The organism is Limosilactobacillus agrestis, from assembly GCF_014145585.1.
In the GTDB taxonomy this organism is placed as follows: domain Bacteria; phylum Bacillota; class Bacilli; order Lactobacillales; family Lactobacillaceae; genus Limosilactobacillus; species Limosilactobacillus agrestis.
Genome location: NZ_JACIVF010000072.1, coordinates 1 through 43,803, shown reverse-complemented (window position 1 = coordinate 43,803; position 43,803 = coordinate 1). Strand labels below are relative to the sequence as shown.

Sequence of the window (43,803 nt, the reverse complement as noted above, 5' to 3'; positions counted from 1 at the left end):
TTACCCAGATGGCTCAACAGATGTTGTAACAACTACTATTACAGTTGTTGATGATAAGACCACTACTCCAGAAAATGGTAACAACAATAACGGTAAAGGTAACGCTATTAACAATGACAACCAGGGTAATAACAACCAAGGTAATGTCGAAAACACTGGTTCCACAGTTCAACCTAGTGCTAATAAGACAACTCCTACTAATAACACTGAAAATACTAAGACCTTACCACAAACTGGTAATGATACTAATAAGACCGCTTCATTAGTTGGTTTAGGATTAGCTTCATTTGCCGCAATGTTTGGCCTTGGTAAGAAGAAGCGTCAGGACTAATTGTTAATATTAATCCCCCTCAATTAGAAATGACCTTTAAAGGACATTAACAGTGTGACGAGGAGATCCATTCGGAAAAAACTACTCTAAAATTGTTAGATAAATCTAACAGTTTTAGGGTGGTTTTTTTATATGTATTGAAATAAAAAGATAGACGTAAATCACTGATTCTGGATTCACGCCCGTCTTCTTATTTATGACATGCTTATTACCCTTCTTTTGAATATATTTATATTTAAAGAAAAACGGAGCTGAATGAAACGTTCGAATTTCATTCAGCTCCGTTTATTGTTAAGGACTTATGCGCCAGCCCTCTCTTATAATTCTATTCTAACTCAACACTCTTAATATTCTCTAATGTTGTAAGGTCAGTAAAGATATTTTCCGGTTTAATCCCTGGTTTTAATTCGCCATAAAGTTGACAGGTAATTTTACCATTTTCATAATCATAGAGCGTATACTTAAGGGGAACCTTAAAATATTTTTGATTTAATTGATCAATAATCGCACGAAGGACCTTGGTATCTCCTACTAATTGAATGAAACAAGAAAAACCATTTCCTTGTCTTAATGCAAATTGATCCAGATATTTTCCGGTAACTTCTGCAATGAGAACACAGCTCGTACCAATCACACCAATACTATATAGGCCACTACCATAAGCAAGGCCAATTGCCCCCGTCACCCAAATTCCAGCGGCAGTTGTTAAACCATCAATTATTTGATCGTGGCGATTAATAATTGTTCCGGCACCTAGGAAGCCAATTCCACTAACAACTTGGGCAGCAATTCGTGATGGATCAACATTCCAATTACTATGGGTGATTTTTATTAAATCAAAAAAACCATATTTTGAAATAATCATGACCATTGCAGCCCCAACGGCAATTAGGGCATGGGTACGAATCCCAGCATTTTTAGCCTTACTTTTTCGCTCAAAACCAATGATACCACCACAAAGGGCGGCTAAAATCATCCGTAAAAACCAGTCCAGTCTGAGCATTAGCAACGGTACTCTCCTCCTTTTAGCAAAATAAAATATCATTCGATTGATAACCCCAATTACACTATATCGCGTTTACAGGTTTAAAGCCAAAAAAGCGAGCTAAACAATGTAATTTAGTTCACAATTTATTAATAATATGTTACTTTTCATAAACAGAACGCTTTAGTACACCTACAAACGGAAGGTTCCGGTAAAGGCCATTAAAGTCTAGGCCGTAACCAACAATAAATTCATTGGGTACTTTAAATCCAACATAATCGGCCTCGACATCAACTTCACGTCGGGCAGGTTTATCGAGTAGCGAGCAAATCTCAATACTTTTAGCACCTCGATCGGCAAAAAGTTGGGCAAGATATTTTAATGTATGACCAGTATCGATAATGTCCTCCATAATAATAACGGGGCGATCTTTAATATTATGGGAAAGATCTTGAATCAGTTTAACTTTTCCAGTGGACTCTGAGTTTTCTGCATAGCTAGCGACATCGATATAATCAACATTTAATTTAAAGTTTAACCGTTTCATCATCTCGCTAGTAAACATCATCGCACCTGTCATGACTGGAACTATGAGTGGAAATTGATCTTGGTATTTTTCAGTGAGTGTATTGGCAAGTTCATCTAAGCGTTGATTGACCTGATCTTGAGCATATAAAACTTTTTCGATGTCGTTATGCATTCTAGTTCTCCTTTAATAATGTTCGTTATTTACGAATGTTTTTACGAATTTTTATTTATTAACGTTAAAATTTTAACATAAATCGAATGAAATTAAAGCTTTTTAGTGATAAAAGTCATCTTTTTGCTCTGCTTTGTAATATAAGACATAAAATTTGTATAATACAAGTAGATATTATTTAAAAAAGAACGCCCGAAAGGAATACTTATAATTATGAAAAAAGTTAACTTGTATATTTTTTTGACGCTCTGTTCTTTTGCCATCTTTTTATTAACTGCACCGTTAAAGGTTAAGGCAGAAGTAGTTGATGAACAAACTCAACATCAACTTCAAGAGTATATGAAAGACCATCATATTAATGGGGTGATGTTAGTTAGTAGCAAAGATGGGAAACCAGTTGCTATTGAGAATGATGAAACCACGAATAAAGATCAAATAGTAAAGGCAGATCGACTATTTCCTACGGCATCACTTCAAAAGATTATAACGGGAACCGCTATTTACCAATTAAGGCAAAAAAAGCAATTAAATTGGGATACTTCATTAAATAAGTATTATCCGCAGATTGATGGTAGTAAAGATATTACTATTCGTGAATTGATGAACCATACCAGCGGATTGATTAATAATGATCGACCCTTCCAACCACTCAAAGATCAAAAAGCACAGATCGCTTATATGCTAAAACATCTTAAATATGACCATACCCATACGTGGGATTATCAAGATGTTGATTATGAAATATTAGCTGCCATTGTTAGTAAGCAAACGCATCTAAGCTATAATACCTACATTCAAAAAAACTTTGCTAAACCACTTCATCTTCACCAAATTAAAGATTTTTCTGAGGTTTCAAAAAAAGAAGTCCCGCAACCAATGGATCCAACAGTTGATTGGCACCGGGTAACGGTAACAACCTCCTCTGACTTTGGTGCGGGAAACCTATTTATATCGCCAAACAATTACTGGAAATTTGTATACAATGAAGTTTTGCAAAATCCCAAAATGATCAATGAATATTATCATCAAGCTCAGCATCAAGAAGTAGCCTATTTTGGTGGGGTTTACTTTGATGGGGATGTTATTCGGGCTAACGGAAGTATTCCAGGGTACAACAGTTGCTTTGTCGCCGATTACAAGACGAAACGAATGATTATGCTATTCTCCAATAATATTGATTATTTAAAATTAAAGGCAACGTCAGATGATATTCTCCATAATTATATGGAACGATAAATCGCTAAATAAAAATTCTCTAAGTCTTCATAAGCTAAAGGACTTAGGGAATTTTTTTAATATTATAATAGCTTATTTTCGCAAAAATTTATTATCTTTATCCGGTAATTCTTCTGGGACAAAGCGTTCTGCACGCATATGGAGGTTATACTTTTCACGCAATTTAGTTAGTTCCGCCATCATTGGTGAATCATGATCAGCATCTAATGCTTCTTGACTTTCCCAAGTATCAATCAAAAGGATCGTATGCGGATCGTCAAGTGGTTGAAAATATTCGTATTTTAGATTACCTGGTTACTGGCGGATTTGATCCGCAATTCCCCGTTCTTCCATTTCCTGGGCAAACTTTTGGGCATTATCACCTTCACCAGTGTAGTAAAGATTCATTGTAAAGCTCATGGTTATTCCTCCTATTTTTATTATTTGAATTCTAACATAAATCAAATGAATTTAAGCAGTACTAGACTTTTTCTATTAGTATCGCCTCGGTGAGTCATTAGAAGGTTCTGTCCTCTTAACTCATCAAGAGATAATTACTTCTTATAATAACAGTGGAGCGTATTTGAAGTCATTTGCGACTTCTATCGCTTCCCTCATTTATTAAGATTTAACTGTTACAAATGCTGTATTGCTCCAAAAGGGCCCTAAATGTTCCTATGGGACAATAAAGTACCTACTTCATAAAAATTACTTACGATTGTATAGTGAAAGCATCAATAAAAAAGGATGGATGAATAATGACTAAACAATATCAATTTATGAAACCATATCAATTTGCTAATGGAGCAAAGTTACAAAACCATGTTGTAATGGCTCCAGTAACAACTCAGTCTAGTTTTTTTGATGGAACTGTTTCAGACGATGAAGTTAATTTTTATCGAATGAGGTCAGGAGTAGGAATGATTATTGTTGAAGTGGCGAATATTAATGCAACCGGAAAAGGATTTGAAGGCGAGCTTTCGGTTGCAGAAGATAGATTTATCCCTGGACTAGCAAAAATTGCTAATGCTATCCATTCTAAAGGATCTAAGGCAGTTTTACAGATTTTTGATGCTGGACGAAAAACGACAAAAGAGATCTTACGGGGGAAACAACCGCATAGTGCTAGTGCTGTTGCACCGCATCGTGATCCAGAAAACATTCCAGTTGCGTTAACTGAACAAGAGATTGAGAAGATTATTAAGGACTTTGGCGAGGCTACTCGACGTGCAATTGCGGCTGGATATGATGGGGTTGAAATTCACGGAGCAAATACCTACTTACTCCAGCAATTTTTCTCTCCTCATAGTAATCAACGAACTGATAAATGGGGTGGAGATGTTTATCAACGAATGACTTTTGCCAAAGCGGTAATTGCTGAAGTAAGAAAAGTAGCTGAGCTTTATGCACAGGATGATTTTATTATTGGTTATCGTTTTTCACCTGAAGAATTATCTAAACCAGGAATTACTATTGAGGATACATTAAAGTTAGTTGATGTTTTAAGTGAAGAACCAATCGATTATCTTCATAGCTCAATGGGGAATCGAAAGCGGACATCGTTAATAAATAAGGAGGATAATGAGACACTAAATCATAAAATTTTGCATGTAATTGCTGGACGGAAACCACTCATTGAAGTTGGTAATGTACAGACACCCGAAGATGTTGAAGAAGCGCTTCGTGATGGTGCGAGCTTAGTAGCGATGGGTCGTGAACTATTACGTGAACCAAATTGGATTGAAAAAGTGAAAGCTGGGGATGAAAAAAGTATTCGTTATCAACTATCTCCAGTTGATATGGATCTAGTAGGATTGCCAGGTGGTCTACAACGTGAGCTACGGACGGGCTTTCTGAATGCAATGAATTTTACTGACCAAAAGACTACTAGTTTTCTAAATAAATTTGGCCAAGTAGAAGGATTTGGCGGTTAAAAGTACAATGGCTTTAGCTTTATAATAGTAACTCAATATTGAAAAGAAAATGGGATTTATCGAAAAAGTTTACCATGTTGCAGCAGAAGCAACATTAGATGTAATTGGTGGGAAATGGAAACCGATTATTTTGTGTCACTTAGGAGAAGGCGCAATGCGGACAAGTGAACTTTCTCGTGCTATTCCTAATGTTTTGCAACGAGTGTTAACTAAACAGTTACGAGAGTTGGAAAAGGATTGTATTATTAAGCGTAAAGTCTATAATCAAGTTCCTCCTAAAGTAGAATATTCTTTAACGGATGAAGGTAGACCATTACGAAAGATTTTGGTGGCAATGTCTAATTGGGGAAATGCACGGGTAGCAAAAGCGCAAAAAGAAGGAAAAGAAGTTAAAATTCTTAATCCGAGTTCGCGTGGCTTTTTAAAAATGTGACTATAAAAAATGGCCGGAGAAATTTTTTCACCGACCTTTTTTATTTTTATAAGTCAATAATTTCTGGTTCAAAATCAATCTGCTTAAAAAATTTGAATAAGTCATCTGTCTTAATAAAAATTGTATGAGTATTTTCATTGGGATGGAAAGTCTGAATTGGTTCGTCGACAATGTCCTTGTCAAAATACACCTTTACATTATGAGCTTCATTATTTAGGAGGCCAAATGGTGAAACAATTCCTGGTGCTAAGCCAAGCTGTTCTTGCAGATATTCCGGTCGAGCCATTGAAACCCTTTTAGCTCCAGTTAGGGCCATAAATTCATGAAAGTCCATTGGTTTTTTATCATCCATAATAACCATGGAGAAACTTCCTTTTCGGCTACGAGGTAAACCAAGGCTGGAGCATTAAATAATTCAATTTGAGATTTGCCCATTTTTCCATATAGTATTGAGTTGCTCATTTATTGCTTGTCCTGCAGGTAATTTTGCTTGATTGACTGGATATTGAAAGCTTAAATTTCGTAATTGACTAATCCTATTCCGATTAACAGTGTTCCACCCTGTATCAATTAGAATTAGCCCGTTTGGGTGTTCAATAAGGTAGCTAGAAACAGGAAGTTCCAACTTGTCTTTTTTACTAAAGTGATTGAGACCAAGAAATGCGAGCGGACCTTGTCCAGAATGGTGAAATGGCAAATTTTTATCGACAATTACTGTTCCCGTGTGAAATATATGAATTTTAATTTGAAATGACATTTGATTAGTCTCCTTATTTTGATATTTTCATTTTATAAATGTTGAATTAGGTATTCAATTCATAATTTTCTATATTATGTGCATTAAAATTATCTTAGAACTATCAAGTTAGTAGTTGAATAAACATCTTTTTTTGTTGACAAGCAACATTAATTAAGTATAATGAAATAAAAATGTTGATAAGCAACAAATTGTGAAAGGGAATGACTTTATGAGTACATTATTAGTAATTCAAGCACATCCACATACTGAAAATAGCCTTTCTTTAACAGTTGGTAAGCAATTCATTGACACGTATAAGGCGACCCATCCTAATGATAAGGTTATTATTCGTGATCTTTATGCTGAGGAAGGTGTACCACCGTTAAATGATGTGACAATGGAAGCATGGCGAAAACAAAAATTTGAAGAACCAATGACTAAAGAAGAGAAGGATCTCTTGAAACATCATGAAGAATGGCTGAATGAATTTATTAATGCCGATAAGTATGTATTTATTAATCCAATGTATAATCATTTTTTACCAGCTGAAATGAAACAATACTTAGACCTTACTGCTGTGGCACATAAAACGTTTAAATACACTTCAAATGGACCCGTTGGTTTATTAACCGGCAAAAAGGCTATTCATATTCAGGCAGCAGGTAGCGAATATCATAAAGATGGAAAATGGGGAATTATTAAATTTATAATCAAAAAGGCCCTTGGGATTAAGAGCAAGGAAAGTTCAGCATTAATGGATGTTGGTGATATGTATTTGACAAACATGTTAAAGTTCTATGGCGTAACGGATGTTGAAAAGCTATTTATTGAAGGTGCCGATGCACACCGGAATCAGCGTCAAAGGATTCTTAATAATGCATTAGTAGAAGCAAAATCAATGGCAAAAGTATTCTGATATAATGGCCTTAGAATATAAGTAGCGAGGCCTAAAAATGAAAGAAGTAAATAAAGAGACGTTGAATAATATTCATCAAACAATTGAATTATTACGAGTGCAGCATGATAACATTCATGGCTCACAAGAACAGCAGTGGATTCAGGAACACTTAACCGATGAAAAATTAAAGCAAGAGGTACTTAATTTGTCGATTGTAGCATTTCATATCCTATCTGCACTTGAATTAGGAGAGCAGACAGGAATTGAGATTGCTGAAAAGATAAATGTTACACGCGGTGGGGTTACGCGAGCCGCAAAAAAACTTCTTCAATATGGCTTGATTATTGCAGTAAAACATCCTGATGATAAAAAGAAATTATATTATTCATTAACGAGTAATGGGAAAAAAGTAGCAAAAGTTCATGATCAAATGCATGAAACAATAAAGACTAAGTTGGTTGATAAACTAACCGCAAAATATTCAATGGATGAATTAAATATAGTTGCTAATTTTCTTAATGATTTATATCAACTTGAACAAAAATTCTCAGTATAAATAAAAAAGTTTCATATGAAACTTTTTTATTTACTTCAATTACTATTTATCTATAAAATAGCTAAAAATAGCTGAAAATCGAAAAAAGGTAAAGTAATCAACTAAATTCCAAAAATTCCTACAACGGCTAAAAAGATGCTTATTCTGGTATGGATTTGTGGAGGAACAATGGGGTATGACAACCACTGAATATTATGATTAAATCAAAGTAGCTGTTAAACATGAAAAGTTAGCTAAAAAAGGGAAATCAAGTTGTTTGGAAAGGTAAAGAAGTTAATATTGGTGTCGGATCAAAAAAGTCTTAAATATTGAAAATGATCATTAATAAAATCTCCCGCATATGTTCAAAGTTACATGCGGGAGATTTTAATACATTTATATTTAATGATGACTTTTACAATATTGTTGTGCACTTCTAATAATGTTAATGGTTAGTTTTTGATAGCAGTAGCTAATCGTTTTAAGCCATCTTTGACTTGTGCACGGGGATAGGCAATGTTAATGCGAATAAAGTGGCTACCATTGCCATGATAATAGGTTCCTGGATTAATAATTAACCCAGTTTTTTCACGAATTTTTTGCGCTAAAGTGGTACTATCATCGGTTACTTCACTAACATCGATCCACACAAGATAAGTTGCTGTTCCAGGAACAACGTGGAGTTTAGGAAGGTTCTTATTAATAAATTCAACAAGATATTCGCGATTCCCTAATAAATATTTTTTAAGCTGATGAAGCCAATCTGCGCCTTGTGTATAAGCAGCGATTGTCCCAGGAATTGCTAAGAGGTTTGGTTCTGCTACTTCATACTTATTAATTGCGCGCGTAAAGTGTTCTCGCAAAAGAGGATTAGGAACGATTCCCGTAGCAGCATGAAGGGCCGCCACATTAAATGTCTTACTAGTTGACACTAATGTAACTACATTCTGGCGACAATCTTCTGGCAAGGAGAAAGTAGGGGTATAGTCTGGACCCGTTAATACTAAATCACCATGAATTTCATCACTAATAACAATGATACCGTGCTTTTGGGCTAGCTTAATAATTCGGATTAACTCATCGCGTGACCAAACGTAGCCAGTAGGATTGTGAGGATTACATAAAATCATCAGAGTAGTAAGTGGATTATGCATTTTTTCTTCAAGGTCATCCCAATCGACAGAATAAGTATACGTAGATTGATCGTATTTTAATTGGGTGGGGAAAGCATGACGACCACTGTTAAGAATAGAATTGTAAAAGGTGTTGTAAACCGGCTCCATTAACAAAACATTATCCCCTTCATGGCTTAAGTAATTAACACAGGCAGTAATAGAAGGGATAACACCAGTCGCAAACCGCATCCAAGAAGGGTCGGCCTTAGCGTTATGCTCGGTTTTATACCAGGTAGCAACCGCATTAAAATATTCTTCACTAGGATACTCATAACCAAAAGCACCCGAATCAATTTTCTTTTTCATTGCGGCCATAATTTCGGGAGCAGTTTTAAAGTCCATATCGGCAGTTGTCATCGGTAACTCATTTGGCTTAACATTCCATTTTTCAGAATTGGTGTGACGCCGATCCAGAATTGTATCAAAATCATATTTCATAATTTTTTCACCCTCTACTTTTTTTGAATTATTTGAACCTTGCTTGGATCAATTTTAGGATTATCCATAATAATTTCATCAGCGTGATCAACAGTGATTTTACCACTAATGGGGTTCTTAATACTCATAATAGTGCCTTTAAGTTCTACATCAATATTAGTACATAATTCAAAGGCAAGGTCAGTCCGTAATGCCCGGCAATTCTTCATCGTTAAGTGGTCAACATAGCATAATCCCTGATCGCTTTCGATTGTGCAGTTAATGAAAGTAATATTTTTGGTATTCCAGGCAAGATATTCTCCACTGATCTTAGAATCGTAAATCGTAACGTTTTCGCAGTTCCAAAAGGCATCTTTTGAAACTAAACGAGAATTATGAACTTCCACATTTTTAGCCCCATCGAAGACATAATTACCGACAAGGTCAAGATGATCAACATAAATATTTTCACTATTCATTCCTAAATAATCACCAGTAGCATAGATATTTTTCATTTTAATGTTTTTGCAATTCCACATTGTTTCGGCAGCATTAGTGAAATGAACATTGTTGAGGTTAATTCCATCACATCGCCGAAATTCTTTAGGAGCTTGAATTGTGCTATCGGTAATTTCAATATCATTGGTATACCAGATTCCAGAGCGGGACATTTCTTCAAAAATTGTATTTGCTACTTTGATATGATCGGAATACCAAAGCGGATATTTCCATGTAAAGAGTACTCCATCGAGAGTTAAGTTAGCAGTTTCTTTTAATGGTGATTCACCTTTACCGAAAGTAGTATTTACTAAATGAGCATCGTGAAGACCATAAAGTGGACGTTCACCATCATAATAAGCTTCTTTAATTTCTTCCATCCTAATTACCTCACAATTCCTAATTAATTTTATAATAGGCCGAAAATAAAAAACGCGCCATTAAAGACACGTTTTAAATTGATTTTTTAATCATCCCATACTTTTTTCGCAACGTTGAATGCGGACCAAGCATTTGGCCAGCCAACGTAGAATGCTAATTGAGTAATAATTTCCGCAATTTCATCTTTTGTAATGCCGTTGTTCTTAGCAGTTTGCATGTGGTAAGGGAGTTGTTCAAAGGCACCCTTTGTAATTAAAGCGGTAACGGTGAGAAGACTCCGGTCACGAAGGCTTAATTCGTTTTCCCGTGACCAAACCTGTCCGAATAATACATCATCATTTAATTCTGCAAATTTAGGGGCGAAATCACCAAGTTGATCGCGACCAGCTGTTTGTTTCTTTGCCATGAAAATCTTCCTTTCTCAATCGTAATGTTGATTACTTTTACTATAAGCCTAGAAAGTTGAAATTTAAAATACCAATATTAAGTAGGTAATAATGCAAAAAATGAATAGTTAGCAGTTTTTTATTAGAGCTACTTTATTGACGCTATTTTCTTAATTCGCTATGGTTGATAAAGATAAGAAAAAAGTGAGGATTATTATGAAAGTAGCTCAACTTACTAAATACAATAAAAAGAATCCACAAATACTAATTAGTGATGCTTCTCTACCACCGCTCGGACCTTACGACCTACTAATTCAAGTTAAAGCGGCAGGTGTCAATCCATTAGATAATTTAATAGCACGGGGCGATTTGAAATTAGTTGTCCCATATAAATTACCGCAAACACTGGGAAATGAATTTGTAGGACTTATTCAACAAACTGGTAAAAATGTTACTAATTTTAAGGTAGGCGACCGTGTATATGGACGCAATCCCTTAAATAATATTGGTGCATTTGCTGAAGAATTAGTAGTTAATCAATCCGCAGTTGCGCATGTACCGGAATATCTTACCAATCAAGAAGCAGCTAGCATTCCTTTAACTGCTTTAACAGCAATCCAGGCTCTTGAATTGTTACAAGCTAAGCCAGGTCAGACATTATTTATTTCTGGTGGGACAGGAAGTTTCGGTGCAATGGCTATTCCAATTGCAGTTGCAAAAGGACTCAAAGTAATTACTAGTGGTAGTCCACAAAATCAGCAACGTGTTGAACAACTCGGAGTTAATAAATTTATTGACTATACAAAAGAAGATTACACAAAGGTTCTTTCAGGGATTGATTTAGTAATAGATACGTTAGGTGGAAAAGAAACAATTAAGCAGATGGCAATTTTACGCCCTTATGGGAAGCTCGTATCTTTACGTGGAATGCCTAATAAGGAATTTGCTAAACGAATGAAAATGAGCAAGTTCAAACAAGGACTTTTTAGTCTTGCATCCCGTAGTATTGAAAAAGAAGCAGCTAAAAAGAAAATAGACTATCAATTTTTATTCGTAACAGCCAATGGCCAACAATTAGCAGCTGCAAACAAGATCTTGGTTGAAAATCAAATTCATCCCACGGTTGGCAAAATCTTTTCATTGAATAAAGTTTCCCAAGCGATGGAAAAGGTTCAGCAAGGACATAATAAAGGTAAAGTAATTATTGATATGAGCAAGAATTAAATTTGAAAAGTAGGACTAGGATTTCGAATCTTAGTCTTATTTTTTTACCATTCAGAATCAAATTTTCACCACTAATGCACTAATGACGGATAAAATTCATAGCTTGCTGTTAAATAGCTTCAAGAGGTGAAAGAAATGCTGATAACAACACATAACTTAACCAAAAAATATGGAAATAAACTTGCAGTTGATGATTTGAATTTAAAAATTCCGCAAGGTGCACTAGTAGCCTACCTAGGAACAAATGGGGCAGGGAAATCAACCACAATTAAGATGCTAACAGGCTTAATTGAACCAACTTCGGGAGTAATTAAAACTCAAGCAGGCTTAAAAATTGGAATTGTATTTCAACAAAGTGTATTAGACAAAGACTTAACAGTTAGGGAAAATCTTATTGGTCGGGCAAAAATGTATAAACAAGTTGATGAGGAATGGGTTGATCAATTGATAGTGATGATTGGCCTTAGCAATTTTGTTAACCAACGCTATGGTACTTTATCAGGTGGTCAAAAACGACGAGTTGATATTGCAAGAGCCCTTTTAAATCATCCTACGTTATTATTCTTGGATGAACCGACAACAGGCTTAGATATCCAAACGCGAAATGTAATATGGAAACTTTTGAAAAAGCTACAAAACGAACAAGGACTAACAATCTTTTTAACGACTCACTACTTAGAAGAAGCTGATGGAGCTGATTTAATTTATGTGCTTGAAAATGGCCACGTTTTAGCAGAAGGCTCTGCAGAAGAACTTCGCCAGAAATATGCAGCAAATCAGTTACGGTTAGTATTTGAACGCAAAGTTGAGTTTACTGAAGGAATAAAAATTAATAACAAAGAATATGTACTGAAAAATGTTCCATTAGCAGAAACAATCAAGTTGGTAAATAAGTATGCAGATAATCTATCAACGTTTGAGTATCGTGAAGGTAATTTAGATGATGTCTTTATTGCGATTACTGGAAAGGAGCTTCAATAATGTTAGCTTTGATGAAAAGAAATATTACCTTATATTTTCGCAACCGAGTAGGGATGTTAATGTCGCTGTTAGGGGCTTTAATCTCATTTTTTGTTTATATTTTCTTTTTACAAAATAATTTAGTTTCTTCATGGGGACATATTAACAATATCAAGCCATTGTTGGATGCATGGATGATTGGTGGGATTTTAGCAATTACTGGAATTACAACTGCCTTTGCGGTAATGGGACAATTAGTTACTGATCGGACTGAAGATGTTTACTGGGATTTTGAGATGACATCTCTTACACCGCTTAAAATTTCCTTATCATATTTTGGTAGTACAGCTTTTGTTAGTTTTATTATGCAATTAGTTGTATTTGGAATTATGGTAGGCTACTTCAGATGGCAAGATAACCTTGTAATCACTGCCAACAAGTTATTACCACTTTTACTTGTAACAATTATCAATACAATCTTTTCAACAATTTTTAGCCTTATTATTGTCGAATTTATTAATACTCATACGATTTATAGCAGAGTAGCGACAATTATTGGAACTTTAGTTGGATTTGTAGTTGCAACTTACATGCCGCTGGGTGTTCTTTCAAGTGGTGCTCAACGATTTATTAAACTATTCCCAGGATCTTACATTGCTGCTTCATATCGTGATCTATTAACTAAACATTATATTGCTAGTGATTTTCCACAAGGGATGCATACTGAATTTATTAAATTCTTAGGGATCAAGATAAGTATTGGAAAACACCTTTTAACTTTTAGTGAAGATTTATATTTAGTTTTAGGGGCTTCTTTATTAGGCTTAATTTTATTTATTGTTATAAATCATCTAAAATATAAAAGAAATTAATACAAAGGGGCTGGAACAGTGAAAATTACTTACCAGCAAAATGATGAACTGCCTGAAGATGATATTAGGGTCAATATTGTTAGTAAGAGCCGAACCATCCAAGTTGAGCGACTATTAAATTATCTGACTAAGTTTACAAAGTCCACGGAAACAAATATTCCCGTTAAAACAGATGACCAGTTTTTGATTATTAAGCCTGCTGATCTACTAATGGTAGAGGTTAACCAGCGGGAGTTGACTTTCTATACCGTTAACCGTGTTATTACAACAACGGGTAAATTAAAAGATATTCAAGATCGACTAAATGACCCTAAATTTATTCAGGTTTCACGTCACGCCATTATTAATATTGATTATTTGCAGTCGGTAGAAAATGGCTTTTCGGGAACAATGGTTGCTAAACTATCTCATCATGTAAAAACTTCTATAAGTCGAAAATATGTTCCTGTAATTAAAGAGTACTTAGGATTGTAGGTGAAAAAATGCAAAGAATAATTAGAAGATTTTGTATGGGAGTTGGCTTTGCGGCAACAACGTATTTAATTGTACTAACGATTCAATTTCAAAAAACAATGCCAACGAGTTGTAATACGGTTAGTGTATTAATTATTGGCGGGATTATTGGCTTATTAAGTTTCATCTTTAAGACTGACTTAAGCTATCTTGTGGCGCTAATAATCCACTTTATTCTTACCTTTATTCTTGTTTTGGTAATGATTTGGATTAATCATTGGAGCTTAAATCTTACTAGTATTTTAATGATTGTTTCGATTTACGTAATCATTTGGGCTGTTATCCGCATAAATCAAGTTAACGACGTGAATAAGATAAATAAGAAATTAAGAGACCGCAAAAAACAAGGCTAGGATTTCGAATCTTAGCCTTATTTTCTGCTTATGGAAAGGAAAAACTAGTTTTCTTCTAACAAATTCAATGGTGCAATTAATTGACTAGCTGTTAAAATTTGTGAAAAATGCTCCACACTTTCTGGGTGGGGATTATTTAACTATGCTTCAATGAGACCAATTAACCCATCAACATTCATTACTAAGGCATAATGACGAGGAAGTTTATCAGTAAAGGGAGCATTATAGAGGTCAACACGTGTGTCGATTTCATCCGCAACCAGTTTCCATAATTATTGTTTAAAGTGGGCATCACCATTGGCTGAAAGTAGTACACGAAAAAGTTGACGCTCACGATTGATAGGGGTCAGGACAGTTGTGAGTAAGATGGTGTATTGTTGCCAAAGTGCTTGTTTATTTTTAAGATCTTGAAGAAAGTGCTGGTGATCTTCACTAAAGGCAGCTTTCAATTGTTGAACTAGCTCCTCTTCTAATTGAGCACGTAAGTCATATTTATCTGCTAGAATTGACTATATTATTGATTTTGTTGGTGCGCTAAGTAACGACCCTCAAGAATTTGAAAACTTAAACCAAAAGCCTACGCACGTAATGCGGGCAGTTGCTGAAAAGAAGAATGCAAAGGCGATGGGCTTCATTGGCAGTATTTTGGGACCTAAGAAATTTACGACAGTGAAAAAGAAATAGATTAAATATCTTCAGTCAAGCTCTGTCCCATTAGCCTATGTAGAACCAACTTTAGTATATGGAGCAGGACGGAAAGATAAAATGACACGGAATGTTCCTTTACTTAAGCTCTTAGGAATCTTTTCAGCTAAATTTAAACCCGTATTGGTGGGGGATGTTATTGAAAAATTACGGCAAAAACTAATTAAATTCGGTTAGTATACACTTAGAGCATACTGATATGACAATCAAGTAATGTTAGTTTAGAAAATTTGGTGCTAATATTTAGACAATGATTAACGTAAAGGAGACGAAAATAATGTCTAAATACAATGTACCTACTTTCAAATTGAACGATGGCAATGAAATTCCAGTAATCGGTTTTGGAACTTTCCAAATCCCTGCTGATGGTACAACATATAATGCAGTTAAGGATGCCCTAGCTGCTGGTTACCGTCATATTGATACCGCGGCTGCCTACATGAATGAACAAGAAGTTGGGAAAGCAATCAAAGATAGCGGGATTCCTCGTGACCAAATCTGGGTAACAAGTAAGATGTGGCTTCAAGACTACAAGTATGAAGACGCTAAAAAGGCTATTGAAACTTCCCTTAACAAATTAGGGCTTGATTATATTGACCTTTACCTCCTTCACCAACCATATGGGGCGGTTGACGAAGCATGGAAGGCAGTCGAAGAAGCACAAAAGGCTGGTAAGCTTCGTTCAATCGGTGTTTCCAACATGACACCAAAACTCTGGAACAAGTTTGTCCCTAACTTTGATGTAACTCCTGCGGTAAACCAAGTTGAATTTAACCCTTACTTCCAACAAAGGGAATTACGGGAAATTCTTGCGAAGGATGATGTTCGTCTTGAAGCCTGGGCACCCCTGGGACAAGGTAATGCCGACTTGCTTCATGAACCAGTAATTACAGCAATTGCTGAAAAATACAGTAAGAATGCTGGCCAAGTAATTCTCCGCTTTGAAAATCAAGAAGGAATTGTTGTCTTTCCTAAGTCGGTTCATGAAGCACGAATTAAGAGCAACCTCGATATCTTTGACTTCGAATTAACGGATGAAGAAATGGACAAAATTCAGGCCCTCGATAAAGGAAAGGGGATGCATGATCCTGATGCGCCCGGTGTTGGTGAGATGTTATTAAATGCATATGATATTCATGCTAACGATTAATACTTTTAAAGCATAGATAAGGATTAATTATAAGCATTTTTCATCATTGCTTTTTTACGTTAAAATTTATACAGCATTTTAAGATAAAGGAGGCCCTCAAGAATGGCAAAGACCCTTGTTTTATACTATTCTGCAACCAATACTACTAAGAATATTGCAGAACAGATTGCTCAACAATTAAATGCAGATATTGCTGAGATTCATCCGGCACAACCATATACGGATGCAGATTTAAACTGGCATGATGATCAAAGCCGGACATCAATTGAACAGCACGAGCATAATAGCCGGGTTGATATTAAGGATGATTTACCAGATATTAGTGGCTATGACAATATTGTCATTGGGCACCCGATTTGGTGGGCAATTCCGCCACGAATGATTAGTACGGTGATTGATCGTCTTGATTTAAACGGGAAGAATTTAGCACTATTTGCTACTTCTGGTGGAACAAGCTATGATCGCTCACAAAACTATGTTGAACGAACGGTTAATGAAAATGATTATGATACCAAAGTCAACCAAGGGGCAATTTTAAATGACCCACGCCAAATTGACGGCTGGATTGACTCACTTAATTTTAAATAAAGAGAAGCGCTGAAGCTGGGAAATCCAGTTATTCAGCGCTTTTTGCAATAGTAAAACTCATTGCACTTCCTTTAAGTGGTTCAAGAAAACCTGCGCAACGTTAGATAATTGACGGTTTTTATTCCAAATGAGATTGTTTTGATCTGTAATAGTAGGTGTTAAAGGACGGAAGATAAGATTAGTTCCAGTGATATTGATCAGATTTTCATAGGTTAATGCAAGGCACGCTCCTGTCTCAACTAATAAACGAGCATTAAAAATTAAATTGTACTGGCCAATAAAGTTGTACTGGTCAATTAATGAACCAGCCCACACCCGAAACACATCCTGCTCTTTAGATTGAGCTGACGTAATAATAGGGACACCCTTTAGATCTTCCGGAGTAATCTTTTCCTTTTCTGCAATCGGCTGATCTTTTCGGACTAAGATTCCCCAGATATTCTTTTGCGGCAACCTAATTGAATGATAATCTAGGAGCTTTTCTGGCCCCATAACGATTCCAAAATCCAAGGTACCGTTATTTAAGCGCTGATAGATTTGATCGCTATCACCACTTACTAAGTTAGTCTTAATATCTGGATACTTTTTGATAATATCACCAATTACTGTCATTACTGGCTGAATAGCTGCACTTTCTCCTGCACCAATATCTAATGTTCCGCTAATGACATTTTGTGATTGCAGGTCGGTTTCAGTTTTGTCAACGAGGCCAGTAATCTCTTGCGCCCGTTCATATAAATAATAGCCTTCTTGGGTAAGTTTGATTTGTCGGTGTCCTCGTTCAAATAAAGTAATCCCAAGTTCCTTTTCAAGATCCATTAATTGTCGTGATAGTGTCGGTTGAGAAATATGTAATCTTTTAGCGGCATTTGAAATGTTCTTTTCTTGGACTACTTCAATAAAATACCTTAGTACACGGACTTCCATTTTAATCACTCCAATATGCTTTTTAACTATAGTATGCCATTAAATATAAGTATTTAACATTATTATAAAAACTCGATAAGATATAAACAATAATTTCAAGCAAAAGAGGGATGAAAATGAAGGAGATTCAGAAAGAAGAACTTGCGACAATCACGGCAACGGCTTTAAAAAATCAAGACTTACTTCAACAATTGAATAGTCGGTCAGCATCGCAAAGAGAAATTCGCCATGTCCTTAATGATGTAACTGGTCAAAAAATAGATGCCTCGGTTGAAATTCGTTTGCCGATCCGTAGTGATTACGGAGCTAACCTGAAAATTGGGAAACAAGTATTTATTAACAGTGGTGCGATGTTTACTGATCTCGGCGGAATTGAATTAGAAGATAAGGTTTTAGTCGGACCCAATGTAACAATTATTTCGGTAAATCATCCCCTTGATCCAGAAAAGCGACGCGGCGTTGAATTGAAATCAGTCCTCATTAAGGAAAAGGCCTGGCTTGGTGCAAATGCTACAATCTTACCAGGCGTTACAGTTGGTAAAAATGCTGTTGTTGCAGCGGGAGCAGTTGTTAGTAAAGATGTTCCTGCCAATACTGTTGTTGCGGGCGTTCCTGCTAAAGTGATTAAGAAAATCGGAGGCGAATAATATGTCATTTGGATACATTACACCATTATCAGCAAACGTAGAACGGCAAAGTATTAATTTTAAAAATCGTTATGGCTTAAAATTAGCTGGTGACCTTTATTATGCTAAGAATTTAGATATTAAAGAAAAGCACCCGGCTTTAATTATTGGTGCGCCCTATGGTGGGGTGAAAGAACAAGGACCAGCCGTGTATGGTAATGAACTTGCTCAGCGTGGCTTTGTTGTTTTAACTTTTGATCAAGCTAATATGGGAGATTCTGCTGGTGAGCCACGACGCGTTTCTTCACCAGGATTATTTGCGGAATCGTTTAGTGCAGCGGTTGATTTTCTTGGCGTTGACGTTCCGTTTGTTGATTGTTACAAGATTGGGGTTGTTGGAATTTGTGGTTCTGGTGGTTTTGCACTAGCGGCAGCTGCGGTGGATCCACGAATTAAAGCCGTTGCTACTGCATCAATGTATGATATTACTGATGTTCGTGGGATGATGAACCTAAGCGATGAAGAGTTACATAAAATGAAAGAAGAGTTAGCTAACCAGCGCTGGGAAGATTATGCAAACGGGATTCCTGAATATAAACCAAGTTTCCCAACTAAACCTTACCCGGATATTGATGCATTGCCAGAAAGCGATCCGATTACTAATGAATGGAATCGATTCTACGCTGTTCCTCGTGGTTTTCATGCTCATGCTCGTGGAAATTTCACTACTACTTCTAACCTTGCCATGATGCAATTTCCGGCGTTAGCTTATATTGACGAGATTTCCCCACGGCCAATTCTTTTTATTTTTGGTGACCATGCTCATTCACGTGCTTTCTCTGAGCGAGCTTATAAGCTAGCAAAAGAACCTAAAGAGATGTATGTTGTAGATGATTGTGAACATATTGACCTTTATGATCGGGTTGATAAAATACCATTTAATAAGATCAAACAATTCTTTGATGAAGCTTTTGTAAAGGAAGATTAGATGAAAAAGTATTCTCAATTATTATTAGGATTTGCTGTTATTTTAATTGGCTTATTAGGAATAAATTTGCGAGCGCATGCCGTAACCCATTACGTTCAGTCATCAACACCGACAATTTTTGTTCACGGTTGGGGTAGCAGTTCCCATGCTGAAGAAAAGATGGCCAATGCTGCCCGTGATGCCGGTGTTACGAAGACAATTGTGCGGGCAAACGTTGACAGAAAAGGGAAAGTAACATTTAACCATCAAATTCCAGCCAATGCCGTTAATCCGATTGTTGAAGTTAACCTTGAAGATAATAAATTAAGTGCATATCAAGATGATTACACGCAGGGTTATCATCATGGCGGTGAATATGTAAAAAATGTGGTATTAGTTTTAGAAAAACAACACCATTATAAGCAAATTAACCTTGTGGGCCATTCAATGGGAAATCTTGAAATTATCAATTATATTAATGACAATGTAAATGATAAAAGCCTTCCGCAAGTAGCCCACTTAGTAGCAATTGCAGGCCATTATAATGGATTGGTGGGCCAAAGCAATGTTCAAAATGCGAAGGTAAATTCCAAGACAGGCGAACCAGATAAAATGGATTCTTCTTATCGCGAATTACTTGGCTTACGACAAAGCTTTCCGAGAAATACAGCCGTGTTAAATATTTACGGGAATGTTGGGGACGGCAGCCACTCGGATGAGGATGTCCCAGTAAATTCTGCTAAATCATTAAAGTATTTAGTCAGTGATCGTGCCAAGTCATATCAAGAGGTTGAAATTCATGGAAAGAATGCCCAGCATAGTAAGCTCCACAATAACAGTCAAGTAAACCGTGAATTGATTAAATTCTTATGGGAAAAATAGTGTAAAAAGGAATGGAAAAGATGTTCATTCCTTTTTTATTTGACAATATGTCGATAACGACATAAAATAAAAGTGCATAGAGAAGAGAATTGAAAGGATGATCAAAATGACCGCAAAAATGTTTAAGACCCTTGATGATTTTCTGGGAACCCATTTTATTTATACTTACGATAATGGTTGGGAGTATGAATGGTATGCTAAGAATGATCATACTGTTGATTACCGTATTCATGGTGGGATGGTAGCAGGCCGTTGGGTAAAAGACCAAGAAGCAAATATTGTAATGTTAACAGAAGGTATTTATAAAGTTGCTTGGACTGAACCAACGGGGACAGATGTAGCACTTGACTTTGTTCCAAATGAAAAGAAACTTAATGGAACAATCTTTTTCCCAGCATGGGTAAAGCAACATCCTGAAATTACGGTAACTTTCCAAAATGAACATATTGATCGGATGCATGAAGCACGCGAAAAATATGATACATACCCTAAGCTAGTCGTTCCTGAATTCGCCCATATCACTTATATAGGAGACGCTGGTCAAAACAATGAAGATGTAATTTCTGAAGCACCATATGATGGAATTACTGATGATATCCGCGAAGGACGTTACTTTGATGAAAATTACCGCCGAATCAATAAATAATTAGTATAATAAAGGAAGAATTAACAGTTGGAGGGCTTCACAATGCCAAAAAAACGGATTCTTCCTTTTATTATTTTAGGGATTATTAATAACCGTCCGCACATTACCGGGCGCGAGATTACTGCTGAATTTGAAACTGAAATTGGCGATTTTTGGCGCGCATCGCATAGTCAAATTTATCCAGAATTAAAAAGAATGGTGAATGATGGTTGGATCGCTGCTTCAACTAGTCAAGAAAATGCAAAGGAACGGTATTATCAAATAACGTTAGAAGGGCAAGAAGTCCTAAATCATTGGCTTGATCAATTAGTAACAGACCTTCCGATTCACGAAGATTTATTTTCGTTAAAACTATTTTTTATTAAGGATAAAAAAGATAAACGAATTCCTCAACTGATTAATCGGCAACTTTTGTTATTGGAAAAAGAATTAAAATATCTTCAACGACGATTAAAGCAAGTTTTTCCTAATAAGACTGCTATTAAAAGTAATTATGGACACTATTTAATTCTGACACGAGCTATTTCACGAACAAAAGGACAAATAGCGTGGTTGAAAGAGATAGGAGAGTAAGGATGAAAAATGTAATAAACGTTTTCTTTTCAAGATTAACCCATCAGCTCAATCATTAAACTGTGGTAAAGAAAATAAAATCTGCTAGTATTTGCGCGAGTTTTTCTTTATTATTAACGTAAATTAAATTCGTTTTAAAAGGAGTATATAAAGTGCGCTCAAATAAGTTAACCAAGATTCTAATTACTTCTACTTTGACATTGTCTTTATTGGCAGTGCCGATTAGTCAATCAACTGTTTTCGCAGCTGAAACAACTAGTGAAAATACAAGTAGCAGTTCAACTACCCAGACTCATACGTTAAATAAATCATATGTTGTATACGGAGCAGGGGCAGCAGATAGAAGTGAATTAAATAATGTATTAGCAGTTGATGATAATTTTACAACGTTAACTGCTACTGCCAGTGATTATCAAAAGTATATCAATCCGAATGGTTCCACCACTAATGCTGCCATGGTTAGTTCAGTATCAATTGTTCCCACCGATCCAGGCTCTGGGATTAAAGTTAACGTGAAGAAATTTAATGGTGAGGATAATATTACAAAAGTAACCGCTCAGCAATACGCAATGGTCGCTCAAATGGCTGGTGTTACAGATGTTACTATCACTGTTAGTGCTAACCGGGCTGTTTCTGGTGAGTCAGCTTTAACAGGTGTATATAAAGCAATTGCCGCAGATGGTGTTAGTTTAAATGCGCAAAACACTCAATCGGCCAACCAAATGTTAACCGCCACAAATGGGGCAATTGAAGCTAATAAGGATGATAGTAAATATCCTGGTAAATTGATGGCGGCAGTTGGTGATACCACTAAGGAAATTAACCAACAAAAGAAACAAGGAACTACTCCAACGCAAAATCAAATTCAAGTAATCTTTAATCAAAAACTTGAAGAGCGAAATATTTACAATGAAACGAAAAATCATGAACAACCGATTATCAACGCGCTTGTTCAGTTTAATAATGCTCCAATTAGTTCAAGCAAAGATTATAGCTCACACGTAACCGATACGATTAATAATGTAAAGAATTCATCAGGGGATATGATGAATAAAGCTAAAAAATTCTTGAATTCTCAAGATGGGCAGGCAGTTAAACAACAAGCCCAGTCTTGGTGGACACGATTTGTTAACTGGATCCGTAGTTGGTTTTAAGTAAAATAAGAGGCAGGTGAAAACTAAATTTTCATCCTGTCTCTTATTCGTTTAATCTAAAGTTACTTCACCAGCAACATCAGTATTGAAGAAGTCTGTAATTTCTTTAACATCCATTCCTTGACCAAGACCCCACATCAATTTAGTGATGGCACTTTCAGAAGTCATATCTCGGGCGCTAATGGCTCCTTCCAATAGTGCGAGGCGACCAACCTCGTATTTTGTTAAATCGCTTCGTTCATAAAGACACTGACTTGAAGTAATAATTGGGATACCATTCCTAATTAATTCACCAACTGCAGCAACCATATTTCGGCGAATAGAGGTCATTCCGCCAAGGCCATACGCTTCAATCACAATCCCATGACAACCATTTTTAGCCATCGCATGAAGTAACGCTGGATCAAATCCAGGGAAAAGCTTTACCAGTGAGACATGGGTATCGATCTTAGTATTTAATTGACTTTTACCAGGTTGGGGATGTCGGTGATCTCTAATGGAAAAGCCATCGGAAGTAACTTCTCCTACTGGTGGAACATTTACGCTTTCGAAGGCATCAAAGGCGGTTGTCCGCACTTTAACACTTCGACAGCCACGCATTACTTTACGATTAAAAGCAATATAGACTCCTGGTTCGCAGTTAGCAGCGGCCGCAAAGGCAAGGCGTAAGTTATCAGGAGCATCACTAAGGATCACATTCATTGGCACTTGACTACCAGTTAATACTATGGGGATGTCGATATGTTGAAGCATGAAAGTTAGCATTGAGGCGGTATAAGCCATCGTGTCTGTACCATGTGAAACGACTATCCCGTCATAGTCATTACGATGATCATAGATAGCCTCGGCAATAATTTTCCATTCTTCTGGCTGGATGTTAGATGAATCTAATTCGAGAATGTCACGAACAGTAATGTTGTATTCCAGTCGACCAAGCATTTTAATTAATTCTTCACCAGACTCGCCTGGAGCTAGTCCTTCATCAGAGACAACCGATGCAATAGTTCCACCGGTTGAAAGAAGTAATAATTTTTTCGTCATTTTTAGTCACCATGATTCATTTTTATTAATATTTTAAATAGGGATTTTCATTGAAACAAGTTAAACGCCTATAATTTAACTTAAATTGGGCCAACTTTGGCTAAGTTCATTAAGTAGGGGCGTTAAGGAACTTTTTTGTTTCTTAAGATAGTTAGCATAAAACGTCATTGTTGCAGCTTCGTCAGTAATGGGAAGTCTGACACGATTGTCGTCTGAAGTACGTTGTCGTGGATTAATTGTTGTTATATTAGTGCTAAAGTATGGGAAACTGGAATATTTTGTGATTTCAGTAAGTGCGGCCCATTCTTCTTGATATAAAAATTTAGCATTTGGAATATGTTTTTGGATAATTTCTTTCCACGGTCCAATATCATTCAAAACAACAAAACTTAATCCGGCTAGATCCTTAAATGAAACCTGTTGCGAATTAGCAAGATACATAAATTTATCAAGATTAACATAGAGATTTTCAGTACCTAAATAACGAGATTCAATTTGATCAGTTTGAATCTCTTGGTCGCTGATAATTAGTGAATTTTCACTATTTAAAAGTGAAGTGGTGATTTGTTCAGGAGTAATAAACTGCTCATCAATCGAAATTTGTGTAGAGAAAGATGCATTTTTTGTGTGAAGAAGAATTAACGGTCCAGGAGCAATTGATGCAATTTTAATTAGTGTTTGTCGTACAGCATAATTTTGAAGCTGCTGCACAAAATTGCGGTTGACGGCGAGAACCTCAGTAGCTTTTTCAGCAGCTAGTTTTCCGGTATCAGTGAGGACAATTCGATTTGGGTGGCGGTCAAATAATTGAATCCCAAGATTATCTTCTAATTTTTGCATTCCGCGTGTAACGGTTGGCTGGGTAACGTTAAGTTTTTCAGCAGTTTTAGCAAGTGTTTTTTCATTGGCGAAGGTTACTAATTCTTCAAGCAAGTAATTGTCGATCATTAGACCACTCCTTAACAGTATACATTAATTGTATACTACCATGTAAAGGTAGTAATTTTCAATTTGTAAATTAGCAATTAATATATAGACAACAATTAATTACGGAAAGGGAGAATTATTATGACAAACGTACCAACAGTAAAACTAAATAATGGGGTAGAAATGCCAACCCTTGGATTTGGGGTATTTCAAGTTCCAGACTTAAGTCAAGCTGAACAAGCAGTTACCGATGCCCTTGAAGTCGGTTACCGTTTAATTGATACTGCTGCTGCTTACCAAAATGAAGAAGCAGTTGGAAAGGCAATTAAGAATAGTAGCGTAAACCGTGAAGATATCTTTGTAACTTCTAAGTTATGGGTATCTGACTTTAACTATAAGCGGGCTAAAGCGGGGATTGATGCTTCACTGCAAAAACTTGGTCTTGATTACATGGATCTTTATCTTCTCCACCAGCCATATGGAGATACAATGGGTGCCTGGCGAGCATTACAAGAAGCACAAAAGGAAGGTAAGATTCGCGCAATCGGTGTATCGAACTTCTACGCTGATCAATTAAAGGACCTTGAATTAACAATGTCTGTTAAGCCAGCAGTCAACCAAATCGAGGTCAACCCTTGGTATCAACAAGACCAAGAAGTTAGGTTTGCGCAAAGTGAAGATATTCGTGTTGAAGCATGGGCACCATTTGCTGAAGGTAAGCATGATATCTTTACCAACGAAACAATTGCTGAGATTGCTGCTAAATATGATAAGAGCAATGGTCAAGTAATTCTTCGCTGGCTATTACAACGTGGCATTACCGTCATTCCTAAGTCAGTTCATAAGAATCGGATGGAAGAAAATATCAATGTCTTTGATTTTGAACTTTCTGATGATGATATGAAGAAGATGGCTAGTCTTGACAAGAATGAAAGTCAATTCTTTGACCACCGTGATCCGGTTACGATTGAACAAATTTTTGGATCCAGTTTAAAGATGGTTCAAGATGACGAAAAATAAGGGTTTCACTAGCCTTTGTTTATGGATCAATTTATAATTAGAACAATTATTAACATCCAAGGAGTGATTGAAATGCAATTAATTATTACTGATCCTGCTAGCAAGTGGTTCCAACAAAAATTTAACCTTACTAGCGGTGATGGAATAAAATTTTATGGTAAAACAATTCAACCACACAATGTTAAACATGGTCCTAAGCAGGGATATGAACCTGAATCGACGCTCGATGAGGCAACAATCGTCATAGAAAAAGATGGTATCAATTACCATGTTAACTTTACGGATGCTTGGTTCTTTTCCGGACTAGTTGTTACTGTTGATTATCCGCAAGGGACTGAAGAGCCAATTTTTATTTTTAGCCGTGAAGATAACAGTGAAGCAGATGTTGATGCTGCAACTGGGGCATCACGAAAGTATGAAGAATACTGGGAATAAAAACTATTGTTAGGCCGATGATTTGATGTTATAACAGTAATATCTTAGGTACTTGCAGGCGATACCTAGCACAACATTGCCGTCGACGGAAAGGATATTCGATGAGAATCAATGTTTTGCAACATACGCCAAATGAAGGACCAGGAACAATTCAAGAATGGTCACAGGATCGTGGACATGAGATGTATATTTATCATCCATATCAGTTTGGTAATTTGCCGACTGCTGACGAGACCGATCTGTTGATTATTCTTGGCGGTCCCATGAGCCCGAATGACGATCTACTGTGGATTAAGCAAGAACGAGCTTTAATTCAGCAACTATTGGATGCTCATAAGCCAATTTTTGGTGCGTGTTATGGGGCCCAGCAGATTGCGAAGACACTCGGTTATACCGTCAAAAAGGCACCACATAAAGAAGTTGGTTGGGCACCGGTGTATCTAAAAAGCGATATTATTTCTGATATTCCTCCAAAATTAACTGCATTACATTGGCACGAAGAGATGTTTGAAGTTCCAGCTCAAGCTGACTTATTATTTAGTAGCGACTTAGTTAAAAACCAAGGCTTTGTTATGAACGGTAATGTAATCGGACTTCAATTCCACTTTGAGCCGACAGCAGATAATGTTCGCGAGATTGCTGTAAATGATAATCGATATCCATTAGACCATAATGATCTTCACCAAAATGGAAGAGAAATTATTCAACATGGCGTTCCGACTGAAAATAAGCGAGTTATGTATCGACTATTGGATTTTATCGCAAATAATTAGGCGCAAAATTATTGTTAATACGAATATGTTTCTAAAATAAAGAAGCGAAGTTGGTTTTAACCAGCCTCGCTTCTTTATTAAGGATGAGGATTATGAAATGATGATTAGCTTTGTTAATGCATGGCTAACTTTTGCGAAAAAACATCACCTTACCTTTGTTATTGAAGGAATCTCAAATCGGCAATTAGCTAAAAAATTTGCTGGAAATCCGATTATCCTTCAACAAGGATTTTATTGGGGAAAGGAACAACATATTTTAATGAAGAATAATTAATTTAAGCAATGCTAAATTGTATAGCTTTGTAGTACAAATAGACGTCAATCATCAGGGAGATCTGGATGGTTGACGTCTATTTAATGCTTACGAAATTATAATCGATTTTGCATTTGGTTTCTGAATTTTATTGATCTGGATTTTTTTAGTTGTTTTGCCGATAACCAAAGTAGAATTGGATGCAAGCAATGACCACGTTAACCCAGTTTATCGTTAAGAACCATGGAGTTATGCCACCTGCATCATGAGTGACGCCGTAGTATACCCAAAAGCCAATTATAATGGCCGCAACGTTAATCCAGGCAAAAGTTTTTTGTAATGATTGGTTGTTAAGCTGGAACCACATCCAAATAACATTAACAATAAACCAAATAGCTAAAATCCAAAAGAAAGTTTGAAACATAATAACTGCCTCCTTTAATGAATCCTAAGAAATTAGGAACGATTATAACTTATATTAATGATTGCTGTTCCCTAACTTCTTTACATTGTCTATTTTAAGGCGGTTTAATATAAGAACAATCGTTAATAAATCGTAGAATGTCGTTTAAGCGACAATATAAAAAAATCTGTCACATTAGCTGACAGATTTTTAATTATTGAATAATTAAACTAATAAGTTTTCGTAGTTCGGCTAAATCTTGTTCAGTAGGTTGGACATTATTTTTAGCGATAAAACTAATCATGTCAATATAGAAATTTCCAATAATTGAAATATCAAGATTAGTAAAGTTGATAGGAAGCTGATCTTGAATAATGGTAATAAATAGTTCTTGTAGGCGATTTTTAAAACTATTTTGGTCATATTGAATTGATAGGAGAGCGAGAATTGCTTCGCGAGCGGCTAAAATTTCTGCAAAATCTTTGCTCTTATAAAAGTCACTTAAAAGAGGAAGTGAATGATCTTCATTCTGAAGACTTTGAATTCGGTGACAAATGATACCCTTAAATATTGCTAATAGTTCATCATTTAGTTGCTCAGCTAAATCGTATTTATCTTGATAGTAGTTATAAAAGGTTTGACGATTAATAATTGCTTTTTCAGCGATTCCCTTAATTGTAACGTTAGCAAAGCCCTTTTCGTTTACTAATTTTACAAAAGCTGTTTTAATTGCTCTTTTAGTTCGTTGTACTCTTAAATCTTCCGCCATGAGGCCAAAAAAGTCCTTTCTTCTGAATTAAACATTGTTAATTTATAATATAGGAAAATTAAAGTTGGGAAAATTGCGTAAATTTCCAAAACTAAAAAGATGAGACCTAGAATTTTAGTCTCATCTTTTTCATTATTAAGGGTTCAAACGGTTAAGCATCCGTGGGAATGGGATGTTTTCACGAATGTGATCTTGCAGAGTAATCCAAGCAAGGAATCGTTCAAGTCCCATTCCAAATCCAGAGTGCGGAATTGAACCGTACTTCCGTAAATCGTCATACCAACCGTAATCTTCTTTACTTAAGCCGTTTTCTTCAAGCTTGTTTGTGATGTATTCGTAATCGTAAGAACGTTCAGAACCACCAATGATTTCACCATAGCCTTCTGGAGCAAGCAAGTCCGCACAGATGACTTGGCGAGAATCCTCAGGGTCTTCAGGCATGTAGAAGGCCTTGATTTCTTTAGGATAGTTCAAGATAAATACAGGCTTTTGGAATTGATCCGCCAAGTAGGTTTCTTCTGGTGAACCAAAGTCAGCACCGTATTCTACATCAAAGCCACCTTTTTGAAGCATTTCAATTGCTTCTTTATAGGTGATCCGTGGATATGGTAATTCAGTAAATGGCTTTAAGCTTTCTACACTACGACCTACCATTTCAAGTTCGCGTGCACAGTGGTCAATTAAATCTTGGACTAGGTAAGCAATGTATTGCTCTTGAATCTTAAGACTTTCATCTTGGTGCATCCAAGCCATTTCTGGTTCGATCATCCAGAATTCCATTAAGTGACGACGGGTCTTTGATTTTTCAGCACGGAAAGTAGGACCCATTGTGTAAACTCGACCTAATGCCATGGCACCAGCTTCTGCATATAATTGACCAGATTGTGAAAGGTAGGCAGAACGATCGAAGTAATCAGTTTCAAATAATTCGGTAGTCCCTTCAGGAGCACTTCCAGTTAATTCAGGAGCATCAAATTGAGTAAATCCATGCTTTTCGAAAAATTCCATTGTCGCAAGCTTAACACGACTACGAATACGCATTAATGCCCATGGCTTGCGAGAACGTAACCATAAATGACGGTTGTCAAGTAAGAAATCAATTCCATGCTCTTTGTTTCCAATAGGGTAGTCTTCACTTTTGCCGACAATATCAAAGTCTTTGATGTGAATTTCATAACCAAACTTTGAACGCTTGTCTTCAGCAATCTCACCAGTTACCCAAAAACTAGTTTCTTGGTGTAAATCATGTTTAGCAGCATCAAATTTTTCTTCAGGAACATCATTTTTACGGATGATTCCTTGGAAAAATCCAGTTCCATCCCGGAGTTGCAAGAATGCAATCTTACCGCTTGAACGTTTATCAGTTAACCAAACACCAATTTTAACTGTTTCCCCAACATGTTTTGGTGCTTCACTAATTGTAATAGTTTCCACTTTTATACTCTCCCTTAAATTATAGAATTTGAATGTGGTTTTCTTCACACTTCTTAATCATATCTTCTGGCCAAATACTTGCCTGTACTTCTCCAATATGAGCTTTACCAAGAAGGAGCATACAGAGGCGCGATTGACCAATTCCTCCACCAATTGTATATGGTAATTCGCCATTGAGCAACATTTTATGGAATGGTAATTTTTTCCGATCGGTAGCACCGGCTTGTTCAAGTTGGTATTTCATTGATTCTGGACTAACCCGAATGCCCATACTTGAAATTTCAATCCGGCGTTGAAGAGGTTCATACCAGAAAATAATATCACCGTTTAAGCTCCAGTCATCGTAATCCGGTGCTCGTCCGTCGTGAGGCTTACCACTGCGTTGCAACTTGTCACCGATCTTCATTACAAAAACAGCACCAAGTTCTTTAGCAATCTTATCTTCCCGTTCAAGCGGAGTGAGGTCTGGCCACCGATCTTCAAGTTCTTGCGTTGTAACAAAATGAATTTCATCTGGTAAATGATAAACCGCTTGCGGGAACTTATACCAAACTTCATGTTCCATATGCTTAATCACTTTAAAAATATCACGAACGGTATCCTTTAAGGTTTCTTCTGTTCGTTCATCTTTACTAATGATTTTTTCCCAATCCCATTGGTCAACATAAATTGAGTGGAAGTTGTCGAGGTCTTCTTCTTTACGAATAGCGTTCATGTTAGTGTAAAGTCCTTCGTGCATTTTGAAGCCATACCGCTTAAGAGCAAGACGTTTCCATTTAGCAAGGGAATGGACAATTTCAACAGTTTCCCTTGGCATATCTTTCATTTCAAACGAGACTGGTTGTTCAACACCGTTTAAGTTATCATTCAATCCGGTGCTCTTTTCAACAAACATTGGTGCGGACATCCGTTGAAGGTTTAGTTCTTTCCCAAATTCGTCTTGGAAAGTTTCACGAATATAACGAATGGCAGCTTCAGTTTCTCTAATTGAAAGACGTGGATCGTAATCTTTTGGAATAGTTAAGTCCATAATAGACACTCCTTAAATAATAGATTTAGGAATGAATTAAAAAAGCCCTTCGTTCCCCTTATAATCAAGGGACGAAAGGCTTTTTTCCGCGGTACCACCCAAATTGTCTAGTATAAAACTAGGCCTCCTCAAGAGCACATCATGCTCTGCCGGTGAGGTAACGGTCCGGATCCGACCAAGCCTACTTTAAGTAAACTTATTTGGGTTGGCAGCACTCGCGAAAGTGTTATTCACTAGCGTAGGGTCGACTGGTTTCTCACTATCACCAGTTCACTGAACGAATACAACTAATTACTCTTCTTTCTCATCGCTTTTTTATTTTGTTAATTGTATTTTAACCTAATTCTTTTAAAATGCAATACTTTTTAAAGGATTTTATTTATCCATGTCATTTCGGCTTCTAAATTATCATGTTTAGTAATGTGGAAACCATTATGCTGATAGAATTTAACAGCCCGTTGGTTTTCTAAATATACATCTAAAACAAGACAGTGATATTTCTTTTTGGCGACATTAAGTAAAGTGGTACCGATATGTTGTGATTGATACTCTTTAGCGATAAATAAACCAGCAATATAATTTTCTTGAAGGCCGATAAAACCTTGGATATTGCCATTATCAGTTACAGAACAATAAACGTCTGCGTGCTGAATTGCATTTTAAACGTTAGGTAAATTTTGGTACCAAAATTTAGCAGAGATAAATGGATGAGCATCTAAATTAGTATTTAACCAAATATCCATGACTTTTTTGATATCAGTTGTTTTCATTTTTCTAATCATAATTTTTAGGAATTAAATTTAATCGTGATAATTGACGAAGAATAGCTAGGACAACCAAGGATTCAATGGGCCAAGTAATCAACTCTTTTGGCAAACGAATAAAGAGAAGAGCCATGAAGGTGTGATTACTACTACTAGAACTTAGGCTCATAAGGTAGAGCCATAAGGTAGTTCCAATAATATTGGTAAGTAAAATTTGGAAAAATTCATATATTAAAATTCGTTGCCAGCTTATCTGTTGCTGGTATAGGAACATTCCAGCAATTACACCAGAGATAAACGCTGAGAGGGTAAAGCCGGGAAAGAACAAGCTTCCTGAATTTAAAATAGTATTACTTATGATATCAGATACGACCATTGACCATCCACCAATCCATGGCCCAAGACAATAGCCAATAAGCGCAGTGGCAATAAAACCAAAACTAAACTTTAAGACCGCTGGATCACCAATTGAAAGTTTATTTAAGATTACCTGCAGTGCGATTAACATAGCAGCTAGAGTCAAATTCTTTGTAGTAAAGCGTGGTCCAGTAAACGATAACGAAGACATATCAATCCACTCCCTTTTAAAATTTTTGTTAGGGAACACATTGACGTTTCCGTTTATGGTGAATGCGGAATAACAAAGCAGCTAGTTATTAGCCTCCTTCTAACGTTCACATTCCGTTCCGTTAGACAATAACTCTGAGATCCCTACCCCAACAGTAGTAATATATTCTAAATGTCTTTATTAATCAAGTTCAAACATGTGATTTTATTTTTACCATGTTTTAATTTCCCGGAATTAGATTATTTGTTAATGAGCATAATTAGAAGTAAAGATTGTAAATTAAAGACGAGCAACTTAAATTATGATTGTTGAGCAATTGCCTTGTTAACGGCTACTTGTTCTTTATTAATTAAATTAACCTTGCTTTCAATTACGCTGATATCCATTTTAATTTCCCGGGTTAAGCCTGGTGTATTAAGTTTAGGTTCAAAGAAATCTTTGAATTCACTCAGCCGTTCAGGAGTATGGAAAACACCGGCTGTTACTGTGATGAAGGTAGCAAATTCCATATCGCCACCAACAGTATCATTTAACCATTGCCAATCATCACGAAGCCAATTCCAGGCAGCCTGTTGGCCGGCTTTATTGGCAAGGAGGCCACGATACCATGCTCGTAAGTCTTGTGGTTTGATAACATCAGCATTTTCAAAGTAACCAACAACTTTTGCGATTAATGCTGGATCGGTAGTATTTGGTATTGCCATTCGTAAGTCTTGTTTAAAGCTTGCATCGGCTGTTTGTTGGTAAGCTTTTATCAATTTATCGAATAATTCAGTATTTCCAAAATTCTGGACTTCATTTTTGAGAACTAACCCACGAATATCTGCCGAAAGGGACTCTAGTTTATCTTGATTTTCGATGAAGATTTGATGAGCTTGCGTAATTGCATCATTATTACGTGCAAATAGTGAAGCGCTAAGAATATAAGGACGCGTTAGTTGATCATCATTGCTTTCACCAGCTTTAGGCAACCACCCAAGCCGCTTTACCTGGTCTTTACTTAATAAATCAAAGAATTGTCGTAGTTCTTGCTCAGCAGGGGAATCAGGCTTAGCAAACATTTTAAGACTATTAGCAATTTGGTATAGTTCGGCGTTAACAATTGCAGAAGTACTATCTTTAAATTGCTTTAATAATGGAATCAATGATGCATAGGATACTTGTTGTCCTTGGGCAAGTAACCGTAGATCCTGAAGAAGTTGACGTTGGGTAATCGGGTCTAATTCATCAGCGTGATCTAAAATATCGTTGAGCAACGGTTCGTCATATTTTACGATGAAGTGTGAATTATTACCAAGATTTAAGCGGAATGGTTGACTATTCTTATTACGCAATGCTTGATAATTTCCAAGATTGAGTTTTTGTTCAGCCATAATTTGGGGAGCTTCATCATAGTTACTATTGAGTGGAATTTGCCATTGACGGTCAACATCTTTACCGTCACCAATAAAGAATTGCTTTTGTGACAATACTAAGTCGCCATCAGCATTAATTTTTGCTGTTACAACAGGATAACCTGGTTGTTCAAGCCATGAATTCATGATCTTTCCAATATTAAGCCCCGATGCGTCGCCAAGAGCTTTCCATAAGTCAGCTCCGGTTGCATTACCGTATTTATGAGCAGCAAAATAATTCTTAAGACCTTCTCGTAACGCTTCGTCACCTAACAGAGCCCGGACCATTACTAACATTCGTGATCCTTTAGCGTAAACAATTGCACCATCGAATAGGGCATCAATTTCAGCTGGATTATTAACATTAACATGAACGGATTGAACACCATCAGTTGCATCCCGTTGTAATGCCATTGGGGCTTCTGAAGTTTGGAAGAGTTCCCAAATGTGCCAATCAGGTTGGAGGGCATCAACGGCAACATATTCCATCATATTAGCAAAACTTTCATTGAGCCATAAATCATCCCACCACTTCATTGTGACAAGGTCCCCAAACCACTGGTGAGCTAGTTCGTGCGTAATAACAGTTGCAACTAATTGTTTCATTTCAAGGGAAGTATTGTCTGGATCAAGTAATAAGTAGGCTTCCCGGTAGGTCACTAACCCCCAGTTTTCCATTGCACCGGCAGAGAAATCAGGTAAAGCTAACTGCCATGAATGTGGGAGCGGGTAAGGAGTTTGATAGAAATCCTCGTAAAAGTCGATTGCCCGCTTAGCGATGTCTAATGCAAAATCAAGTTCCTTGGGTTGGTGCGCTTTCGTTGCGAATACACCTACTTTAACGCCACCCTTTGTCTCAGTAATTTTACTTTGAAGTTCTCCAAAGGCAAAGGCAACAAGGTAAGTTGACATCCGCACAGTTGGTTCAAAGTAGTGAATACCATTTTCAACATGATCTTCTGGCATGTTAGCAATAATAGTTTCACCAGGATGTTCATCAAATTTGATTGCTAGACTGAAAGTAGCTTTGGCCTCTGGTTCATCGACACAGGGGAAAGCTTGCCGCGCGAAAGTTGTTTCAAATTGGGTCCCGATAATTTGCTTTTTTTCTCCATTTACCTCATAGTACGATGGATAAATTCCCATCATTGAATCAGTTAACTTAGTATTATAAGTTACAGTAAAAGTTACTTTACCTGTTTGAGGAAGGGTAATCCGAACTGCCTCAGCGTCATTATCAATCTTAAAGTCTAATTCTTGACCGTCTGCTTGAACGCTAGTGATCTGCAAGTTCTTTTGGTTAATTGCAATTTGCGGATCAGTTGCGTTACCAGTGATAGTTGTTTTTCCATTAATTGTTTTCTCTGCACGATTAATATCGATAAAAACATCATAATGGTCAGGTTGGAAAGTATTATAAAAGCGTTCGAGTTTTGCCATGTAAAAGATTCCCTTCTTAATTTGTTTTTAATGTTTATTATACGGCTGATGAAAAGAATTAGCTAAACTATTACCTGATTTTAGAATAGAAAAAAGTTGTAGACCAATCTTATGTTATTTTAGACTGGCCAACAACCTGTAAAAAATTAAATTTTATCTAGCGCTTCTTCAATCGGCGTATCTCCACTCCGCATCATGATAACATGACCGATTGTATTATCATGTTGTAAAATATCGGCCAAAGTCTGGGCAACGTCTGGAATCGGATTAGAGGTTGCAGAACCTTCACCAATTTGAATTTTACCGGTACCGGGTTCTTCAGTTAAGGTAGCGGGTTGAAGGATAGTGTAGTCAAGCTTTGTATTTGAGATAAGATAATTATCGGCAAAGAACTTGGCAACATTGTAGTCCATGATTGAAGCTAATGATGGAATTTTTGACCATCTTTTAGGTTGTAAAGCATAGAGAGAACTTAACATGATGTAGCGTTTAATCCCATCTTTTTCGGCAGCTTGCATTGTTTTAACTGCACCCATAGCATCAGTTTGCAGTAAATCTTTACCACGTGATCCGGCAACAAAGTAAACTGCATCCATGCCGTTCATCAATTTAGCGAGTTTTTCAACGCTATCATGTAGGTTAAATTCAACAGCAGTAACGTGGTTTAACTTAATAATTTTTTCCGAATGGCGAGCACCAGCAGTAACTTCATTACCGGTAGCAACTAAATCTTTAATTAAGTCAGTAGCAACACGGCCTGAGCCGCCGACAACAAATACTTTCTTCATAACTAATCGACCTCCTAGAGGAAATTTTAACGCAGTTTCTACAATTTATAATTAAAAAAGACTTACTAGATATGATTTTAGCTTACTTTTTATAAGCAGTAAAGGATTAGCAGTGATTTGAAATGTCAAAGCTTTAATTAAATAATTTTGCCTAAAATGCGGTATCATTAATAGTGTATAAATCATTTTAGAATTTTAGGTAAAGAAGGGATTTATTGTGACTGAAGAACACGATTTAACCTCAAAAATGGTTGAAAAATTAAAGAAAGAATTTCATTCACGTAAAGATGCGGAAATTATTGCTCGGGCAATTCAAAAAAATGGGATTAAAGCTGCGAGTGAAGATCCAACGGCAAGTGAACGACTTCATCGAGCATTTTCTTATGAAATTAAGACGGGAAAGCCAACCAACCAGCGTCATAGTGGACGTTGCTGGTCTTTTGCAGCTTTAAACACCCTACGGCATAAGTTTGCAACAAAATATAAGTTCAAGGACTTTGAATTGTCACAAAATTATCTGTTTTTCTGGGATCGAATTGAACGGGCAAATATGTTTTTCCAAAAGATTATTGCAACTGCTGATAAGCCTTTGCATGATCGAACCGTTGATTTCTACCTTAGTTTTGCATTAAATGATGGTGGGCAATGGGCTAATGCTGCTTCTATTATTGAGAAATATGGTGTTGTTCCTGAATATGTAATGCCTGATACGCATAATACTAAGGATACTTCAGATGTTGCTGAAGTATTTGATAGCCTAATGCGTAAAGATGCAATTGAATTACGGGCAATGGTACAAACTAATGCAAGTGCAGTGGAATTACAGGAAGCACAAGAGCGAATGATGGGCGACGTTTATAAGATTGCGGCTTACTCATTTGGTGAACCACCTGTAAAATTTGATCTTGAATATCGGGATGATGATAAGAAGTTCCATCAAGTTCTTGGGTTAACACCATTAAAGTTCTATCATGAATACTTTGATACAAATTTAAGTGACTATGTTGTAGTTACTAATGCACCTGATCACGAAATGGACCGAAGCTATTTAATGCCAGCTCAGGATAGTGTGGTTGGTGGCTTGCCAATTAAATTTGTTAATGTTCCTTTTGAAGAATTGCAAAAGGGAGCTATCAAACAATTACAAGCTGGCGAAACGGTGTGGGTTGGGAATGATGTTCTCCAACAAATGGACCGTAAGCGGGGCTTGATGGATGCAAAATTATATCATCGAGAGGAATTACTTGATGTTGACTTTGTAATGGATAAGAAGCATCGTTTGGAAACTAAGCAAGCCGTCGTTTCTCATGCAATGACATTAACAGGCTTTGACATGGTAAATGATCAACCTACACGATGGAAGATTGAAAATAGTTGGGGCAAAGATAATGGCGATAATGGATACTTTGTAATGACCCAAGATTGGTTTGAAGAGTATACTTATGAAGCTGTAATTAATAAGAAATACCTTAGCGATCGAGTAAAGAAAGTAGCTGACAGTGAACCCGTTACTCTACCAGCTTGGGATTCTTTGCAGTAAAATATAAATAGTGAAGTACACACGGAGAGGTTGGGAAACAAAACCCAATCTCTTTATTTATTTCCTGGGAAATCATTTAACTTCCCCAAATAGTTGTATGATAGTAGTTAGAATTTAATTAAAATCATACAAAGAAAGCAGGAAAATTGATGGCGAAGGAAAAATCGATTTTTACAAAAGATGTTGTACTTGTAATGGCGGCCTCATTCTTTTTTATGTTTAGTAATATGTACTGTAACCCATTGATTAACGGTTATGCTCAAGATTTAGGCGCATCAAGTGCTTTTGCAGGTATAATCGTTGGAATGATGAGTATTGTTTCAATGTTTTTGCGACCAATTGCTGGTAATATGACTGACCGGTTTTCAAAGTATTCCTTAGCTTTTTGGGGTGGCATATTGTGCTTTATTGGGGTTGCAGGTTATGTATTAACGCCTAATAGCACATTCCTGTTAATATGTCGTTTGATTAACGGGTTGGGATTTGTATTATGTACAGTTTGCATGACAACGTGGCTATCATATTTAGTGCCATTTAATCATGTTGGCGAAGCAATGAGCTTTTATGGACTGATGAATGCTTTGGCAATGGCGTGTGCCCCCGCTGTCTCAATTAATTTGTATCGAGTTATTGGTTATCGAGCCGCAATGGTAATTTCTGCATTATCGGCTTTACTGGTTGTTGTCACAATTCAGTTTGTCAGTAACCGCGCTCAACCAGCAGCACACTCTGTAAAACAAAGAGGTTTCCATATTAAAATCATTCAGCGGGACGCTATTCCAGTTGCCCTTTTAACCGCTTTATTTGCGATCCCATATTTTGCAACGCAGGCAGATATTGTTGAATATGCTGAACAACGTCACTTACCGATTGCTGTCGGTGCTTATTTCTTGATCTATGCTGTCGTTCTTTTACTTAGCCGGCTATTCTTACGAACTCAATTTGATACTGTTCGTTTTGAACCATGGTTAATTTTAAGCACGGTTGCAACAATCTTTTATCTTATTATGTTAAGTGTTATGAAAAATAATATCGAAATGGCATTGGCAGCTGCTGGAATGGCATTTGGCTATGGGATTATTTATTCCGTCTGTCAATCAACAGCAATGATGTTAGCTCCAGATAATGAGCGCGGTTTAGCGAGTTCGACATTCTTTCTCGGCCTTGATATTGGAATGACGCTCGGTCCAATTATTGGGGGGATTATTGATAGCACGTTACCTGTGAAATATTTTTACCCCGTAATGCTATTTATTGTCCCGCTAGTTATTATTACTTTTCTAGTAAACCGAAAGAAACTGAATAGTGCAATTGACCAGCATTAGAGGCAATGAAAATGAAAAAATTAGAAAAGTTGACTGGTGTCTGTAGTTTATTATTAAATTTAATGCCTTTTTTGCTGTATATTTCTCTTACTAAAGAACAATCTGATATCTTTGTTGGTGCTTTACCCTTCGCTATTTTTTATGCTTTTCGGCATACGATTTTATTATTTTGTCGCGATTTAGAATACGATTATCAGCGTCTTGCCTGGATTGGTCTTTATAGTGGAATTATTGGTTACTTTTTAGGGATGTTTGGTGGATTTCAACCGATCTTCTGGGATTTGTCGGGTGTAGGTGCAGGAATTGCTTCCCAACTATTTCCAACCGCAATAAGTCAGCGTAAACGATTAATAAAACAAGGACTATTACCTAAACAGGACCATCTTAAACCGATCTTTCAAGTTGTTATAGTTTTGATCGGTGTTGGAATAATTGTGTGGGTAAAGAAGCCAGTAATTAGTTTTACTTTAATGTTGATTGTTACTTTTGGCGCAATGGGATCGATTTGGAAAACACCCCACGCAATTCGTCCGCTACCAGTTCGTTTACATTGGTCTAATTACTTACTAGCATTAATTTTACTTGGCGCAATGTTACTGTTACGATTGGGGAGAAGTTTGGGCTTTGGGAAACCACTTGAATGGGGAACCGCTCTTTTATTGATTTTTCTCATTACAATGATCCTTGCCTTACTTTTAAACCATCGCCGATTACTTCATTATCCAAATCATTTACGACAACGAATAATGCTTTATGGAGTTTGTGGTCAGTATTGGACCTTATATAGTACCGTTTTTATTGGCATCTTGTATGGCACAAGGATGTATTCTTGGACAATTGTTGCTTACTTATTTGCTTTCGTCTTTGGCGGGATACTGGTAAAGCAAATAAATCGCTTGTTGCGTTTTAAGGATTACCAAATTAATCTAGTAATGATAATATTTGGAATTCTTTTAACATTCTGGCTACCAACATATTTTATTGGCGTATTTATTATCCGTAGTTTTGCCGGTGCAGAACGTAAAATAGCAATTGACGACTATGAGGAAGTAACCCATAATTATAGTATTTCTTCGATTGTCAATTATTACTATGCATCACTTGCGGGGATAATTTCCCAATTAGTAATGTGGGGAAGCTTATTTATTTTCGCTGGACCAACGGGAATGAATAGAATTTTTGGCGCTTTTTCAGTGGGAAAAACAAGTGCCCAAAGCTTTTCAATTATCATGAGTACCCATCTTATTCTTGCGGGTTACATGATTATATTTATAATGGCGTTGCTTTTTAGATTGAAGAATACCAAAAAGCAAGAACTTAGATAGAAATATCTTTGTTCTTGCTTTTTACAATTTCCTGTTTCCAATGATTAAGATGTTTTTTAGTGATAACACACAAACCATCATCGCCGGCCTGTTTCATTTCGTCAGTACACATGATTTTAGCGTCACCAGTTTGTTTTGCTCTGTTTTCACCCCAGTAATTTAAATAACGAAGGGCAGCATAAAGATTTTCACCCTCAGGAGTTAAGCGATATTCAACGTGGGGAGGGATTGTATTGAAACTTTTACGGATAACGAGGCCGGCATCTGACATTTCACGAAGTTGGTCACTCAAGACTTTATACGAGGTACCTAGTTGCTTAACTAGTTCACTTGTCCGTCGAGGATGATCAGCTAAGAGATAAAGAATAACAGACTTCCATTTACCGCCGATGATTGCTAGAGCGTAGTCTGCTCCAGTATTATACATTCTAGGTTGCCGTTCCATTAAAATTCCTCCTTTGACGTTTATGATAATTATATAACGTTAAAGAGGGAGAAGAAAAATCAGTTTACTTGATTAATTTGAACATCTCGTCTTCATCAAGGTGAGCCTTTTCTCCAGCTGGTGCCTCAATTGACCCAAATGGCATTTCAGCACGCAATTGCCAATCGGCTGGAAGATTAAATGTTTGATGAATGTCATCATCAATCAATGGGTTATAATGTTGAAGACTAGCGCCGATTCCTTGTTCTGCGAGTGCTGTCCAAACAGCTTGTTGAGCACCACCGAGGCCTTGTTCAGCCCAGTTTGCAAAATTAGCTGCATATGATGGATAATCATTCTCTAATTGGTGCACAATTGCAGTATCAGTAAAGTAGAGGATCGTTCCATAACCAGCTTTGAAACTGTCAATCTTTGCCTTTGTTTTTTCAAAAGCATCTGGACTCTTAGCAATTTTACGTAAAGCATCTTCAACGATTTCCCATACTTTATCTGATGACTTGCCAAATAATACGACTGCTCGTACTGTTTGACTATTGAATGCAGTTGGTGAGTTTTTGATTGTTTGCTTAACCAAATCAAAAATTTCTTCAGGTGTTTGTGAAAGATTATCACCAAGCGCATAGATTGAACGACGAGTTGCAGTTAAACTATTAAATTGTGAATTCATAATAATCACTCCCGTACATTTATTTACTTACTAATAGTAACCCGAATATAAAAATATACAAGAAGTGAATTATATTTCACCAGAGAAAGGAGAAAAAATGGCTGAAAAAGATTGTCCAATTGAAAATACGTTTAAATTAATAAACGGAAAGTGGAAAAGCGTAATTATATATCAAATTAGTAAATATGAGCCTTGTCGTTTTTCAGAGCTGCAAAAATTAATCCCTGATTGTTCCAAGAGAATGTTGGCTCTTCAACTAAAAGATTTAGAGGAAGCAAGCATTATTCAAAAGCATGTTTATTCGACAGTGCCCCCTAAGACTGAGTACACATTGACGGAAGTAGGAAAAAGTTTGGTACCAATAATTAGGTCAATTAACCAATGGGGCAAAAAATATACTAAAAAATAAAATTTTGCTAACTGCTTGGCGATCAATTATATCTTACTTGGATGTAACTGCCTTGCTTGTAAGTGCTTACTTTTAATTGATGTAGGGAATTGTATACTAAAAGTAGAATTTATGAGGAGGTAAAAGTGATGACAAAGGAAATTTTGATTCTGGGAGCGACGGGGAAAATTGCTGGATACGCAATTGATGCCTTATTAGCAAATGGTAATGATGAATTATTATTATTTACCCGGCATCCACAAAATATGAAGATTATCGATGAAAATCGCGAAACAGTTATTAAAGGGGATGTCCTGAATATTGCTGATCTAGAGCCAGCGATTGAACGAGCAGACGCGGTTTATGCTAATCTCCGAAATCCTGAAATTACGCGACAAGCTAAAAATATTGTTAGTTTGATGGAAAAATATGCTGTAAAGCCGTTAGTCTGGATTTCATCGATTGGGATCTATGATGAAGTTCCGGGTAAATTTGGTGAATGGAATAATGAGATGTTAGGTGGTGGCCAAAAAGATAGTTATTTGGGAACTTACCGTAGCGCTGCTGATGTAATTGAAAATTCAACCCTTGATTACACGATCATTCGTCCAGCTTGGTTAACAGATAAGGATGAAGTTGATTACGAAATGACTGCAAAGGGGGAATCATTCAAAGGTACCGAGGTATCACGAAAGTCGATTGGTAATTTTGTCGCGAAAATTATTGATGATCCGGCCCCATATGCACGAAAAAACTTTGGTGTGAATAAACCTAATACAGACGGAGATAAACCAGCATGGTATTAAATCTTTAATTGCAAGCTAAATTAATTCATTGTATACTGATAGTGAATAATGTAATAATAACTCGTCTTTAGTCCCCGGATTAAAGATATTAAGAGTACTAGCCAACTTCTACTAGGGCCTGTCATAATGACATGAAGAAGTTGGTTAGTACTCTTTTATTTTAGGAGGTTTTAATATGAATGTTGAAGTAAAAACATTAAATGAGATGACACCTCAAGAGTGGTGTAGGTTAGCAGAAGAACGGATAAAAGTATTTGTGGTTGAACAAGAATGTCCTTATCAAGAAATCGATGAACAGGATTATTATGCTCACCATTTAATGTTAAAGGACGAGCAAGGTGAATTAGTGGGTTATACGCGAATTATGGCTAAGGATGATACTCATTCCACTTTTGGTCGCGTATTAGTTTTAAAGCAATTTCGTGGACATAAATATGGACGCCAGCTAGTTCGGGCGACAATCGATGAAACTAAGCGTCTTTTCCCAAATAAGGCAATTCAGATCCAAGCCCAAGCATACCTTAAAGAATTTTACGCATCGTTTGGATTTAAGCCAGTTTCAGATATTTATCTTGAAGATAATATTCCGCACTTGGATATGGTATTGGATTAATTATGAAGAAAATACTAACAGAGTAGTGATTTTAAGTTAAAGTAAGATAACGTAGAACTAGCTTAGCCTATTCTTTGTCGAAATTTTTATTATTTATAAAATTAAATCATTGTGTTTCTAGTCATTGGAGTGTTTTTAGTTTATTTATTAAATAATAGTGTTATATTTAACATAATAATGAACTTTAGGAGGAACAACTCATGGCTGAGAAGACATTTACACGAGATGAATTAGCTAAGTATAATGGTGATGGTGAAAGGCCACATTACATGGCAATCGATGGGCTAGTTTATGACATTACAGATGCTTCTAAAAAAGGAATCAGCATAAAAAAGTTGATGGAAGTCGTTTTTGGCCGTTCAAAAGAAAAAGATGAAATTCTAAAAAAGTTAACAGTTGTGGGGAAATTAGCTGATTAAGGAGTAGGTTGGATGGCAAATCAAACATTTACCAGAGATGAGTTGCGTAAATATAATGGCCAGAATGGAGCAGCTGCATATATTGCAATCGATGGAATCGTTTACGATGTGACTCATAGTCCTGCTTGGAAAAATGGGCTTCATCATGGATATCAAGCCGGTTATGATTTAACGGATGCACTGTATAAGGTTTCTCCCCATAAAGACCGCGTATTGGCAAATCTACCCAAGGTGGGAACTTTAGTGGGAGAAGAATAAATAGCAGGAACTCTCTGAAGTGCCCTACAATTGTTAGACAAGAAATCTAATGATTGTGAGGCACTTTTTTATATGACCAAATATAAAACAGAACTGAAAACCCAAATTGTTCAAGAATACCTTTCGACTTCACAAAGTACTAATGATTTAAGTAAGAAATATCAAATTAGTGGGCGACGTATCGCAGAATGGATTCAGAGATACCAATTGA

General features: G+C 36.5%; 51 protein-coding genes, 2 pseudogenes, 1 riboswitch and 1 other annotated feature. Of the genes and pseudogenes, 31 read left to right on the top strand and 22 right to left on the bottom strand.

Going from position 1 to position 43,803, the window contains the following annotated elements; all coding sequences use genetic code 11:
* The coding region (locus H5R88_RS09085) for an LPXTG cell wall anchor domain-containing protein (protein WP_182600847.1) at positions 1 to 331 on the top strand (331 nt) is incomplete at its 5' end.
* Positions 332 to 656: 325 nt separating this feature from the next.
* Here the strand turns inward: H5R88_RS09085 and H5R88_RS09080 are convergent.
* Complete coding sequence (locus H5R88_RS09080) at positions 657 to 1,334, bottom strand: MgtC/SapB family protein (RefSeq protein WP_182578686.1); 678 nt, start codon at positions 1,332 to 1,334, stop codon at positions 657 to 659.
* 142 nt (positions 1,335 to 1,476) lie between these two features.
* Entirely contained in the window at positions 1,477 to 2,016 is a 540-nt protein-coding gene (gene hpt / locus H5R88_RS09075) for a hypoxanthine phosphoribosyltransferase (protein ID WP_182600846.1), read from the bottom strand.
* Between the two features lie 213 nt (positions 2,017 to 2,229).
* Between hpt and H5R88_RS09070 the strand changes: the two genes are divergently transcribed.
* Complete coding sequence (locus tag H5R88_RS09070) at positions 2,230 to 3,252, top strand: serine hydrolase domain-containing protein (protein WP_182600845.1); 1,023 nt, start codon at positions 2,230 to 2,232, stop codon at positions 3,250 to 3,252.
* A 72-nt stretch (positions 3,253 to 3,324) separates the two neighbouring features.
* Here H5R88_RS09070 and H5R88_RS09065 read toward each other — a convergent pair.
* Positions 3,325 to 3,651 (bottom strand): annotated as a pseudogene (locus tag H5R88_RS09065) (antibiotic biosynthesis monooxygenase family protein).
* A gap of 338 nt (positions 3,652 to 3,989) precedes the next feature.
* On the opposite strand from H5R88_RS09065, the gene H5R88_RS09060 reads away from it, so the two are divergent.
* Together H5R88_RS09060 and H5R88_RS09055 are read left to right on the top strand one after the other, a co-directional pair.
* On the top strand, positions 3,990 to 5,165 hold the full coding sequence (locus H5R88_RS09060; protein WP_182600844.1) for an NADH-dependent flavin oxidoreductase: 1,176 nt from the start codon (positions 3,990 to 3,992) through the stop codon (positions 5,163 to 5,165).
* 58 nt (positions 5,166 to 5,223) lie between these two features.
* On the top strand, positions 5,224 to 5,598 hold the full coding sequence (locus H5R88_RS09055) for a winged helix-turn-helix transcriptional regulator (RefSeq protein WP_182600872.1): 375 nt from the start codon (positions 5,224 to 5,226) through the stop codon (positions 5,596 to 5,598).
* 46 nt (positions 5,599 to 5,644) lie between these two features.
* Here the strand turns inward: H5R88_RS09055 and H5R88_RS09050 are convergent.
* Together H5R88_RS09050 and H5R88_RS09045 are read right to left on the bottom strand one after the other, a co-directional pair.
* Positions 5,645 to 5,968 (bottom strand): annotated as a pseudogene (locus H5R88_RS09050) (YbaK/EbsC family protein); the annotation flags it as partial.
* A 45-nt stretch (positions 5,969 to 6,013) separates the two neighbouring features.
* Positions 6,014 to 6,355: an MBL fold metallo-hydrolase gene (locus tag H5R88_RS09045; RefSeq protein WP_220477603.1), complete on the bottom strand. Its 342-nt coding sequence runs from the start codon at positions 6,353 to 6,355 to the stop codon at positions 6,014 to 6,016.
* 211 nt (positions 6,356 to 6,566) lie between these two features.
* Here H5R88_RS09045 and H5R88_RS09040 point away from each other — a divergent pair, with 211 nt between their 5' ends.
* Together H5R88_RS09040 and H5R88_RS09035 are read left to right on the top strand one after the other, a co-directional pair.
* On the top strand, positions 6,567 to 7,253 hold the full coding sequence (locus H5R88_RS09040; protein WP_182578476.1) for an FMN-dependent NADH-azoreductase: 687 nt from the start codon (positions 6,567 to 6,569) through the stop codon (positions 7,251 to 7,253).
* A gap of 37 nt (positions 7,254 to 7,290) precedes the next feature.
* Positions 7,291 to 7,791, top strand: coding sequence for a MarR family winged helix-turn-helix transcriptional regulator (locus H5R88_RS09035; RefSeq protein WP_182578477.1), 501 nt, complete (start codon positions 7,291 to 7,293; stop codon positions 7,789 to 7,791).
* Positions 7,792 to 8,222: 431 nt separating this feature from the next.
* Here H5R88_RS09035 and H5R88_RS09030 read toward each other — a convergent pair whose 3' ends face one another.
* The 3 genes from H5R88_RS09030 to H5R88_RS09020 form a co-directional block, all read right to left on the bottom strand.
* A complete protein-coding gene (locus H5R88_RS09030) occupies positions 8,223 to 9,383 on the bottom strand; it encodes a MalY/PatB family protein (RefSeq protein WP_182600843.1) in 1,161 nt (386 codons plus the stop codon).
* Positions 9,384 to 9,397: 14 nt separating this feature from the next.
* A complete protein-coding gene (locus H5R88_RS09025) occupies positions 9,398 to 10,240 on the bottom strand; it encodes a DUF3737 family protein (RefSeq protein WP_182600842.1) in 843 nt (280 codons plus the stop codon).
* An 86-nt stretch (positions 10,241 to 10,326) separates the two neighbouring features.
* On the bottom strand, positions 10,327 to 10,647 hold the full coding sequence (locus tag H5R88_RS09020) for a carboxymuconolactone decarboxylase family protein (protein ID WP_003665152.1): 321 nt from the start codon (positions 10,645 to 10,647) through the stop codon (positions 10,327 to 10,329).
* A 196-nt stretch (positions 10,648 to 10,843) separates the two neighbouring features.
* Between H5R88_RS09020 and H5R88_RS09015 the strand changes: the two genes are divergently transcribed.
* From H5R88_RS09015 to H5R88_RS08995, 5 genes are all read left to right on the top strand, one after another.
* Positions 10,844 to 11,851: an NADP-dependent oxidoreductase gene (locus H5R88_RS09015; RefSeq protein WP_182600841.1), complete on the top strand. Its 1,008-nt coding sequence runs from the start codon at positions 10,844 to 10,846 to the stop codon at positions 11,849 to 11,851.
* A 135-nt stretch (positions 11,852 to 11,986) separates the two neighbouring features.
* Positions 11,987 to 12,832 (top strand): ABC transporter ATP-binding protein, encoded by an 846-nt coding sequence (locus H5R88_RS09010; RefSeq protein ID WP_182600840.1) that lies wholly within the window; start codon positions 11,987 to 11,989, stop codon positions 12,830 to 12,832.
* Positions 12,832 to 13,683, top strand: coding sequence for an ABC transporter permease (locus H5R88_RS09005; RefSeq protein WP_182600839.1), 852 nt, complete (start codon positions 12,832 to 12,834; stop codon positions 13,681 to 13,683). The genes H5R88_RS09010 and H5R88_RS09005 overlap by 1 nt, the downstream gene beginning before the upstream one ends.
* An 18-nt stretch (positions 13,684 to 13,701) precedes the next feature.
* Positions 13,702 to 14,157, top strand: coding sequence for a LytTR family DNA-binding domain-containing protein (locus H5R88_RS09000; protein ID WP_182600838.1), 456 nt, complete (start codon positions 13,702 to 13,704; stop codon positions 14,155 to 14,157).
* An 8-nt stretch (positions 14,158 to 14,165) separates the two neighbouring features.
* Entirely contained in the window at positions 14,166 to 14,549 is a 384-nt protein-coding gene (locus H5R88_RS08995; RefSeq protein ID WP_182600837.1) for a DUF3021 family protein, read from the top strand.
* Between the two features lie 272 nt (positions 14,550 to 14,821).
* Here H5R88_RS08995 and H5R88_RS08990 read toward each other — a convergent pair whose 3' ends face one another.
* Positions 14,822 to 14,998: a hypothetical protein gene (locus tag H5R88_RS08990; RefSeq protein WP_182600836.1), complete on the bottom strand. Its 177-nt coding sequence runs from the start codon at positions 14,996 to 14,998 to the stop codon at positions 14,822 to 14,824.
* A gap of 533 nt (positions 14,999 to 15,531) precedes the next feature.
* Here H5R88_RS08990 and H5R88_RS08985 point away from each other — a divergent pair.
* Together H5R88_RS08985 and H5R88_RS08980 are read left to right on the top strand one after the other, a co-directional pair.
* Positions 15,532 to 16,404 carry an aldo/keto reductase gene (locus H5R88_RS08985; RefSeq protein WP_182578487.1) on the top strand — a complete coding sequence of 291 codons (873 nt, stop codon included), beginning with the start codon at positions 15,532 to 15,534 and terminating at the stop codon, positions 16,402 to 16,404.
* 102 nt (positions 16,405 to 16,506) lie between these two features.
* Positions 16,507 to 16,992 carry a flavodoxin gene (locus H5R88_RS08980; protein WP_182578488.1) on the top strand — a complete coding sequence of 162 codons (486 nt, stop codon included), beginning with the start codon at positions 16,507 to 16,509 and terminating at the stop codon, positions 16,990 to 16,992.
* 57 nt (positions 16,993 to 17,049) lie between these two features.
* On the opposite strand, the gene H5R88_RS08975 is transcribed toward H5R88_RS08980, so the two are convergent.
* Positions 17,050 to 17,919, bottom strand: coding sequence for a LysR family transcriptional regulator (locus tag H5R88_RS08975; RefSeq protein ID WP_182578489.1), 870 nt, complete (start codon positions 17,917 to 17,919; stop codon positions 17,050 to 17,052).
* 116 nt (positions 17,920 to 18,035) lie between these two features.
* Between H5R88_RS08975 and H5R88_RS08970 the strand changes: the two genes are divergently transcribed.
* From H5R88_RS08970 to H5R88_RS08945, 6 genes are all read left to right on the top strand, one after another.
* On the top strand, positions 18,036 to 18,566 hold the full coding sequence (locus H5R88_RS08970; RefSeq protein WP_182578490.1) for a DapH/DapD/GlmU-related protein: 531 nt from the start codon (positions 18,036 to 18,038) through the stop codon (positions 18,564 to 18,566).
* A 1-nt stretch (position 18,567) separates the two neighbouring features.
* Positions 18,568 to 19,533 carry an alpha/beta hydrolase gene (locus H5R88_RS08965; RefSeq protein ID WP_182578491.1) on the top strand — a complete coding sequence of 322 codons (966 nt, stop codon included), beginning with the start codon at positions 18,568 to 18,570 and terminating at the stop codon, positions 19,531 to 19,533.
* Positions 19,534 to 20,394: an alpha/beta hydrolase gene (locus H5R88_RS08960; protein ID WP_182578492.1), complete on the top strand. Its 861-nt coding sequence runs from the start codon at positions 19,534 to 19,536 to the stop codon at positions 20,392 to 20,394. It begins immediately after the preceding gene.
* A gap of 106 nt (positions 20,395 to 20,500) precedes the next feature.
* Complete coding sequence (locus H5R88_RS08955) at positions 20,501 to 21,040, top strand: phenolic acid decarboxylase (RefSeq protein WP_182578493.1); 540 nt, start codon at positions 20,501 to 20,503, stop codon at positions 21,038 to 21,040.
* Positions 21,041 to 21,082: 42 nt separating this feature from the next.
* Positions 21,083 to 21,613: a PadR family transcriptional regulator gene (locus H5R88_RS08950; protein ID WP_182578494.1), complete on the top strand. Its 531-nt coding sequence runs from the start codon at positions 21,083 to 21,085 to the stop codon at positions 21,611 to 21,613.
* Positions 21,614 to 21,765: 152 nt separating this feature from the next.
* Positions 21,766 to 22,767, top strand: coding sequence for a DUF1002 domain-containing protein (locus tag H5R88_RS08945; RefSeq protein WP_182578495.1), 1,002 nt, complete (start codon positions 21,766 to 21,768; stop codon positions 22,765 to 22,767).
* A gap of 51 nt (positions 22,768 to 22,818) precedes the next feature.
* On the opposite strand, the gene H5R88_RS08940 is transcribed toward H5R88_RS08945, so the two are convergent.
* Positions 22,819 to 23,808, bottom strand: coding sequence for an asparaginase (locus H5R88_RS08940; protein WP_182600835.1), 990 nt, complete (start codon positions 23,806 to 23,808; stop codon positions 22,819 to 22,821).
* Positions 23,809 to 23,883: 75 nt separating this feature from the next.
* Entirely contained in the window at positions 23,884 to 24,756 is an 873-nt protein-coding gene (locus H5R88_RS08935; protein WP_182600834.1) for a LysR family transcriptional regulator, read from the bottom strand.
* A gap of 120 nt (positions 24,757 to 24,876) precedes the next feature.
* On the opposite strand from H5R88_RS08935, the gene H5R88_RS08930 reads away from it, so the two are divergent.
* The 4 genes from H5R88_RS08930 (at position 24,877) to H5R88_RS08915 (ending at position 27,237) form a co-directional block, all read left to right on the top strand.
* Positions 24,877 to 25,755 (top strand): aldo/keto reductase, encoded by an 879-nt coding sequence (locus H5R88_RS08930; RefSeq protein ID WP_182600833.1) that lies wholly within the window; start codon positions 24,877 to 24,879, stop codon positions 25,753 to 25,755.
* 72 nt (positions 25,756 to 25,827) lie between these two features.
* Positions 25,828 to 26,190 carry a HesB/YadR/YfhF family protein gene (locus H5R88_RS08925; RefSeq protein ID WP_094509232.1) on the top strand — a complete coding sequence of 121 codons (363 nt, stop codon included), beginning with the start codon at positions 25,828 to 25,830 and terminating at the stop codon, positions 26,188 to 26,190.
* Positions 26,191 to 26,291: 101 nt separating this feature from the next.
* The gene (locus H5R88_RS08920) at positions 26,292 to 26,963 is read left to right on the top strand and encodes a type 1 glutamine amidotransferase (RefSeq protein ID WP_182600832.1); all 672 of its coding nucleotides are present in this window, start codon (positions 26,292 to 26,294) and stop codon (positions 26,961 to 26,963) included.
* A 97-nt stretch (positions 26,964 to 27,060) separates the two neighbouring features.
* Positions 27,061 to 27,237: a hypothetical protein gene (locus H5R88_RS08915; protein WP_182578500.1), complete on the top strand. Its 177-nt coding sequence runs from the start codon at positions 27,061 to 27,063 to the stop codon at positions 27,235 to 27,237.
* Between the two features lie 145 nt (positions 27,238 to 27,382).
* Here the strand turns inward: H5R88_RS08915 and H5R88_RS08910 are convergent, their stop codons facing one another.
* From H5R88_RS08910 to H5R88_RS08875, 8 genes are all read right to left on the bottom strand, one after another.
* Positions 27,383 to 27,640, bottom strand: a complete 258-nt coding sequence (locus H5R88_RS08910; protein WP_182578501.1) for a hypothetical protein — start codon at positions 27,638 to 27,640, stop codon at positions 27,383 to 27,385.
* Positions 27,641 to 27,833: 193 nt separating this feature from the next.
* Complete coding sequence (locus H5R88_RS08905) at positions 27,834 to 28,388, bottom strand: TetR/AcrR family transcriptional regulator (protein WP_182578502.1); 555 nt, start codon at positions 28,386 to 28,388, stop codon at positions 27,834 to 27,836.
* Positions 28,389 to 28,523: 135 nt separating this feature from the next.
* Positions 28,524 to 29,822 (bottom strand): asparagine--tRNA ligase, encoded by a 1,299-nt coding sequence (asnS, locus tag H5R88_RS08900; RefSeq protein ID WP_182600831.1) that lies wholly within the window; start codon positions 29,820 to 29,822, stop codon positions 28,524 to 28,526.
* Positions 29,823 to 29,841: 19 nt separating this feature from the next.
* Positions 29,842 to 30,852, bottom strand: coding sequence for an aspartate--ammonia ligase (asnA, locus tag H5R88_RS08895; protein ID WP_182578504.1), 1,011 nt, complete (start codon positions 30,850 to 30,852; stop codon positions 29,842 to 29,844).
* A gap of 64 nt (positions 30,853 to 30,916) precedes the next feature.
* Positions 30,917 to 31,169, bottom strand: a binding site (T-box leader).
* 48 nt (positions 31,170 to 31,217) lie between these two features.
* Entirely contained in the window at positions 31,218 to 31,505 is a 288-nt protein-coding gene (locus tag H5R88_RS08890) for a GNAT family N-acetyltransferase (protein WP_308182945.1), read from the bottom strand.
* Positions 31,506 to 31,626: 121 nt separating this feature from the next.
* Positions 31,627 to 32,184, bottom strand: coding sequence for a folate family ECF transporter S component (locus H5R88_RS08885; RefSeq protein ID WP_182578506.1), 558 nt, complete (start codon positions 32,182 to 32,184; stop codon positions 31,627 to 31,629).
* Positions 32,185 to 32,238: 54 nt separating this feature from the next.
* Positions 32,239 to 32,337: riboswitch (THF riboswitch) on the bottom strand.
* A gap of 146 nt (positions 32,338 to 32,483) precedes the next feature.
* Positions 32,484 to 35,018 carry a M1 family metallopeptidase gene (locus H5R88_RS08880; RefSeq protein WP_182600830.1) on the bottom strand — a complete coding sequence of 845 codons (2,535 nt, stop codon included), beginning with the start codon at positions 35,016 to 35,018 and terminating at the stop codon, positions 32,484 to 32,486.
* A 146-nt stretch (positions 35,019 to 35,164) separates the two neighbouring features.
* Positions 35,165 to 35,806, bottom strand: coding sequence for an SDR family oxidoreductase (locus H5R88_RS08875; protein ID WP_182600829.1), 642 nt, complete (start codon positions 35,804 to 35,806; stop codon positions 35,165 to 35,167).
* Positions 35,807 to 36,023: 217 nt separating this feature from the next.
* Here H5R88_RS08875 and H5R88_RS08870 point away from each other — a divergent pair, with 217 nt between their 5' ends.
* From H5R88_RS08870 to H5R88_RS08860, 3 genes are all read left to right on the top strand, one after another.
* The gene (locus H5R88_RS08870) at positions 36,024 to 37,346 is read left to right on the top strand and encodes a C1 family peptidase (RefSeq protein ID WP_182600828.1); all 1,323 of its coding nucleotides are present in this window, start codon (positions 36,024 to 36,026) and stop codon (positions 37,344 to 37,346) included.
* A 149-nt stretch (positions 37,347 to 37,495) separates the two neighbouring features.
* Positions 37,496 to 38,671 carry an MFS transporter gene (locus H5R88_RS08865; protein ID WP_182600827.1) on the top strand — a complete coding sequence of 392 codons (1,176 nt, stop codon included), beginning with the start codon at positions 37,496 to 37,498 and terminating at the stop codon, positions 38,669 to 38,671.
* 11 nt (positions 38,672 to 38,682) lie between these two features.
* Positions 38,683 to 39,996, top strand: coding sequence for a hypothetical protein (locus H5R88_RS08860; RefSeq protein WP_182600826.1), 1,314 nt, complete (start codon positions 38,683 to 38,685; stop codon positions 39,994 to 39,996).
* Here H5R88_RS08860 and H5R88_RS08855 read toward each other — a convergent pair.
* Together H5R88_RS08855 and H5R88_RS08850 are read right to left on the bottom strand one after the other, a co-directional pair.
* Positions 39,989 to 40,441 carry a winged helix-turn-helix transcriptional regulator gene (locus tag H5R88_RS08855; protein WP_182578512.1) on the bottom strand — a complete coding sequence of 151 codons (453 nt, stop codon included), beginning with the start codon at positions 40,439 to 40,441 and terminating at the stop codon, positions 39,989 to 39,991. The two genes, H5R88_RS08860 and H5R88_RS08855, sit on opposite strands and share 8 nt — an antisense overlap.
* Positions 40,442 to 40,505: 64 nt before the next feature.
* Positions 40,506 to 41,108, bottom strand: a complete 603-nt coding sequence (locus H5R88_RS08850) for a nitroreductase family protein (protein ID WP_182600825.1) — start codon at positions 41,106 to 41,108, stop codon at positions 40,506 to 40,508.
* 97 nt (positions 41,109 to 41,205) lie between these two features.
* Here H5R88_RS08850 and H5R88_RS08845 point away from each other — a divergent pair, with 97 nt between their 5' ends.
* From H5R88_RS08845 to H5R88_RS08825, 5 genes are all read left to right on the top strand, one after another.
* On the top strand, positions 41,206 to 41,517 hold the full coding sequence (locus H5R88_RS08845) for a winged helix-turn-helix transcriptional regulator (RefSeq protein ID WP_182600824.1): 312 nt from the start codon (positions 41,206 to 41,208) through the stop codon (positions 41,515 to 41,517).
* 128 nt (positions 41,518 to 41,645) lie between these two features.
* Complete coding sequence (locus tag H5R88_RS08840; protein ID WP_182600823.1) at positions 41,646 to 42,302, top strand: NAD(P)H-binding protein; 657 nt, start codon at positions 41,646 to 41,648, stop codon at positions 42,300 to 42,302.
* A gap of 175 nt (positions 42,303 to 42,477) precedes the next feature.
* On the top strand, positions 42,478 to 42,915 hold the full coding sequence (locus H5R88_RS08835) for a GNAT family N-acetyltransferase (protein ID WP_182600822.1): 438 nt from the start codon (positions 42,478 to 42,480) through the stop codon (positions 42,913 to 42,915).
* 200 nt (positions 42,916 to 43,115) lie between these two features.
* Complete coding sequence (locus tag H5R88_RS08830; RefSeq protein ID WP_182600821.1) at positions 43,116 to 43,334, top strand: cytochrome b5-like heme/steroid binding domain-containing protein; 219 nt, start codon at positions 43,116 to 43,118, stop codon at positions 43,332 to 43,334.
* A gap of 12 nt (positions 43,335 to 43,346) precedes the next feature.
* Positions 43,347 to 43,592, top strand: coding sequence for a cytochrome b5 domain-containing protein (locus H5R88_RS08825; RefSeq protein WP_182578518.1), 246 nt, complete (start codon positions 43,347 to 43,349; stop codon positions 43,590 to 43,592).
* Positions 43,593 to 43,803: the final 211 nt, after the last annotated feature.

Excerpts from the sequence above, each read along its gene's own strand:
- H5R88_RS09080 (WP_182578686.1), bottom strand. The coding sequence starts at position 1,334 with ATGCTCAGACTGGACTGGTTTTTACGGATGATTTTAGCCGCCCTTTGT.
- hpt (WP_182600846.1), bottom strand. The coding sequence starts at position 2,016 with ATGCATAACGACATCGAAAAAGTTTTATATGCTCAAGATCAGGTCAAT.
- H5R88_RS09070 (WP_182600845.1), top strand. The coding sequence starts at position 2,230 with ATGAAAAAAGTTAACTTGTATATTTTTTTGACGCTCTGTTCTTTTGCC.
- H5R88_RS09060 (WP_182600844.1), top strand. The coding sequence starts at position 3,990 with ATGACTAAACAATATCAATTTATGAAACCATATCAATTTGCTAATGGA.
- H5R88_RS09045 (WP_220477603.1), bottom strand. The coding sequence starts at position 6,355 with ATGTCATTTCAAATTAAAATTCATATATTTCACACGGGAACAGTAATT.
- H5R88_RS09040 (WP_182578476.1), top strand. The coding sequence starts at position 6,567 with ATGAGTACATTATTAGTAATTCAAGCACATCCACATACTGAAAATAGC.
- H5R88_RS09035 (WP_182578477.1), top strand. The coding sequence starts at position 7,291 with ATGAAAGAAGTAAATAAAGAGACGTTGAATAATATTCATCAAACAATT.
- H5R88_RS09030 (WP_182600843.1), bottom strand. The coding sequence starts at position 9,383 with ATGAAATATGATTTTGATACAATTCTGGATCGGCGTCACACCAATTCT.
- H5R88_RS09025 (WP_182600842.1), bottom strand. The coding sequence starts at position 10,240 with ATGGAAGAAATTAAAGAAGCTTATTATGATGGTGAACGTCCACTTTAT.
- H5R88_RS09020 (WP_003665152.1), bottom strand. The coding sequence starts at position 10,647 with ATGGCAAAGAAACAAACAGCTGGTCGCGATCAACTTGGTGATTTCGCC.
- H5R88_RS09015 (WP_182600841.1), top strand. The coding sequence starts at position 10,844 with ATGAAAGTAGCTCAACTTACTAAATACAATAAAAAGAATCCACAAATA.
- H5R88_RS09010 (WP_182600840.1), top strand. The coding sequence starts at position 11,987 with ATGCTGATAACAACACATAACTTAACCAAAAAATATGGAAATAAACTT.
- H5R88_RS09005 (WP_182600839.1), top strand. The coding sequence starts at position 12,832 with ATGTTAGCTTTGATGAAAAGAAATATTACCTTATATTTTCGCAACCGA.
- H5R88_RS08995 (WP_182600837.1), top strand. The coding sequence starts at position 14,166 with ATGCAAAGAATAATTAGAAGATTTTGTATGGGAGTTGGCTTTGCGGCA.
- H5R88_RS08985 (WP_182578487.1), top strand. The coding sequence starts at position 15,532 with ATGTCTAAATACAATGTACCTACTTTCAAATTGAACGATGGCAATGAA.
- H5R88_RS08980 (WP_182578488.1), top strand. The coding sequence starts at position 16,507 with ATGGCAAAGACCCTTGTTTTATACTATTCTGCAACCAATACTACTAAG.
- H5R88_RS08975 (WP_182578489.1), bottom strand. The coding sequence starts at position 17,919 with ATGGAAGTCCGTGTACTAAGGTATTTTATTGAAGTAGTCCAAGAAAAG.
- H5R88_RS08970 (WP_182578490.1), top strand. The coding sequence starts at position 18,036 with ATGAAGGAGATTCAGAAAGAAGAACTTGCGACAATCACGGCAACGGCT.
- H5R88_RS08965 (WP_182578491.1), top strand. The coding sequence starts at position 18,568 with ATGTCATTTGGATACATTACACCATTATCAGCAAACGTAGAACGGCAA.
- H5R88_RS08960 (WP_182578492.1), top strand. The coding sequence starts at position 19,534 with ATGAAAAAGTATTCTCAATTATTATTAGGATTTGCTGTTATTTTAATT.
- H5R88_RS08955 (WP_182578493.1), top strand. The coding sequence starts at position 20,501 with ATGACCGCAAAAATGTTTAAGACCCTTGATGATTTTCTGGGAACCCAT.
- H5R88_RS08950 (WP_182578494.1), top strand. The coding sequence starts at position 21,083 with ATGCCAAAAAAACGGATTCTTCCTTTTATTATTTTAGGGATTATTAAT.
- H5R88_RS08940 (WP_182600835.1), bottom strand. The coding sequence starts at position 23,808 with ATGACGAAAAAATTATTACTTCTTTCAACCGGTGGAACTATTGCATCG.
- H5R88_RS08935 (WP_182600834.1), bottom strand. The coding sequence starts at position 24,756 with ATGATCGACAATTACTTGCTTGAAGAATTAGTAACCTTCGCCAATGAA.
- H5R88_RS08930 (WP_182600833.1), top strand. The coding sequence starts at position 24,877 with ATGACAAACGTACCAACAGTAAAACTAAATAATGGGGTAGAAATGCCA.
- H5R88_RS08925 (WP_094509232.1), top strand. The coding sequence starts at position 25,828 with ATGCAATTAATTATTACTGATCCTGCTAGCAAGTGGTTCCAACAAAAA.
- H5R88_RS08920 (WP_182600832.1), top strand. The coding sequence starts at position 26,292 with ATGAGAATCAATGTTTTGCAACATACGCCAAATGAAGGACCAGGAACA.
- H5R88_RS08915 (WP_182578500.1), top strand. The coding sequence starts at position 27,061 with ATGATGATTAGCTTTGTTAATGCATGGCTAACTTTTGCGAAAAAACAT.
- H5R88_RS08910 (WP_182578501.1), bottom strand. The coding sequence starts at position 27,640 with ATGTTTCAAACTTTCTTTTGGATTTTAGCTATTTGGTTTATTGTTAAT.
- H5R88_RS08905 (WP_182578502.1), bottom strand. The coding sequence starts at position 28,388 with ATGGCGGAAGATTTAAGAGTACAACGAACTAAAAGAGCAATTAAAACA.
- asnA (WP_182578504.1), bottom strand. The coding sequence starts at position 30,852 with ATGGACTTAACTATTCCAAAAGATTACGATCCACGTCTTTCAATTAGA.
- H5R88_RS08885 (WP_182578506.1), bottom strand. The coding sequence starts at position 32,184 with ATGTCTTCGTTATCGTTTACTGGACCACGCTTTACTACAAAGAATTTG.
- H5R88_RS08880 (WP_182600830.1), bottom strand. The coding sequence starts at position 35,018 with ATGGCAAAACTCGAACGCTTTTATAATACTTTCCAACCTGACCATTAT.
- H5R88_RS08875 (WP_182600829.1), bottom strand. The coding sequence starts at position 35,806 with ATGAAGAAAGTATTTGTTGTCGGCGGCTCAGGCCGTGTTGCTACTGAC.
- H5R88_RS08865 (WP_182600827.1), top strand. The coding sequence starts at position 37,496 with ATGGCGAAGGAAAAATCGATTTTTACAAAAGATGTTGTACTTGTAATG.
- H5R88_RS08860 (WP_182600826.1), top strand. The coding sequence starts at position 38,683 with ATGAAAAAATTAGAAAAGTTGACTGGTGTCTGTAGTTTATTATTAAAT.
- H5R88_RS08855 (WP_182578512.1), bottom strand. The coding sequence starts at position 40,441 with ATGGAACGGCAACCTAGAATGTATAATACTGGAGCAGACTACGCTCTA.
- H5R88_RS08850 (WP_182600825.1), bottom strand. The coding sequence starts at position 41,108 with ATGAATTCACAATTTAATAGTTTAACTGCAACTCGTCGTTCAATCTAT.
- H5R88_RS08845 (WP_182600824.1), top strand. The coding sequence starts at position 41,206 with ATGGCTGAAAAAGATTGTCCAATTGAAAATACGTTTAAATTAATAAAC.
- H5R88_RS08840 (WP_182600823.1), top strand. The coding sequence starts at position 41,646 with ATGACAAAGGAAATTTTGATTCTGGGAGCGACGGGGAAAATTGCTGGA.
- H5R88_RS08835 (WP_182600822.1), top strand. The coding sequence starts at position 42,478 with ATGAATGTTGAAGTAAAAACATTAAATGAGATGACACCTCAAGAGTGG.
- H5R88_RS08830 (WP_182600821.1), top strand. The coding sequence starts at position 43,116 with ATGGCTGAGAAGACATTTACACGAGATGAATTAGCTAAGTATAATGGT.
- H5R88_RS08825 (WP_182578518.1), top strand. The coding sequence starts at position 43,347 with ATGGCAAATCAAACATTTACCAGAGATGAGTTGCGTAAATATAATGGC.